General features: G+C 48.8%; 41 protein-coding genes and 1 riboswitch (1 of these 42 running past the window's edge). Of the genes, 11 read left to right on the forward strand and 30 right to left on the reverse strand.

Annotation, left to right across the window (positions count from 1 at the left end; genetic code table 11):
- Together CGZ90_RS17330 and CGZ90_RS17335 are read right to left on the reverse strand one after the other, a co-directional pair.
- Window positions 1-145 carry the 5' portion of a pyridoxal phosphate-dependent decarboxylase family protein gene (locus tag CGZ90_RS17330; protein ID WP_094253782.1) on the reverse strand. The gene continues 1,349 nt to the left of window position 1, outside the view, so 145 of the gene's 1,494 nt are visible here — the first part of the coding sequence; its start codon is at window positions 143-145; its stop codon lies beyond the left edge, outside the window.
- Window positions 146-157: 12 nt separating this feature from the next.
- Window positions 158-1,501, reverse strand: coding sequence for an aspartate aminotransferase family protein (locus tag CGZ90_RS17335; protein WP_094253783.1), 1,344 nt, complete (start codon window positions 1,499-1,501; stop codon window positions 158-160).
- Window positions 1,502-1,749: 248 nt separating this feature from the next.
- Between CGZ90_RS17335 and CGZ90_RS17340 the strand changes: the two genes are divergently transcribed.
- From CGZ90_RS17340 to CGZ90_RS17350, 3 genes are read left to right on the forward strand one after another with little or no spacing between them, the layout of a single operon-like run.
- Window positions 1,750-2,175, forward strand: coding sequence for a DMT family transporter (locus CGZ90_RS17340; protein ID WP_094253784.1), 426 nt, complete (start codon window positions 1,750-1,752; stop codon window positions 2,173-2,175).
- An 18-nt stretch (window positions 2,176-2,193) separates the two neighbouring features.
- Entirely contained in the window at window positions 2,194-2,886 is a 693-nt protein-coding gene (locus CGZ90_RS17345; RefSeq protein WP_094253833.1) for a Crp/Fnr family transcriptional regulator, read from the forward strand.
- 12 nt (window positions 2,887-2,898) lie between these two features.
- Complete coding sequence (locus CGZ90_RS17350) at window positions 2,899-3,378, forward strand: DMT family transporter (RefSeq protein ID WP_094253785.1); 480 nt, start codon at window positions 2,899-2,901, stop codon at window positions 3,376-3,378.
- 311 nt (window positions 3,379-3,689) lie between these two features.
- Here the strand turns inward: CGZ90_RS17350 and gatB are convergent, their stop codons facing one another.
- Genes gatB through gatC form a run of 3 tightly spaced genes read right to left on the reverse strand, consistent with a single transcriptional unit; the run spans window position 3,690 to window position 6,900 of the window.
- Complete coding sequence (gatB, locus tag CGZ90_RS17355; RefSeq protein ID WP_094253786.1) at window positions 3,690-5,123, reverse strand: Asp-tRNA(Asn)/Glu-tRNA(Gln) amidotransferase subunit GatB; 1,434 nt, start codon at window positions 5,121-5,123, stop codon at window positions 3,690-3,692.
- Between the two features lie 12 nt (window positions 5,124-5,135).
- Window positions 5,136-6,593 (reverse strand): Asp-tRNA(Asn)/Glu-tRNA(Gln) amidotransferase subunit GatA, encoded by a 1,458-nt coding sequence (gatA, locus tag CGZ90_RS17360; protein WP_094253787.1) that lies wholly within the window; start codon window positions 6,591-6,593, stop codon window positions 5,136-5,138.
- A gap of 19 nt (window positions 6,594-6,612) precedes the next feature.
- Window positions 6,613-6,900 (reverse strand): Asp-tRNA(Asn)/Glu-tRNA(Gln) amidotransferase subunit GatC, encoded by a 288-nt coding sequence (gatC, locus tag CGZ90_RS17365; RefSeq protein ID WP_094253788.1) that lies wholly within the window; start codon window positions 6,898-6,900, stop codon window positions 6,613-6,615.
- Between the two features lie 146 nt (window positions 6,901-7,046).
- Between gatC and CGZ90_RS17370 the strand changes: the two genes are divergently transcribed.
- Window positions 7,047-8,480, forward strand: coding sequence for a hypothetical protein (locus CGZ90_RS17370; RefSeq protein WP_133063610.1), 1,434 nt, complete (start codon window positions 7,047-7,049; stop codon window positions 8,478-8,480).
- 164 nt (window positions 8,481-8,644) lie between these two features.
- On the opposite strand, the gene CGZ90_RS17375 is transcribed toward CGZ90_RS17370, so the two are convergent.
- The 3 genes from CGZ90_RS17375 to pruA all read right to left on the reverse strand — a co-directional run bounded on the left by CGZ90_RS17375 (window position 8,645) and on the right by pruA (window position 11,290).
- A complete protein-coding gene (locus tag CGZ90_RS17375; protein ID WP_094253790.1) occupies window positions 8,645-9,079 on the reverse strand; it encodes a cytidine deaminase in 435 nt (144 codons plus the stop codon).
- 148 nt (window positions 9,080-9,227) lie between these two features.
- Complete coding sequence (locus tag CGZ90_RS17380) at window positions 9,228-9,563, reverse strand: DUF3905 domain-containing protein (protein ID WP_094253791.1); 336 nt, start codon at window positions 9,561-9,563, stop codon at window positions 9,228-9,230.
- A gap of 179 nt (window positions 9,564-9,742) precedes the next feature.
- Window positions 9,743-11,290 carry an L-glutamate gamma-semialdehyde dehydrogenase gene (pruA, locus tag CGZ90_RS17385; protein ID WP_094253792.1) on the reverse strand — a complete coding sequence of 516 codons (1,548 nt, stop codon included), beginning with the start codon at window positions 11,288-11,290 and terminating at the stop codon, window positions 9,743-9,745.
- Window positions 11,291-11,487: 197 nt separating this feature from the next.
- Between pruA and CGZ90_RS17390 the strand changes: the two genes are divergently transcribed.
- Window positions 11,488-12,330: an STAS domain-containing protein gene (locus CGZ90_RS17390; RefSeq protein ID WP_094253793.1), complete on the forward strand. Its 843-nt coding sequence runs from the start codon at window positions 11,488-11,490 to the stop codon at window positions 12,328-12,330.
- A 427-nt stretch (window positions 12,331-12,757) separates the two neighbouring features.
- Here CGZ90_RS17390 and CGZ90_RS17395 read toward each other — a convergent pair whose 3' ends face one another.
- The 4 genes from CGZ90_RS17395 to pcrB form a co-directional block, all read right to left on the reverse strand.
- The gene (locus CGZ90_RS17395) at window positions 12,758-13,960 is read right to left on the reverse strand and encodes a CamS family sex pheromone protein (RefSeq protein ID WP_094253794.1); all 1,203 of its coding nucleotides are present in this window, start codon (window positions 13,958-13,960) and stop codon (window positions 12,758-12,760) included.
- 76 nt (window positions 13,961-14,036) lie between these two features.
- Window positions 14,037-16,040, reverse strand: coding sequence for an NAD-dependent DNA ligase LigA (ligA, locus tag CGZ90_RS17400; protein WP_094253795.1), 2,004 nt, complete (start codon window positions 16,038-16,040; stop codon window positions 14,037-14,039).
- A 13-nt stretch (window positions 16,041-16,053) separates the two neighbouring features.
- On the reverse strand, window positions 16,054-18,288 hold the full coding sequence (gene pcrA / locus CGZ90_RS17405; protein WP_094253834.1) for a DNA helicase PcrA: 2,235 nt from the start codon (window positions 18,286-18,288) through the stop codon (window positions 16,054-16,056).
- Window positions 18,289-18,325: 37 nt separating this feature from the next.
- Complete coding sequence (gene pcrB / locus CGZ90_RS17410) at window positions 18,326-19,015, reverse strand: heptaprenylglyceryl phosphate synthase (protein ID WP_094253796.1); 690 nt, start codon at window positions 19,013-19,015, stop codon at window positions 18,326-18,328.
- Window positions 19,016-19,125: 110 nt separating this feature from the next.
- Between pcrB and CGZ90_RS17415 the strand changes: the two genes are divergently transcribed.
- Complete coding sequence (locus CGZ90_RS17415) at window positions 19,126-19,716, forward strand: GNAT family N-acetyltransferase (RefSeq protein ID WP_165766896.1); 591 nt, start codon at window positions 19,126-19,128, stop codon at window positions 19,714-19,716.
- Between the two features lie 810 nt (window positions 19,717-20,526).
- Here CGZ90_RS17415 and CGZ90_RS17420 read toward each other — a convergent pair.
- From CGZ90_RS17420 to CGZ90_RS17435, 4 genes are all read right to left on the reverse strand, one after another.
- Window positions 20,527-20,955: a MarR family winged helix-turn-helix transcriptional regulator gene (locus CGZ90_RS17420; RefSeq protein ID WP_094253798.1), complete on the reverse strand. Its 429-nt coding sequence runs from the start codon at window positions 20,953-20,955 to the stop codon at window positions 20,527-20,529.
- Between the two features lie 84 nt (window positions 20,956-21,039).
- A complete protein-coding gene (locus CGZ90_RS17425) occupies window positions 21,040-21,354 on the reverse strand; it encodes a YerC/YecD family TrpR-related protein (protein ID WP_094253799.1) in 315 nt (104 codons plus the stop codon).
- Window positions 21,355-21,367: 13 nt separating this feature from the next.
- On the reverse strand, window positions 21,368-22,390 hold the full coding sequence (locus tag CGZ90_RS17430; protein ID WP_094253800.1) for a DUF3048 domain-containing protein: 1,023 nt from the start codon (window positions 22,388-22,390) through the stop codon (window positions 21,368-21,370).
- Window positions 22,391-22,438: 48 nt separating this feature from the next.
- Entirely contained in the window at window positions 22,439-24,151 is a 1,713-nt protein-coding gene (locus tag CGZ90_RS17435; protein WP_094253835.1) for an adenine deaminase C-terminal domain-containing protein, read from the reverse strand.
- Between the two features lie 125 nt (window positions 24,152-24,276).
- Between CGZ90_RS17435 and CGZ90_RS17440 the strand changes: the two genes are divergently transcribed.
- From CGZ90_RS17440 to CGZ90_RS21280, 3 genes are all read left to right on the forward strand, one after another.
- Complete coding sequence (locus tag CGZ90_RS17440) at window positions 24,277-24,537, forward strand: YgaP family membrane protein (RefSeq protein ID WP_094253801.1); 261 nt, start codon at window positions 24,277-24,279, stop codon at window positions 24,535-24,537.
- Between the two features lie 34 nt (window positions 24,538-24,571).
- On the forward strand, window positions 24,572-25,858 hold the full coding sequence (locus CGZ90_RS17445) for an MFS transporter (protein WP_094253802.1): 1,287 nt from the start codon (window positions 24,572-24,574) through the stop codon (window positions 25,856-25,858).
- Between the two features lie 372 nt (window positions 25,859-26,230).
- The gene (locus tag CGZ90_RS21280; protein WP_338032256.1) at window positions 26,231-26,335 is read left to right on the forward strand and encodes an EYxxD motif small membrane protein; all 105 of its coding nucleotides are present in this window, start codon (window positions 26,231-26,233) and stop codon (window positions 26,333-26,335) included.
- On the opposite strand, the gene purD is transcribed toward CGZ90_RS21280, so the two are convergent.
- The 14 genes from purD to CGZ90_RS17515 form a co-directional block, all read right to left on the reverse strand.
- Window positions 26,307-27,581: a phosphoribosylamine--glycine ligase gene (gene purD, locus CGZ90_RS17450; protein WP_094253803.1), complete on the reverse strand. Its 1,275-nt coding sequence runs from the start codon at window positions 27,579-27,581 to the stop codon at window positions 26,307-26,309. The genes CGZ90_RS21280 and purD overlap by 29 nt on opposite strands.
- 43 nt (window positions 27,582-27,624) lie before the next feature.
- Window positions 27,625-29,163 carry a bifunctional phosphoribosylaminoimidazolecarboxamide formyltransferase/IMP cyclohydrolase gene (gene purH, locus CGZ90_RS17455; RefSeq protein WP_094253804.1) on the reverse strand — a complete coding sequence of 513 codons (1,539 nt, stop codon included), beginning with the start codon at window positions 29,161-29,163 and terminating at the stop codon, window positions 27,625-27,627.
- The gene (purN, locus tag CGZ90_RS17460) at window positions 29,160-29,747 is read right to left on the reverse strand and encodes a phosphoribosylglycinamide formyltransferase (protein ID WP_094253805.1); all 588 of its coding nucleotides are present in this window, start codon (window positions 29,745-29,747) and stop codon (window positions 29,160-29,162) included. Before purN ends, purH begins: the two co-directional genes overlap by 4 nt.
- Window positions 29,747-30,787: a phosphoribosylformylglycinamidine cyclo-ligase gene (purM, locus tag CGZ90_RS17465; protein WP_094253806.1), complete on the reverse strand. Its 1,041-nt coding sequence runs from the start codon at window positions 30,785-30,787 to the stop codon at window positions 29,747-29,749. Before purM ends, purN begins: the two co-directional genes overlap by 1 nt.
- Window positions 30,788-30,886: 99 nt before the next feature.
- Window positions 30,887-32,305, reverse strand: coding sequence for an amidophosphoribosyltransferase (purF, locus tag CGZ90_RS17470; RefSeq protein ID WP_094253807.1), 1,419 nt, complete (start codon window positions 32,303-32,305; stop codon window positions 30,887-30,889).
- Window positions 32,281-34,512 carry a phosphoribosylformylglycinamidine synthase subunit PurL gene (gene purL, locus CGZ90_RS17475; protein ID WP_094253808.1) on the reverse strand — a complete coding sequence of 744 codons (2,232 nt, stop codon included), beginning with the start codon at window positions 34,510-34,512 and terminating at the stop codon, window positions 32,281-32,283. The genes purF and purL overlap by 25 nt, the downstream gene beginning before the upstream one ends.
- Window positions 34,496-35,179 carry a phosphoribosylformylglycinamidine synthase subunit PurQ gene (purQ, locus tag CGZ90_RS17480; protein WP_094253809.1) on the reverse strand — a complete coding sequence of 228 codons (684 nt, stop codon included), beginning with the start codon at window positions 35,177-35,179 and terminating at the stop codon, window positions 34,496-34,498. The genes purL and purQ overlap by 17 nt, the downstream gene beginning before the upstream one ends.
- Window positions 35,176-35,430, reverse strand: a complete 255-nt coding sequence (gene purS, locus CGZ90_RS17485; RefSeq protein WP_094253810.1) for a phosphoribosylformylglycinamidine synthase subunit PurS — start codon at window positions 35,428-35,430, stop codon at window positions 35,176-35,178. Before purS ends, purQ begins: the two co-directional genes overlap by 4 nt.
- Window positions 35,418-36,140 (reverse strand): phosphoribosylaminoimidazolesuccinocarboxamide synthase, encoded by a 723-nt coding sequence (purC, locus tag CGZ90_RS17490; RefSeq protein WP_094253811.1) that lies wholly within the window; start codon window positions 36,138-36,140, stop codon window positions 35,418-35,420. Before purC ends, purS begins: the two co-directional genes overlap by 13 nt.
- A 95-nt stretch (window positions 36,141-36,235) precedes the next feature.
- Window positions 36,236-37,528: an adenylosuccinate lyase gene (gene purB, locus CGZ90_RS17495; protein ID WP_094253812.1), complete on the reverse strand. Its 1,293-nt coding sequence runs from the start codon at window positions 37,526-37,528 to the stop codon at window positions 36,236-36,238.
- Window positions 37,525-38,670 (reverse strand): 5-(carboxyamino)imidazole ribonucleotide synthase, encoded by a 1,146-nt coding sequence (gene purK, locus CGZ90_RS17500; RefSeq protein WP_094253836.1) that lies wholly within the window; start codon window positions 38,668-38,670, stop codon window positions 37,525-37,527. Before purK ends, purB begins: the two co-directional genes overlap by 4 nt.
- A gap of 1 nt (window position 38,671) precedes the next feature.
- Window positions 38,672-39,160 (reverse strand): 5-(carboxyamino)imidazole ribonucleotide mutase, encoded by a 489-nt coding sequence (purE, locus tag CGZ90_RS17505; protein WP_094253813.1) that lies wholly within the window; start codon window positions 39,158-39,160, stop codon window positions 38,672-38,674.
- A gap of 119 nt (window positions 39,161-39,279) precedes the next feature.
- Window positions 39,280-39,382, reverse strand: a riboswitch (purine riboswitch).
- A 75-nt stretch (window positions 39,383-39,457) separates the two neighbouring features.
- Window positions 39,458-39,658 carry an NETI motif-containing protein gene (locus CGZ90_RS17510; RefSeq protein ID WP_094253814.1) on the reverse strand — a complete coding sequence of 67 codons (201 nt, stop codon included), beginning with the start codon at window positions 39,656-39,658 and terminating at the stop codon, window positions 39,458-39,460.
- A 9-nt stretch (window positions 39,659-39,667) separates the two neighbouring features.
- Window positions 39,668-40,195: a DUF2179 domain-containing protein gene (locus CGZ90_RS17515; protein WP_094253815.1), complete on the reverse strand. Its 528-nt coding sequence runs from the start codon at window positions 40,193-40,195 to the stop codon at window positions 39,668-39,670.
- Between the two features lie 137 nt (window positions 40,196-40,332).
- On the opposite strand from CGZ90_RS17515, the gene CGZ90_RS17520 reads away from it, so the two are divergent.
- Together CGZ90_RS17520 and CGZ90_RS17525 are read left to right on the forward strand one after the other, a co-directional pair.
- Complete coding sequence (locus tag CGZ90_RS17520) at window positions 40,333-40,800, forward strand: ferritin family protein (RefSeq protein ID WP_094253816.1); 468 nt, start codon at window positions 40,333-40,335, stop codon at window positions 40,798-40,800.
- Between the two features lie 330 nt (window positions 40,801-41,130).
- Window positions 41,131-41,469, forward strand: coding sequence for a hypothetical protein (locus CGZ90_RS17525; RefSeq protein ID WP_094253817.1), 339 nt, complete (start codon window positions 41,131-41,133; stop codon window positions 41,467-41,469).
- The last annotated feature ends 209 nt before the right edge of the window (window positions 41,470-41,678 follow it).

The following is a 41,678-nucleotide window of genomic DNA, read 5'->3' on the forward strand; positions in this document are numbered from 1 at the left end:
TAGGCGTTTTACCGTTAAACGCCTGTTCATTGTTTTGATAAAAATCGCTTAACAGCTGCTGCGTTTCTGAAGCTACTTGTTGAAAAGCCTTAACGCCTTCGTTGCTGCTGTTAAGGAAGTAACGGTCAAAATCGGTCGTGGTCATTCTGCACCTCGGCTATAGCGCGGCTCTTACCGCGTCTTTAAATATAGAGATCACTTCATCCAGCTGATTCTCTGTTATGATGAGCGGCGGAAGGAACCGGACGACGCTGCCGTGGCGTCCGCCAACTTCTAAAATAAGGCCGCGGTTAAAGCATTCGCGCTGAATACGGCTCGCCAGCTCCGGGTTGGCTTTGTACGTTCCTTTTAGTCCTGCCGGAATGCGTGAATCCACGATCTCTGCGCCGACCATCAAGCCGCGTCCGCGAACATCCCCTATTTCTGTGATTTCGTTCTGGAAAACGGAAAGCTCCAGCATCAGCTTTTCGCCAAGCTCTGCGGCGTGCTGTGACAGGTTGTTTTCTTTGATGTATTTTAAAGTTGCTGTTCCTGCCGCCATCGCCATCTGATTGCCGCGGAACGTTCCGATGTGTGCGCCCGGCCCCCATTGATCGAGTTCGCGGTCATAAATTACTACTGATAATGGAAGGCTGCCACCGATTGCTTTTGAAAGCACGACTACATCCGGAATGATATCCGCATGTTGGAATGCAAACAGCTCGCCGGTGCGTCCGATGCCCGTCTGCACCTCGTCAATAATAAGCGGGATGTCATGCTCTTTCGTAATTCTGCGAATCTCTCTCAGCCATTCGACCGGTGCCGGAATGGATCCGCCCTCGCCTTGAACGACTTCTAGAATCATAGCAGCCGGTTTTAGAATTCCGCTTTCCGGATCGTTTAATAGATTTTCAATGTACTGTGCGCTGATACGATGCGTTTCGTCACCGCCAACTCCAAAGGGACAGCGGTACGCGTAAGGATATGGCATAAAGTGAACATCTGGCATGAGCCCCTGCACGTGCTGCTTCGGTCCGAGATTTCCGGACAGCGCCATCGTTCCGTGAGTCGCACCGTGATAGCCACCCTGGAAGGATAGTATCGTGCTCCTTCCTGTTGCTGTTTTCACAAGTTTAATAGCTGCCTCGATCGCATCTCCGCCTGTCGGTCCGCAGAATTGAATCTTCGCTTTTTGCGCGAGCTCTGCCGGCAAGCTGTCGAACACTTCACTCACAAACTCTTCTTTTACAGGTGTTGTTAAATCCAATGTATGTAATGGCCGCTTGTCATGAAGCACCTTTTCGATCGCCTCGATGACTACCGGGTGGTTATGCCCGAGCGCAAGCGTACCTGCTCCTGCCAGACAGTCGATGTATGTTTTTCCGTTCGCATCTTTTACAAAAATGCCCTCTGCTTCTTCAATCGCGATCGGGATGCGCCTCGGATAAGATCTCGCGTTCGATTCCCTTTCTTCCTGCTGCTTTAAGTACTTTTCATTTAACTCTATTTGTAAGGTGCTCATTCTTGCTCCTCCTTTTATCAATGAAAATGATTCTCAATATCAGTTACATACTATACCTTAAATGATAATGATTATCATCGTCAATGATAAATTGTCCCTAACTTGTTTCCATTTATTTATTACGGTGTTAATTAGTGTGCGGGACTTTAAGCCTATGAAAATAAGTTTTTATGTTTGAGGACATATGTCCTTTCCTAAAGACTGCGATGTAACTGATAATGAGACAAAGAAAAGAAGGAGTGATTTGTATGAAGGGAGTTCTTTTCGCCATTCTCGGCGGATTGTTCATCACGCTGCAGGGCGTGGCCAACGCACAGATTGGCTCGGCAATCGGCACGTGGCAGGCCGTGACCGTCACACAGCTTACCGGATTTATAGCTGCGGTGTTTTTGATGATTTTATTCCGGGATAAAACGTGGCGCCACTACAAACGTGTGAAGCCGCTCTATTTGACCGCGGGTTCGTTTGCCGCCATCATTATTTTCAGCAACATTACCGCCATCCATCAGATCGGCGTTACGTTAACGATTGCCGCAGTGCTTATCGCGCAGCTGGCCATCGCGTTTTTCACGGATATCTTCGGCTGGTTTAGCGTGTCTAAGCAGAAGATGAAGCTTCCTCAGTTCGTCGGAATCGGAATGATGGTCGCTGGTGTGCTCATTCTTAGTTTTTAGCAGGAGTGTGTGAAAATGATGAGAGAGATTCATGACCATGAAATGCTGATACGTTTTATAAAAGAGAACAATATCGCCTTTAGCGAAGAACTTTTGCCACATCTGCATTTATATCGTTTTGACCAAGGTGACTTGATCTGTTCACAGGGTGATCCGGCCGACATGCTGTACGTGCTCGTCAAAGGCAAGGTGAAGGTTTTCACGACTTCGCCAGAGGGGCGGACGCTCATACTTTCGTTTAAAAAACCGCTCGAGGTGATCGGGGATATTGAATATGTGCGCGGAACGGAAACAATGAACACGGTCGAGGCGGTGTCGAGGGTTGAAATGATCGGCGTCCATCACCGATGGCTGAAAAAATATGCCGCTGCCGACCCGGCGTTTCTGGAGTTTCTGCTTCACATCATCACGAATAAATTTTATGTAAAATCCAATTCCATGCAGTTTAATCTTCTATATCCGGTCGAGGTGCGGCTCGCAAGCTATTTGCTGTCTGTCTCGTACGACAGCTCCTCCAACGTGCTGAAAAAACAGCACAGCTCGGCTAGTCTCCGCGATGCTGCAAACTTGATCGGCACGAGCTACCGTCATATGAACCGCGTGCTGCAGCAGTTCTGCGCTAATGGTTTCATTGAGCGTGTGAGCGGCGGCATCATGGTGATTGACCGTGCCGGCCTAACCGCGATCGCCGGAAATAATATTTATGAATAAGGATGATGTCTTATGATGACAGGGATTGTACTGTCACTTATTGCAGGCGCGCTCGTCGGCTTGCAGAATATCTTCAACAGCAAAGTGAACGAACACGCGGGATCCTGGGCGACGACCGTTCTCGTCCTCGGACTCGGATTTACGGCTTCGTTCACGCTCGGTTTGATCATGGAAGGGGCAGATTTGTTTGTGCTGGACGGGATGAAAGCGTGGTTCTGGTTCAGCGGCCTGATCGGAGTCGGCGTCGTCACATGCATCACGCAAGGTGTGCGCCGCCTCGGCCCGACGTACGCGATCTCCATTGCGTTGACGGCGCAGCTCGTTTTCGCCCTGCTTTTTGATTCCATTGGCGCGTTTGGCTTAGAGATAGTGCCGTTTACTTTCAAGCAGCTGATTGGCGTACTCGTGATTATTGGCGGGATCTTGTTGTTCAAGCTTGGGGGCCGGAGCAAGAAGGCTAGTGTGGAGATGAAGGAGAAGAGGTTGGCTTAAAACGATCAGATTTTTGTCTGATCTCTTAATTAGGAGACTGTTTGGTTGCGGGCGGGGTTGTTTTTGGGAAATAACGGAATTACGCCCGCGGATTGGTGTTTCGCGCCCGCGGTTTGCCTGTTGGCGGCCGCGCATCACCGTTTTGCGCCCGCGCTTCACTACTCAACGCCCGCAATTGTGTAGAACGCGCCCTCGCCAAACTCATACCAATACTAAACTTGTCCAAAAGCCCACTTTTCTCACCCGCAAACCCTCCCGCGCCCTCAAAACACACAAAAAACAACGGAACGCCCCAGCGCTCCGGTGTTTTTTTATCTTTTAGTAAGCTCTTCAACTAATAATTTGTTCACGATCTGAGGATTAGCCTTGCCTCGTGTCTCTTTCATCACTTGGCCAACTAGGAATCCGACTGCTTTTTCTTTTCCTGCTTTAAAATCAGCGACAGACTGCTCATTCGCATCTACGATTTTAACGACGATCTCGCGGATCGCGCCTTCGTCAGAGATCTGAACAAGCCCCTTCGCTTTAACGATTTCTCCTGCGTCGCCGCCGTTTTCGATCAGTTCTTTGAACACGGTTTTCGCGATTTTAGTTGAAATCGTGCCGTCTGAGATGAGTTTGATCATGCCAGCCAAGCCTTCAGCCGTTAGCGCGACTTCACTCAGCTCTTTTCCTTCGTTATTCAAGTAAGCGTTCAGCTCGCCCATGATCCAGTTGGACGCCTGTTTTGCGTCAGCACCTGTCGCAACAGCCGCTTCAAAGAAATCGGCCATCTCTATTGTCATTGTCAAAACCTTCGCGTCGTACTCAGGAATCCCGAAATCCGCCACGTAACGTGTGCGGCGTGCGTCCGGCAATTCAGGAATATCAGCGCGCACGCGGTCCATCCACGCTTGGTCAATGTCCATCGCCACTAGATCCGGCTCTGGGAAGTAACGGTAGTCATCCGACCCTTCCTTCACACGCATCAAGATCGTTTTCTTTGAACTTTCATCAAAGCGGCGTGTCTCCTGATCGATGACTCCTCCTGCGTTCAGCACTTCAGCCTGGCGCACTTCTTCGTGTTCCAATCCTTTTAGCACGTGAGCGAACGAGTTCAAGTTCTTCAGCTCAGTTTTCGTACCGAACTCTTCTTGACCGTATGGACGGAGCGAGATGTTCGCGTCACAGCGCAGTGAGCCTTCCTCCATCTTGCAGTCGGAAACGCCTGTGTACTGGATGATGGCCTTCAATTTTTCAAGATACGCATAAGCCTCTTCCGGCGTGCGGATGTCTGGCTCAGAAACGATCTCAACAAGCGGCGTTCCTTGACGGTTCAAGTCAATCAACGAGCCGTTATCAACATGTGTCGACTTTCCAGCATCCTCTTCCATATGGATGCGGGTGATGCCGATTTTCTTTTTCTCGCCATTAACCTCGATCTCGATCCAGCCGTGCTCGCCGATTGGCTTATCGAACTGCGATATCTGGTACGCTTTCGGGTTGTCCGGATAAAAATAGTTTTTGCGGTCGAATTTCGTTTGCGTGTTGATCTGGCAGTTAAGTGCCATCGCTGCGCGCATGGAAAACTCGACAGCCTGCTTATTCACGACCGGCAGTACCCCTGGGTGGCCGAGGCAGATCGGGCACGTGTGCGTGTTAGCCGGCGCGCCGAATTCTGTGGAACAGCCGCAGAAAATTTTCGATTGTGTTTTTAGCTCAACGTGTACTTCTAGTCCGATAACCGTTTCAAATTGTGTCGTCATTTTCTGCACCTCCTACAGCTGCGGTTTCGCTTTATGATGGTCTGTCGCCTGTTCGAACGCATGAGCGACGCGGTAAATCGTGCTTTCGTCAAAATGCTTTCCGATGATCTGAAGTCCGATCGGCAGGTTGTCACTCAATCCGCAAGGTACGGAAATCGCCGGAACGCCTGCCAGATTCACAGGAATCGTCAGGATATCGTTCGCGTACATCGTAAGCGGATCTTTCGTCTTTTCGCCGCATTTGAATGATGGCGACGGAGTTGTTGGCCCGATGATCACATCATATTTGGCAAACACATCTTCAAAGTCTTTCTTGATGAGTGTGCGGACTTTCTGTGCTTTTTTGTAGTACGCATCATAATAGCCTGAGCTTAGCGCGAATGTTCCGAGCATGATGCGGCGCTTCACTTCCTCGCCGAACCCTTCGCTGCGCGTCTGCTTGTAAAGCTCGATCAGGCTCTCGCTGTTGTCAGACCTCAAACCGTACCGTACCCCATCAAAACGCGACAGGTTTGCAGACGCTTCTGAAGAAGACAGCAGGTAGTATGTTGCCAGTGCGTACTTGGAATGCGGCAGTGATACTTCTTCCCAAGTTGCGCCAAGGCCTTCGAGCACCTTTAGTGCTGCGAGGACTTTATCTTTCACACCTTGCTCTACGCCTTCTGCCAAGTATTCTTTTGGCACGGCGATTCTCAAGCCTTTTACGTCTGTTCCGAGTGCAGCAATGTAATCTGGAATTTCCACGTTTGCGGATGTGGAGTCCATCTTGTCGTGTCCGGCGATCGTTTGCAGCAGGTATGCATTGTCTTCTACGCTGCGTGTAATCGGGCCGATCTGGTCAAGAGATGATGCGAACGCGACAAGTCCGAATCGGGAAACGAGGCCGTATGTAGGCTTCATTCCGACAACGCCGCAGAATGCTGCTGGCTGACGGATCGATCCGCCTGTGTCAGATCCGAGCGAGAACAATACTTCTCCTGCGGCAACAGCTGCGGCTGATGCACCTGATGAACCGCCTGGAACGCATGCAAGATCCCAAGGGTTTTTAGTAGCAAAAAAGCCGGAGTTTTCGTTCGATGAACCCATCGCGAACTCGTCCATGTTCAGTTTACCGATGTTTACTGAGTCTGCAGCATGTAGCTTTTGTACGACCGTCGCGTCATAAACTGGGTCAAAGTTTGCGAGGATCTTACTCGCACAAGTTGTGCGCAGTCCTTTTGTGACCATGTTGTCCTTGATTCCGATAGGCATACCGAAAAGCAGACCGCGGTCAGCTCCGCCTGCAAGCTTTTCATCAAGCTCACGAGCATGCGCTCGCGCTCCTTCTTCATTTAAAGTTATAAAGGATTTTACTTTATCGTCCACTTCAGCAATTCGTTTGAATGATGTTTCAACGAGATCAGTTACAGTAATTTCTTTTTTTTGCAGCAGACCGTGCAGATCTGATACTTTATGATCAAATAAAGACATGTATGATTTTCTCCTCCTGTTAAAATGCGTTCGGTACTTTAAATTGGCCGTCCTGCTGTTCTGGCGCATTTTTCAGCGCATCTTCTCTTGAGAGAGATTCCTTTACCTTGTCTTCGCGAAGCACATTTTTCAGGTCCAGAACATGAGTTGTCGCCTCAACGTTTTCCGTGTCGAGCTCATTCAATTCCTCAGCAAACGCAATGATTGCGTCCAGCTCACCTTGCAGCTTGACCGCTTCTTCTTCTGTTATCGCTAAACGCGCCAGATTGGCTACGTGTTTTACTTCTTCCTTTGAAATTCGAGACACAGCTCGCCACCTCCATATGCAGTTCTGTACATTATACTGATGATAACAAACGGGACAACGCTAGGCAACTTGCCTTCATGTTTACACCTCTTCTGCCAGGGAATCCTAGCTTTTAGAACCTATTTTTTGGAGAATGAGGAATGTTTATGGAGCGTTTGACGGTTAATGAGAAAAAAGTAGAGCAAGGGTTGCTGCAGTTTATATTCCCGTTCGCAATGAAAAAAGAGAGCAGTCATTCATTGATGTCGAAACTCTCCAATGCGGGATATACGAGGTTTGATCTCGGAAACACCGAGCTTGAGGACTCATTTTATGGCAGTCACTCCATCTCGCACCGTGATATGGAGCATTACTTTCTGCCGTTCATCACGAAGTTCATTTTTCCGAAGTCTGAGCAAGACCCTGGTTTTCAGCGATTTTCAAAGTCTTTGAATGTTTCAGCCGAGCTTAAAACTCATGACGTGAGTGTTCCTTTCACTCTTTTATCTGTGGATGTTACCGTCTGTCCATTTCAGCTTGGGCTGCTCACGATCCGGACAAAAATACGTGACGGGTGCACGTATTCCGAGGCATTGGAGTTCGCATCCCGTTTCCGGGTGCTCGAGGACAGGACATCTCGTGATAAAAAATGCGAGATTCTTTTTGGCGAGAAAACATACAGCCAGGTGGATGACTTTTTATTTGAAGCGATGGTTCCAGAAATCACCCCATTTTTTGATTACGACGTGGTGAGCGATTCTCATTTCGAGACGCTTCCGTATTTTGTGGACGAGCGTATTTATGTGCAAGGGATGTTCGTGCTGGAGGAGGGTGCTGAGATTGAGTCAGCTGATTTGTTCCGTGCGGGCCAGCTGGACGGATTCGGCAGCGACGGCCAGCCTAAAGTCGGCTGCAGCAGCCGTGACTATCTGGAGCGCTATGTTGCGGACCAGTGTTATGACCGGTGGGCACCTGGCACATTTTATGTGAGCGACCAACACAGCTTTTGCTGTGTGACGAGCGAGGATAGGGAGACAACTAATGAGCTGGTACGCCAGATGTACGGCGAATATTATTATGGTCTGCTGATCAACTTGTTTTATAAAATCGTTCTGCTGAAGTTTTCCAATGATTATTCTCGTGTAAAGCTTGAGCAGGAGGATGAGAAAATTGAGGACCTGATCCGTGCGATCAACCATTTTACCTCAAAGTATTATTTCATCGAGCTCGCCCCGCAAACACAGGGACGGGAAATCTTCACCCAGCTGCGGCACGTATTTGGAACGCGCGCACTGTACGAAGACGTGAAGGACAACCTGGCGAGTTTGTTTCAATTTCAGGACAAGTTCTCGTCGAAGCGCGACAGCCACCTGCTCACAATTCTCACCCTTTATACGGTTGTCGGCGGCATTTATGGGATGAACCAGGTAATCGAGGATTTGAAAGGAAACATTGACTGGAGCAAAATGAGCTCGTACTCGCTGTTTCAGTACATCGCATTGTTTGTAACCTTCACCGGCCTGTTCGTTGGCGGAGTGATGACCGTTGCGAGTCTTGTGAAATGGTATAAAGAGAAGCAGCGGCAGAAGAAGGCGGTGTGAAGGCGGCGAGGTGGCGGTTTGTCCACAAATTTGGATTTTTGCCCGTGAATTATGAATCTCGCCTGCAAATTTTATTTTTTGCCCGCAAATCGGAAATTTTGCCCGTAAACTAATTTCAAATCCATATCATACAAAAAAACCGCCATCTGGCGGTTTTCTGATTATTAGCTTCTCTTATATTTCAGCGGCAGCAGCTCGGAAACGTGGCAGGAGATGTTCTCCCCTTCGTTTCCAGGCAAAATAACGTTCATATTCGGGCCATAGTCGCTGATCAGCTCGCGGCACATACCGCACGGCGAAACAACCTTGATTTCCGTACCCTCTTGCTCATCATACGGGTGCCTTACAGCGACAATCGAGTCAAAGTCTTTATAGCCTTCAGAGATGGCTTTCCCGATAACCATTGCCTCAGCGCACACCGTTACTCTGCCTATGTAAGCTTCAACGTGTACTGCAGTAAAAATTTCGCCGCTCTTCGTACGGAGCGCAGCCCCGACATGATGACGGTCCTGCTCATACAGGCGGATGATCGTTTCTGTTGCCGCGTCAATGAGTTCAACATCTTTTTCTGATAATGCCTTGTTTAATGCCGTGTTCATTTAAACTCCCCCTTTTCCACTATTTTACTATGGAATTCAGTTGGGAGCACCAAATAAAGGCTTGGGAAAAAGCTTTGGGGTACGGTACTTTTTTGAAGCATCGCTGATATACCAGGCAGCGCGCAAAAAAGTACCGTACCCCACACACTTAATCCTTACGATAGCTCGAATCTTTCGTAGGATGAGTAAACTGTTCGCCTTTTGGCGGGGCTTTTTTCTCGATGATGTCCCGGTTTTCTTCTGTATTCCAGCCGATGTCGTTGGTGGGGTGCACCCACTGATCGCCAGCCATAATCTCTGGATCAGTGTCTGTGCTCCAGTTGTTAAGCGGTGAGTTCGGTGAATCATAGAAGCTGTCTCCGATCACTACGCCATGTTCATTTGTAAACGGCGGCTGCATCTTCATTCCTGTCCCTTTGAAATCAGGTGAGCTGATCTGATGCGGCAACGTCTCGTCTAGGGACTTTTTATCCTTTTCTGTCATGCTTCTTCCTCCTAAATATATTGCTGTTTACCTTAATTTGTCCTTATTTGGAGTCAGCATGTAAGAAAGGAACAGGATATTTGTTAGCCGGGGTCCGGTACAATGGGTACCGGACCCCGGCTAATACTACAAAAAAAGACCTCCCCGAGCTCAAGCCCGGGAAGGCCTTTAAATGTTTATTAAAGTGTCTCTGAAGTTGTTTTAGCTTGCATGTGAAGGATCAGGTAGTCTGGTCCTCCAGCTTTTGAGTCTGTACCAGACATGTTGAATCCGCCGAATGGCTGGTATCCAACGATCGCGCCTGTACAGCCGCGGTTGATGTAGAAGTTACCTACGTGGAACTCTTCACGCGCGCGCTCGATGTGCTCGCGGTTGTTAGAAAGAAGGGCACCAGTCAGGCCGTATTCTGTGTTGTTTGCGATTTCAAGCATGTGATCGAAGTCGCGTGCTTTGCAAACCGCTACAACTGGTCCGAAAATTTCTTCTTGCATCAAGCGTGCTTTTTCATCAACATCAGCAAAGATTGTCGGCTGGATGAAGTAGCCTTTAGAGTCGTCGCCTTCTCCACCTGCTACTAGACGGCCTTCGCCTTTTCCGATTTCGATGTACTTCATGATCTTGTCATAAGACGCCTGGTCGATAACAGGACCCATGTAAGTGCCGACTTCTTCTGGCGATCCGACAGTCAATTCTTTAGTCAAAGCAACAGCTTTTTCTAAAACGACATCGTATACGTCCTGGTGGATGACTGCACGTGAGCCAGCAGAACATTTCTGGCCGGAGAATCCGAACGCAGAGTAAACGATTGAGCTTGCTGCTAGGTCAAGATCAGCGTCTTTATCAACAACTACTGTATCTTTTCCGCCCATTTCAGCGATAACTCGCTTCAGCCAGATTTGGCCAGGGTGAACTTTTGCTGCGCGCTCGTAGATACGGCAGCCGACTTCGCGTGAACCTGTGAAGGATACGAAGCGAGTTTTCGGGTGGTCAACAAGATAATCACCGATTTCTGCACCGCTTCCTGGTACGAAGTTAAGAACGCCTGCAGGAAGTCCTGCTTCTTCCATGACTTCAACGAATTTCGCTGCGATAACTGGCGTTGAGTTCGCCGGCTTTAGAAGCACTGTGTTACCAGAAACGATCGCTGCAACCGCTGTACCTGCCATGATCGCGAACGGGAAGTTGAATGGAGAGATAACGATCCCTACTCCAAGCGGGATGTAGTTGAACTTGTTGAATTCGCCTTCACGGCTGACAACTGGCTGGCCAGCTTTTAGCTTTACCGCTTGGCGTGCATAGTACTCTAGGAAGTCGATCGCTTCAGCTGTATCAGCGTCAGCTTCTTTCCACGGCTTACCTGCTTCTTTTGTTAAGTATGCTGAGAACTCATGCTTGCGGCGGCGGATGATCGCTGCTGCACGGAACAAGATGTTCGCGCGGTGCTCAGGGTCCCACTTCTTCCAGCTTTCGAACGCTGTAAGTGCTTCCTGCATCGCTTTTTCTGCATGGTCTTGAGTTGCTTTTGAAACAGACCCGATCACTTCTTCTTTGTTTGCCGGGTTGATGGAGACGATTTTCGCGTCTGTAGTTACTTTTTCAGCACCAATAACGAGCGGGAAATCCTTCCCAAGGCTGCTGTTTACGAGGTTAAGCGCTTTCTCATACGCTTCTTTATTAGATGCAACTGAAAAATCTGTAAAAGGCTCATGCTTGTACTCACGAGTCATGTATATGTCCCCTCCTGATATTAAAGCGTTTTCAAAATTGGTAGAACCACGTTTATTCTACCTTAATCGTTGCATTAGTTCAAACAATGAGAAATAGTCAGAATTCTTCTTTTTTAGATGTGCTAGTACCTTTGTATTACACATAATAGCTGTTACAATGGAAACAGTACTTAAAAACGAAGGTATGGGGCGATCAAATGGATAAAGATCAGAGGTTTTATCAATTTTTAAGCGAAAATACATGGCAGCTTACTGAGGATTGGTACAATTCTCTAGACAAAAGTGATCCCACTGGTGTTTATTCCTCTAAAGACCCGAATGTTATCGAAACGCTAAAAAGGCAAAATCATGAGTTTCATTTAAATTTTGTCAGCATGTTAAAAGAGCCTGAAAAGAATTTACAGAACAGCTTTGAAAAGTGGATTATCGAAATCGCTCAGGATAAGGAGCATCTCGGGACACCGATTCATTATATAATGCGGGAGTTTCATAACACTCAAAATCAATATTTGAATCTTGTACAAGATTTTGTCCGCCAGAATAACGGAGAGTATTCCCACGAAACAGTCGACCATTGGAACAGGATCATTATTGAAACAATCCACAAGGTCGTAACATGGTTTACACAAGAAAATTATAATTATTCTCAGACACAGCTATCTGCACAGCAGGAACTCATTTCTGAGCTTAGCTCTCCTGTCATTGCGCTTACGAAAAATGTTGCCCTGCTCCCGCTTGTCGGTGATATCGACACGCGCCGCGCTAAAATCATTTTAGAAAACACACTAGAGCAATGCATGGAAAAGCGCATCACCCACCTGCTGCTCGACCTTTCAGGTGTTGTAATGTTTGATACGATGGTCGCTCAGCAAATCTTCCTTCTGATCGATGCGCTGAACCTAATCGGCGTCAAAACGACACTGTCCGGCATCCGGCCAGAAGTCGCCCAAACAGCCGTCCAGCTCGGCATCGACTTCAGCACACTTTCAATCGTCTCCAGTCTCCAAAGAGCCATTTCCTTAAATGAATTGGTGAAATAAAAAAGCCTCCTCAAATTTGAGGGCACTGAAAAAAGGCCATAATTAACAAATGGATAGAAACAAAAACACAAGAAAGGGTCAAACCAACTCGGAATGTCGAGGCGGTTTGACCCTTTATTCTGTATAAAAAACTTCCAATATCCGTGTTTCGCTTGATCGTCTTGAATCCATCATTTAATAAGTTGATCGGAGTGTAAGGTGCCGACTCCTCGAAAATGAAAATCACATTTTCTTCGTGCGATGTCTTGCTGCGCAGCCTTCCTTATCCTGCGGGACAAGCGGTCAGGTGAGACACCTCAATGGCGCGTAGCGGCGAGTGGCTCACCGCCTGCCCCGCGGAAAGCGTGCGCCTGAAACGGAGATCAACTTCTTCTCTGATTTCTAAAAGCAACCTTGTTTACGAAATGAATTTATGGGTCTTTGTTTATTACCTATAAATATGCACAAAAGGCTCTTCCTGGCCTTCATTTTTAACAATTAGAGCTTCCGGCTGGTCGACGGCTGATTGGATGTAAATCTCAATCGGTACATCTGGCAGCTTTTCCATCGCACGAGTTGTCACGAACTGTGTGAACGAGATGATTTCAGCTTTCCCGCGGAATTGAACGGGTATTTCAACAGTCATTCGCTTCAAGTCACCGTCCACATACAGTCCATTTCCGATCACGCCGATGTAGTTCGGGAAGTACTGCTGAATCTCGGTTTTGAAATTAGAGAAGCTTTCATAGTCGTTACGCTTATTTTTAGAGGCTGCGCCAGACGGGAATAAATAATACTTCTCATCAATCTGATCCCAGTCGCTGATCGTTCCGCTTCCTTTAGAGACGGTGCCAACAGCAAAGAAATTACCAGGATTAACAGAATCACGCTCTTCCTCTTGATAAAGGGCGATCATAATCGGAACATCCTCAAGTCCCTTTTCCGTGCGCAGACGTTCGGCGACTTTCTCAGCGATCTTAGCCGCTTCTTCCTTCACCTTGCTCTTATCCAGCTTCTTTTCACCCGGATAGATAAGCCCCTTGTCGTCTTTTGCTTCGAAATAATAGGTAGAGTTAAAGGAAAGACCCAGAACGACTCCTCCGAGTTTAACCTTTCCCTCCCCAGATTGGACAAGGTAGTTATGTTCGAGAACATACGATAAGTATTTTGGATTCTTTTCATGCGCCTTCAAGACTTCTTTAACGGGTGATCCTTCTTCCTTAATGCCAAGCGGCTGATTCAGGCCTCGCTGGCTCATCTCTCCGCTCTCCAGCTTTTCCTTCTTTCCGTCATCACGCTTCAGCCAGTTGTTAACGGTTGATTCCTTCAGAAACTGACCTTCTTGGAAAAAGTACTTGTCCGTGCTGAATTTTTCCTGCGCCACACGCATGAGGCCCATTTCAAACTCGTTAATATCGAGACGGTTATCGACGCCATAGCGGATCAGCCCGCGCGCGCCGCCCGGTTCAAAAGGAAAAATGCTGCGATAGTAATTCTCGCCGGTCTTGATCTCACCGGTTATGATCGCCTTTTCCTCTTTCTTCCCTTTTTTCTTTACAACTTCTTCTTCCTTCTCGAGCTTGTTATCGTTCAGACAGCCTGTCAGCACGATCAGCAGCGTCAGGAAAAGAAGGCTGATTTTCTTCATCATGTATAAAACACTCCCCTGCAAACGCAGTCACATGCGCTTGCGAAATGCCACGCCCGCAGGTGCAGCTGTAGTCATTTTACTCCAGTTCGTCAACAAGCTCCTGTTCGCTCATGACTGGCACGCCTAGAGACTGCGCTTTCTCCAGCTTCGATCCTGCGTCTTCACCGGCAATAAGCATATCGGTATTCTTACTCACACTGCCCGTAACTTTCGCTCCCAAACGCTCAAGTTTTTCCTTTGCCTCGTTGCGCGTGAGGATTGACAGCTTTCCAGTCAGTACGACCGTTTTACCGGCAAAAATAGAGTCGATATCTTCCGCCTTCACAAGCTTTGGACCTTTGTATTCCATGTTCACGCCGTGATCGCGCAGTTCTGATACAAGCTCAGCTACTTCCGGCTTGCTAAAATACAGCTCGACCGACTCAGCCATCTTATCACCGATCTCATCGATCGCGAGAAGCTCGTCACGGCTGGCATTCATAAGTGCATCCATCGTCTCAAATTTCTGGGCGATCGTTTTCGCCGCCTTTGCTCCGACATGGCGGATGCCAAGTCCGAACAATAGCTTTTCAAGCGAATTTTCCTTCGATTTCTCGATCGCGTCAAGCAGGTTATCGACCGATTTCTCACCCATACGCTCAAGCTGCAGCAGACGTTCTCGTTCCAGCGCATACAGATCTGCCACATCTTCAATCAGTTTTTCCTTAAACAGCTGAGAGATCACTTTTTCGCCAAGACCGTCGATGTTCATCGCGTTGCGCGAAACAAAATGAATGAGACCTTCGCGAATCTGTGCCGGACATTGCGGATTCAGACAGCGCAGCGCCACTTCGCCATCAAGACGCTCGAGCTCGCTGTCGCACTCTGGACAGTGAGTCGGCATCGCGAAATCTTGTTCATCGCCTGTGCGCCGCTCAACGATCACGTTCACGACTTCCGGAATGATGTCGCCAGCTTTTTTGACAACAACATAATCACCGATCTTAATATCTTTCTCTCGTATTAAATCTTCGTTATGAAGAGATGCTCTTTTAACCGTCGTACCTGCAACAACGACAGGCTGCAGCAATGCAGTCGGCGTCACGACACCGGTACGGCCGACATTCAGCTCGATTCCTTCAAGCTTTGTAACGACCTCTTCTGCCGGGAACTTGTAGGCGATCGCCCAGCGCGGGCTTTTTGCTGTAAAACCAAGCTCCTCCTGCTGATGCAGCGAATCGACCTTGATCACGATCCCGTCAATTTCATAAGGCAAGTCTGGACGCTTTTCTCCCCAGCTCTGCACGAATTCGATCACTTCATCAATATCCGCGCATTTCTTCCACTCTGGATTTGTTTTAAACCCTAGGTGGCGCAGATAATCAAGGCTTTCGCTGTGAGAATCGACGCTGTGGCCTTCCATCTGTCCTGCGCCGTAAACGAAAATGTCGAGGTTACGGCTCGCCGCAATCTTCGGATCGAGCTGACGTAATGAACCTGCCGCGGCGTTGCGCGGGTTCGCAAACAGCTCAAGTCCCTGCTCCTGACGCGTTTCGTTCAGCTTCTGAAACGACTTCTTCGGCATGAACGCCTCGCCGCGCACTTCCAGCTTCACGCTGTCTTTCAAGCGGAATGGAATAGAGCGGATCGTTTTCAGGTTGTTCGTGATATCCTCGCCTGTTGTACCGTCGCCGCGCGTGGCGCCGCGGACGAACTTGCCGTTCTCGTACAGCAGTGATACCGCGAGACCGTCGATCTTAAGCTCGGCAACATACGATACCTTGCCGCCTGCGCCTTCTGCAGCGCGGCGGTCAAAATCGCGAAGATCCTGCTCGTTGAACGCATTTCCGAGGCTTAGCATCGGTACGTTATGCTGCACTTTTTCAAAAAAGTCGAGTACCTGGCCTCCGACGCGGACGGTCGGGGAATGCTCGTCATAAAGGTCAGGGTGGTTGTTCTCGAGCTCGATCAGCTCTTTCATCAGGCTGTCCCATTCCGAATCGGGAACAGTCGGCTTATCGAGCACATAGTATTCGTAATTGTATTTTTCAAGGAGCTCACGCAGTTCTATAATGCGTTCCTTTGCATGCGTTTCGTTCAACTATCTTCACTCCTTATACTTTTTCGACCGGGGCAAACTTCGCCAGCAGGCGCTTCAGGCCGACCGGCTGCGGGAATGCGATATCAAGCTCGAGCGAATCGCCCGTGCCGCGCATGCTCACAACAGTACCTATCTCCCACTTGCGGTGCTTCACCTTATCGCCCACTTTCCAGTCAGCCTTCTCGCCGCCTGATGACTGGATTTTAGGTGCAGTCTGCTTATTTTTCATGAACGACGGAGTGGACTGCGTCTGTGCAGTGCGCGAGCCGCGTGCCCATGACGGCAGTTCTTTTTCCATCTTCTCTAAAAGTTCTTCTGGAATTTCGGCAATGAAACGGGAAACCGGATTAGCGTTCGTACGGCCGTACAATGTACGTGTGCGCGCGTTCGTCAAGTAAAGCTCCTGCTCGGCACGTGTGATGCCGACGTATGCTAAGCGGCGTTCCTCTTCCATTTCATTTTCTTCAAAAAGCGCCCGGCTATGCGGAAACACGCCTTCTTCCAGCCCCATCAAGAACACTACAGGGAACTCGAGACCCTTTGCCGAGTGCAGTGTCATAAGCACGACGCTGTCTTTCGGCTTCTCGTTCACCGTGCCGTCTTCGTCCAGCTTGTCGATGTCAGCGACAAGCGCTAGGTCGGTCAGGAACGCGATAAGCGATTTGTCGTCCTGGCGTTTTTCAAAATCGTTCGTAACCGATAAAAATTCCTCTAAGTTCTCAAGGCGCGCCTGCGCTTCAAGTGTTTTTTCGTTCTTCAGCATATCGCGGTAACCCGTCTTATCCAGCACTTCTTCAACAAGCTCGGTTACCGATATAAACTCCTGCATTCTGTGCCAGTTCTCAAGCTGGCTCGCGAACTCGCGCAATACAGCGGTAAATCGCGCTGTCAGACCGATCTGCTCGACTTCCTGCAAAGCCTGATACATAGAAAGGTCATTGTCCGCACCGTACTGGGCGATTTTATCAACCGTTGATGCACCGATGCCGCGCTTCGGAACGTTGATGATGCGCTGCAAACTGATGTCGTCATCCGGATTCGAGATAAGGCGAAGATATGCCAGAATGTCTTTGATTTCTTTTCTGTCATAGAACTTGATGCCGCCGACGATGTTGTACTGAATGTTCGATTTGATCAGTACTTCCTCAATCACACGCGACTGGGCGTTCGTACGGTAAAGGATGGCGATCTCGTTATTTTTGCGCTTGCCGCTCGTCGTCATCTCGCGGATCTTGCCTGCAACGAAGTGTCCTTCATCATGCTCAGAATCAGCCTGATAATGGATGATGTTCGTTCCATCGTTATTGTCCGTCCAAAGGTTCTTCGGCTTACGGTTCGCGTTGTTTTGAATCACCTTGTTCGCCGCATCCAGAATCTTTTTCGTTGATCGGTAGTTCTGCTCGAGCAGGATCACCTTCGCATCGCCGTAATCCTCTTCAAATGACAAGATGTTCGCGATGTCCGCCCCGCGCCAGCCATAAATAGACTGATCAGAGTCACCAACAACACAAAGGTTGCGGAAACGGTCTGCCAGCATATTTACGAGCATGTACTGCGCACGGTTCGTATCCTGATACTCGTCCACGTGGATGTACTGAAACTTGCGCTGATAAAATTCCAGCACTTCTGGCACACGCTGAAACAAGTGAATCGTCGTCATGATCAGATCGTCAAAATCAAGCGCATGGTTCTTCTTCAGGCGCTTTTCATATTCCATATACACACTATGGACGATATCATCGAACGGTCCGTTTTTGATCTTCTCAAAGTCTTTGGACGTTTTCAGTTCATTTTTCAGTGAGGAGATCGCGCCTAGAATGCTGCGCGGCTCAAATTTCTTCGGGTCGAGGTTCTTGTCTTTTAAAATATTTTTAATGACCGAAAGCTGGTCAGTAGAATCGAGAATCGTAAAGTTGCGGTTGATGCCGATGCGGTCGATGTCGCGGCGCAAAATGCGTACGCACATCGAGTGGAACGTGGAGATCCAGATGTCTTCAGCCACAGGGCCTGTAATCTTTGCCACACGCTCTTTCATCTCGCGCGCCGCTTTATTCGTAAACGTGATCGCCAGGATGCTCCATGGCGCCACTTGCTTTTCCATCATCAAATACGCGATGCGGTGTGTCAGCACGCGCGTCTTTCCGCTTCCTGCTCCGGCCATGATCAAAAGCGGGCCGTCCGTCTGCTTTACTGCCGCCCTTTGCTCAGGATTCAAGCCTGACAGCAGCTTTTCTATCAGCTGACTCATACTCATAAAAAAACACCATCCTAACTAACTCGTATTATTATGCCTCTTTAACCGCCTTAACGGTCGCGAGCGCTTCTTTCACATTTTCATATATCACGTTGCCGACAACGACTGTGTCCGCGTATTGCGCCATCTCACGCGCCTGTTCTGCCGTCTGGATGCCGCCGCCGTAATAAAGCTTCGTTTCCGTGAGTACGTTTGATACCTCTTTAACAAGCTCAGGGTCCCCATAAACGCCACTGTACTCTACGTAAAAAATAGGCAGCTTGAACATTTTTTCCGCCATGCGGGCATAAGCTACAACATCATCTGCCGTCAGCCCGACATTAGCGCTCGACAGTTTCGCAGCCTTGCAATCTGGGTTCAGGATAACATAGCCTTCCGTCACGATTTCATCCCAGTTCATGATCGGTCCGTACTCTTTGACCGCGTCATGCTGCAGTCCAACGATGAACCGCGGATCGCTGCTGTTGAGAACGGTCGGAATATAATAAAAGTCGAACCCCGGAGTGATAGATTCCGTATTGGAAACCTCCAGCACGCAAGGCACCATGTAACGGCGGATGCGCGACATGAGGTGCAGCGTGTTATCGAGGGTGACCCCGTCACTTCCTCCGACAATCACCGCATCGGTCCCTGATTCGCACACCGCTTCTAAGTCGGCGTCGCTGATTTCTTTTTCCGGGTCGAGCTTAAAAACATGCTTCCACTCTTTGTAATCGTACATCACTGGTAATCCTCCTGCTTTTACGGTCTTGTTACCGCAAATAAGCCTGTTTCTATTCTTAGCCATTATAACAGAATTAAAATATGCTCTCTATCTTTGAACACGGGGAAATGCTGGACAGAACACGTTCCAAAAAGGGGAAATCGCCTATGTTTTTTCTGCAGATCGATCATGAAGTGGCATTAAAAGAAGGAAATGTAAAAGAGGCAGAAATATTTTACGAGCTTACGGAAAAATCCCGCCATCATCTCTCCCCCTGGCTCGCATGGGTCAGCCAGACAAATTCCGTTAAAGATGCGCGGAACTTCATGAAAATGGTGGGCAAGCGCCAAAAAGAGCAAACTGACTTGCTCGGCTTTATCTGGTACCGCAACGCCATGGCCGGCTCGATCGCACTTTATGATTTAAAATGGCATAACCGCTCCGCTTCAATTGGCTATTGGGTTGGCACCGGGTTCGAGGGCAACGGCATCGCTCAGCGCGCCTCGTACGGCATGCTCATGTACGCGTTCTATCAGCTTGGCCTGAACCGGATCGAGCTGCGTGCCGCAGAAAATAATACGCGCAGCATCCGCCTCGCCGAACGGCTCGGCTTCAAGCTAGAAGGCCGCTGCAGGCAATCCGAATGGATAAACGGCAGCTGCCGCGACCTGCTGCAGTTCAGCCTGCTGCGCGAGGAGACAGATCGGTGGATGGTGTGAGGGGTGCTTCTTGTGGTGGCTTTGCGGGCTGAAGTGCTTTGCCCGCGAGCAAAATTTGGCCATTAGCAAGTCAAAACCCTCTGTTTGTTAGCCAAATCTGATCAAACTTGTTGATTGTCTTGAAAAAACACCTTGAGAGAGGGTGTTTTTTTGTTTCTTAGGGCTATTATTTAGCTGAATCAAATCAAAGTTGAGAAACTTTGAAGCAATTGAGCGATTTGTTAAAGCATTTCAGCAACTTTTTAAAGCTTTTCAGCGATTTTTTACAGCATTTCAGCAAGTCTTTAAACCAATTAGTCATTTTTAACTAATAATGACCTTGGCTGGCGCCAAGCTGCAGCCATCCTTACAACGTTTTTAGCAGCTGCAAAAGGGGCGCGGGCTGAAATACTTTGCCCGTGAGCCAAGATTGGTGCTTACCGACCCAAAACTGGCAGTTCGCAAGCCAAAATCCTCAGTTTGGGATCCTAATCTAATCAAACTTGTTAATCGCCTTGAAAAAACACCCTGAAAGAGTGTGTTTTTTCAGTCTTTTAAGCCCGCTCACATCAAAGTTAAGATACTTTGCAGCATTTGAGTGATTTATTAAAGCATTTCAGCAAATTTTTAAACCATTTCAGTGATTTATTAAAGCTTTTCAGCAAGTCTTTAAACCAATTAGCCCTTTTTAACTAATATGACCTTGGCTGGCGCCAAGCTGCAGCCATCCTTACATCACGTCCTGGAACCACCCCGGGATTCCTCACGAACCAAACCAGATCCCGCGCAATCGACGACACAAAAAAAACACCCCAGCACAAGGGTGTTTTTTCATTTTTCCTCTTCCAGTATGTTTCCCGCTTCGAACAGCTTGACGGTGAGGTCTTTGCTGTTTTTTTCTCCGAGAAATTCGGAGCAGGCTTTTTGAAGGCCTTCCCAAGATTCATCTAGTGCCTGCTGGAGGGCCAGTCCTTTATCTGTTGGATAGATGAGCGCTTTCGTTCGAATGGCTTTGCGCTCGATCAGCTGTTCCTTCACAAGTTTATCTACGAACCTTGTGATGGTCGAAGGGGCGATGTGAAGCTCCGCCCCAAGCTCAGTCTGGGATATTCCGGGCTTGCTGTTGACAGCCATGAGCATGAACGCAAGCGTGGGGGAAAGTCCTGTATCGTGAAAGCACTTTTCTGCCACCCGCGTTATCGCTCTGGACATCCTGTTCACATTAAAATAAAGGCAGTCCTCGAGGTATTTCTCTCTCATTTCTCATTCACCCCGATATGCGTGTTTTGTAGCACCTATTTTTTACATTCGACTTAAAAAGAAAAAAACCTGCAACGCGATTCGTTACAGGCTTTCTTTTGCAGAATCTTTTCCGTGTACTCGCTCTAGTACCATTTGATAAGCATCGTTTCCGAAATTCAGGCAGCGTTTTACACGCGAAATAGTCGCTGTGCTAGCGCCAGTTTCGGTTTCGATCTTATGATATGTCTTCCCTTCGCCAAGCATACGAGCCACTTCCAGACGCTGTGCGAGCGACTGGATCTCGTTCATTGTGCAAAGGTCATCGAAGAAACGATAGCATTCTTCTTTATCTTTAAGCGTCAGCACAGATTCGAAAAGCTGATCCAGCGCCTTGCCTCTTAATTTATCAATTTGCATGTATAGCACTCCTTTATTCAATACTCACGCTTTTGTCCATTCCCATCGGCACGATATTGATCCACGTTTTTCCTGGAACGAATTTTCCGCCATCAGGTACGATTCTGCCATTCTCATTTTTCCACGAGATTTCCTGCATCATCCCATTTTGGAACAGCAGTGCTTTTCCGCCTGATGTCAGGTCGACGTCACGGCGCCCTTTATTGTCCATCGTCCTGTGTTCCGTTTCGATGATGAGCACGTTTGCGACCGAGATCGGTGTTTCGGTTTCAAGGTCAATGGACGGCTCGCCGTTAGCAGAACGGATATAACGCTTTTTCACTTCATCATATTCAAAGGCCGACGACTCGCTGCTATTGTAGCGTATCGTGATGGATTCCGCCTTTTCGCCGCTTAAGCTTTTCACTTCCTGCTTTGATAAAAACGGCAGCGGTTCTACTTCGCCTTCCATTGAATAGCCAAGCATGTCAGCGCCCTTCTCGATATTTTCATAGGTAATATACGAGTTGTGAGGCGCCTTGCGGAAATCCGCCCGCTTGAAAAGCTTCCCGTCGTACTTCATACCGTTCAAGTTATCGACAGCCCCGCTCTCGAGGATTTCCTTCGCTTCAGGACTCCAGCCGTGTGCTACAAAGAGTGAGTCATAGCCTTTGCTCAGCTCGATGTAATAATCACGGGCACTGCGCACAGGACCGATCTGCTCAGGCACCTGGCTTTGGAAAATCGCCAGGAAACGGGTAATCTCCCCTTCTGCCAGTACCTCGTAGACTATGTCCGCCTTGTGCAGCCCTGACTGCGGGCGTGCTTTGCTATGGTTGTTGACCATAACAGCTACCGGCCGGCGGCTGATCTCATCGTTCGTCTTTTTACCCGTCAGCGGAAACGCATATTTGTATGTTTTTTCTTTATTCACTTTTTCAGACGCCTTAGCTTGATCCACCTTGCCGTCTTTAGCCATTTCTTCTTTCGCATCCTTGCAGCCTGCCAATGAGGCGCTGATGACCAGGCATACTAAAAGCAGCAGCCACTTTCTCATGAAGTCACAACCTTTTTAATTCATTGTATTGCCTGATCCTTTTATATATTAACGCATAATAGAGGGAAATAGTAACCCTTTATTCTTTACATCGTAAATTCCGCGCTGTGTGATCCGGATATAAGGCAAATGTGTAGAAGAGAAAAAGAGGAGGCTGTAGATCGGATCCTCGTACACATACCCGCGCGCACGAAGCTCTTCGGTCAATGTCTTTTCTTCCACAATTAATTCTTCGACGGCAGAATTCGACATCCCTCCTGCAAGAGGAAGTTTAATTTCGGCAACTACCGCACCATCTTCAGTCAGCACGATGCCTCCGCCAATTTCCTTCGCCCGGTCAAACGCCCGCTTCATCTCGACCTTGTTTTTTCCGATTAACAGGATATCGCCCGTGTTTGAATACGTACTCGCGAAACCGGCAAGGTTCTTCGCAAAGCCTTTTACCACGGTGTTAATATGCCATTTCCCATTCCGGTCCACGAGCATCAGGAAGCATTCGTCGCTGTCTTCATGAATGATATCGACCGTTGTATCGATCGATACGTTGTATGGCCTCGTGATGACAGAGTTGTACATTTCAATCCCGACAAGCCCTGAAAAGCGGAAGTCCTCCATCGTCAGCTCCCAGTCAAAATCACGCTTCTGAATTCCGTGTCCTTCCCAGTCAAACTCTTGATCACGCTCTGTTTTTACGGCAGAACCGTCCTTCTTGACCCATTCTCCCTTTGCCAGAACCGCTTCCGGCAGAGGGTTATTTTTATCGGATAAAATGTTCAGATGTGCGATACGGCCAGGAGCGACCATACCGAACAAGTGATCAAGCTGATAGTAGCGCGCCACATTGTATGACGCCATCTGGTAGGCGTCAAGAGGCTCGATGCCAGCATCCAGCGCGATCCGGAGCATCTCATCCGTCACTCCATCCTTATAAAAACCAGGTGTCGAACCATCCGTCGTCATAAAGATGCGGTCAAAATTCGTGACGCCTTCTTCCTTCAGTTCGCGAAGAAGCTTCGGAAGGTCGGGACGGATGGAAGAATAGCGCAATGATAATGTAAGGCCTGCGTTCAAACGGTCGATCGCCTCAGCACCTGTCATTGCTTCATGATCACAGTCCACACCGAGCAGCACCATTTGCTGCAGCGTTTTTTCCGATGCTCCAGGCAAGTGGCCTTCGATCCGTTTTCCTGCTCTTTTCGTATCCTTCATCCACTGCAGTATCGTATCGTCTCCTTGCAGGACGCGCGGCCAGCTTGTCAGCTCCCCGCCCTGCAGTACCCATGGGCTGTCGAGAAGCTTTTTGATGCTAGTTACAGAAAAATACTTCTCTTCTTCCAGCAGTTCTGTCTGGGCATCGTAACGGCACCACCAGAAGAAAGTGGCTGGCAATTCGTTCATGTTTTCCATTAAAGTAAGCGCTTTCGTAACGCTCAATTCAAAAAGCAGCGCAAAGTTATCACAAAGAAACGTTGCCGTTCCGCGCTGAAGTGCATATTGCGAAAGCGTCTGGGGATTATATAGCTGAAATGGATGGCAGTGCGGCTCGATATATCCTGGAACCACAAACTTGCCCTCAACATCTGTGATCTCAACGCCATCTGTGTTTTCTGGCATCCGGCTCCCTACATACACGATGCGGTCTTCATACAGCCAGATGTTGCCTGTGCTCCACTGCTTAAGCGCAGAATTCAAGTACGTCGCGTTTTGCAAAACCTTCGTCGGCGCAAGCTCATTCCGAACTACGGCCGTATGTCTTCTCATCTCAATTTTGTTCCAAAGTGTTAAATGGGTTCCCACTCTGCTCACCTGTCTTTTTCTAAGAATTCTTTTAATAAGGATAGCACAGAATAAGCGAAAAAATACAACGAATGAAAGGGGTTTCATAAATGCGTCAAAATATTGGTTTGATTAACGCAATGATCCGAATTGCAGCCGGCTTGACGATGGTCGCTGTATTTGCCGCCAAGTTTTCAAGAAGGCCCTACAAAGAATCGTATATTTTCATGATTCTGATGGGCGCAATGAAGGTCGCAGAAGGCATCGTCCGCTTCTGCCCTGTGACCGAGCTTTTTCACACGGCAAAAGAAATGAGCGATATGAACATGGATGATATGACGAAGGAAGGCTCATTTATCAATCCGTCTTAAGGACGTTCCAGCCTTCTGGAAAGGACGCTTCTTCATGCAAGCTTTAATAAAAGGAAACAACCGGTCTCTCTATGTATTGCTGTTCATCGTTTTTGCGGTCCATATCGGATCGTACTTGATTCTGCCGATTATGCCGATTTATTTGAAAAATGAGACGGGGCTATCTGTCGGCCAGATCGGATTCACGCTGGGAGTGACCTCCGTTTTCATGCAGGCGGGCAGCGTTTCAGGCGGTTTCCTGGCAGACCGTTTAGGACGCAGGTTCATCATCGGATTAGGCGCGGTTGTAAGGGCGGCAGGACTGCTTGGATTCGTCTTTTTCAAGCAATATGAACTGATCCTCATGACCGCTGCTGTCAGCGGCCTTGGACTCGGCTTAAACGCTCCCTCCACAAAAGCGTTCATTTCTTCTATCGTGGCAAAAGAAAATCAGTCACGTGCATTCTCAATGAGAGGAATCGCCGCCAATATCGGCATGGCGCTGGCCGGGCTGATCGTCTTTTTCTTCCTAACGGGAAAATCAGCGCTGATTTTTATAACCGCCGCCGTCATTTTTGCCGCAACAGGCATCATCAGCTGGATTCTCCTGCCTTCTGGATGCGGAGGCGATCCTTGTCCAGACATCACCGTAAAGGATTATCGCGAGGTATTCCGCAACAAACCTTTTCTCGTGTTCGCAGCCGCCACCGTCCTCCTTTGGGCGCTGTATGCACAGTTCGCTCTCGCACTCCCGCTTCGCGCAGAAAAGGTGCTTCATGACCCGAAAAGCATCTCGATCGTATGGACGGTCAACAGCCTCACCGTCATTCTTGCACAAACGTTCGTGACCTCGCGCTTTATCACGAAAGTTCATCCGATGACCGCGATGGGACTCGGTGCGGGAGTGATCGGAATCGCGCTAGGTGCACTGTATTATGCGAGCGCGTTTCCGTATTTCATCCTGATCGGCATGCTGTTTGTATTTGGCGAGATGATGATCATGCCAACGCTCGATACGGTCATATCACAGCTTGCCGCAGCCCGTCTGCTTGGCATCTTTTTCGGAATGGCGAGTGTTTTTAACGGAATTGGCGAAGCGGGCGGAAACACGATCGGCGGACAGCTGCTCGTTTACCCTAGTTTGCCTTACGCTGTTTATGCTGTGTTTGGCTTCGTCATCCTTGCTGTGATGCTGATGCTAAAGCGTTGGAGCCCGATGCGCAGCCTGTTTCAGCCGGAGAACACCGAAACATCATCGCCAAAAACAAGCACAGTGACCGGACACGCCAATCCAACTGGGTGGCTGCAGAGCTTGTTTAAAAAGCCGCGTGCTACAAAATAAGTGCTGGCGGCAAACCTAAGTAAGGTTGGCTGCTGCTTGGCGACAGCCAAGGTCAGTTTAGTTAAAAAGAGCTAATTGGTTTAAAGTTCAGCTGAAATGCTTTAAAGACTCGCTGAAATGACTTAATAATTTGATGAAATGCATTAAAAAATCGGTGAATTGCTGTAAAGTCTCTCAACATTGATGTGAGAGGGACAAATCACAGCCCTCAGATGGCTAAAAATGCCCTTAACTAGTCCAATTTTTTTTCAATTGATAGCAATCGGGACCCAAATTGGCTCGTGGACAGAGATTTTTTGCTCTCAAATGAACAATTTTAATCAACAAACAAAAGGCTGATCACGAGGATCAGCCACTTTAGGAGGTATGACGATGAATTGGGAATATGTTGCGGATTCACTTTTTCTATATGCCCTCATTATCGGAAGCATCGTTGCCGTTCTGTTTATTATGATTGGGAAACGGCGCGCAAAGTAGCTTTATTGCCGATGTCTTCGCGGTAAAAAGATTGAGCGCACGTGATTTTCTGCACCTCTTTATATACACTTTGCTGCGCCTCCTGAATTGTAGAGCCAAGTGCGCCCACAAGCAGAATGCGGCCGCCGTCTGTGACAAGCTCACCGGCGGTTTTTTTCGTTCCGGCATGAAAAACGAGCGCAGTATCTTTTATCGTATCAAGTCCGCCAATCCGAACTCCTTTTTCATAATCTTCAGGATAACCTCCTGAAGCGAGCACAACACCGACCGCTGCTTTCTCAGACCATTCAAGACTGACTTCTTTTCCGTCCAGAATGCTAATCAAGAGGTCTGCCAAGTCGTTCTGCAAACGCGGCAAAATAACCTGTGTTTCTGGATCGCCAAAGCGTGCGTTGAACTCAATCACTTTAGGTCCTTCTTCAGTCAGAATCAGCCCGGCATACAGGATACCCGTAAACGGACGGCCTTCAGCGACCATCGCTTTTGCGGCAGGTTTTAGTACCGTTTCGATCGCTGTACTCACCGCTTCAGCTGGAATCTGCGGAACAGGCGAATAGGCACCCATCCCGCCCGTATTCGGTCCTTTATCTCCGTCGAACGCACGTTTATGATCCTGCGCGATTTCCATTGGGTATACATTTTCGCCGTGAACAAAAGCCATGAGCGAGAATTCTTCACCCTCGAGGAACTGCTCAACAACAACCTTGCTGCCTGCCGCGTTAAACTTGCCGTTCAGCAGCATGTCGCGCAGTCCGGCTTCTGCCTCTTCAAGCGTCATCGCTACAACAACGCCTTTTCCTGCCGCCAGTCCATCCGCCTTCAGGACGATTGGCGCGCCTTTGTCCTGCACATATTTCCAAGCGGCTTTATATTCAGTGAACGTCTCATAATCTGCAGTAGGGATACTGTAGGATTTCATCAGCTTTTTCGCGAACGATTTGCTGCCTTCAATTTCAGCCGCAGCTTTAGAAGGCGCAAATATCCTTAATCCTTCCACTTCAAAGGCATCTGCTATTCCTTGCAAAAGCGGCACTTCAGGACCGACAAACGTGAGGTCGATCTCACGGCTCTTCACAAATTTGATGAGCGACTGAATGTCCGTTTCAGAAATGTCCACACAATCCGCCAGACTTGCCATTCCAGGATTGCCCGGTGCTGCAAAAACCTTCGTCACTGACGGACTGCTTGCAAACTTCCAGACGAGCGCGTGCTCCCTGCCGCCTCTTCCAATCACTAAAACCTTCATTCATATCCCTCCTCGATCATTGCGTAACATTCAATAATTAAGATTAATGTTTAAAGTGCCGTACCCCGGTGAACACCATCGCGATGCCGTACTCGTCCGCTTTTTTGATCGAGTCTTCGTCGCGAACTGAACCGCCTGGCTGGATGATCGCTGTCACGCCGGCTTTTGCTGCTGCTTCCACGGTGTCATCCATCGGGAAAAAGGCATCTGATCCGAGCGCCGAGCCTTGTGCGAGCTCTCCTGCCTGCTCGATCGCAATTTTCGCTGCACCGACACGGTTCATCTGACCCGCTCCAACCCCGACTGTCATTTCGTCGCGCGCCAGTACGATCGCGTTCGACTTCACGTGTTTCACAACTTTCCAAGCAAGCTTAAGGTCAGCCCACTCTTTTTCTGTAGGCTCTCGTTTCGTCGGAACCGTTACATTCGCTTCTTCCAGGCCGAATGCATCTTCGTCCTGCACGAGCATTCCGCCAGCGATCGTCGTGATCTTTTTGCCAATCACTCCACTCTTTTCAAACGGAACAATCAGCAGGCGGATGTTTTTCTTTTGCGTTAAAACGGCTAGTGCTTCCTCTGAAAAAGAAGGTGCGATAACGATTTCAAGGAAAATCGAGCTCATTTTCTCAGCTGTTTCTTTGTCGATTTCAACGTTCGATGCGATAATACCGCCAAAGATGGACACCGGATCTGCTTCATATGCACGGCTGAACGCTTCAAATACATTGCGCCCTGTACCAACTCCACAAGGGTTCATGTGCTTGACCGCAACGACAGCTGGATCGGTGAATTCTTTTACGATGGCAAGAGCCGCATCTGCGTCGTTAATGTTGTTGTATGAAAGCTCTTTGCCGTGAAGCTGCTGCGCGCTCGCTACTGACAGAACGGCGCCAAGCGGCTTGCTGTAAAAGGCAGCCTTTTGATGAGGGTTTTCGCCGTAACGCAGATCCTGCTTTTTCTCGAATGTGACCGTGTAAGTTTCTGGATGCTCTTCTTCCACCTGCTGTGTTAAATACTCGGCGATCAGTGCGTCATAAGCTGCAGTATGGCGGAACGTTTTTGCCGCGAGACGGCGGCGTGTTTCCTCGCTCACCGCTTGATGCTGCTGAAGCTCCTCCAGCACGAGACCGTAGTCTTTAGGATCGACCACCACGGTAACGTACGCGTGGTTCTTGGCTGCCGAACGAAGCATGCTCGGCCCGCCGATATCGATGTTCTCAATCGCATCACTAAAGGCAACGTTCTCTTTCGCAATCGTCTGCTTGAACGGATAAAGGTTCACGACAACAAGGTCGATCGGCTTAATGCCGTTCTCTTCCATCTGATTGCGGTGGCTTTCGTTGTCTCTAACCGCAAGGAGACCGCCGTGTATCATCGGGTGCAATGTTTTAACGCGTCCGTCCATAATTTCTGGAAATCCGGTCACTTCAGAAATACCGGTAACAGGTATGCCCGCTTCCTGAAGCGCTTTGCTCGTCCCGCCTGTTGAAATGATCTCTACACCTTGTTCTGCCAGCGCTTTTGCAAACGGCAATAAACCTTCTTTGTCTGATACGGAAATTAATGCACGTGTAATGCTCATTTTGTTATGCCTCCTGCCATTTGTTTGTGAATGATATTTTGCAGCACTCTCGGATATAATTCGTGCTCTGTTTTCTGAATGCGCGCTTGAAGCGTATCGGCCGTATCGCCTGGCAATACGGCCACTACAGCCTGCTCGATAATCGGACCTGTGTCCATGCCGCTGTCCACGTAATGCAAAGTCACGCCCGTCTCCTGCACGCCTGCGGCAAGCGCCTGTCCGACAGCATCTTTACCCGGGAAATGAGGCAGCAGTGACGGGTGAATGTTAACCATCCGGCCTTCAAACGCATCTAAAAGCACCGTTCCGACAAGTCTCATATAACCAGCGAGTGCGATGAAATCGATGCTGTGCTTTTGCAGCTCAACTAAAATCTCGCGCTCGTATTCTTCTTTTGACGAAAAATCCTTCGCATTAAACGAGTATACAGGAATTCCAGCCTTATTTGCGCGCTCTACCGCGAAAGCATTTGGCTTGTCACATACTAAAAGTTTAATAGCAGCAGAAAGCTTGCCTGATGCCTCAGCATCGAGCAGCGCCTGAAAATTAGACCCGCTTCCTGATGCGAATACCGCTATGTTCATTACAGTTCACCGCCGCCAAAGATAACACCCTTGCCTGTTTTCACACGTCCGATCAAGTACGGCGTCTCACCAGCACGTTCAAGTGTTTTGATAACTGAAATCATATCATCTGCATCAACAGCGAGCACCATGCCGATTCCCATGTTGAACGTCGTGAACATCTCGCGTCTTCCGATGTTTCCTGCTTTTTCAACCAATTCAAAAATAGCCGGTATCGGCCACGATCCGTAGTCCACTTCTGCACAAAGCCCTGCAGGAAGCATGCGCGGAATATTTTCGATAAAACCGCCGCCAGTGATGTGAGCAGCACCGTGAACATCAAACGACTGGAATACTTCCAACAGCGGCTTCACATAAATTTTCGTCGGAGTTAAAAGCTCTGCACCAAGTGCTGTGCCGTTAAGCTCTTCAAATTTGTCTTGCAGACTATAACCCGCCTGCTCGAGCAGCACTTTTCTCACGAGCGAAAAACCGTTGCTGTGTAATCCGCTTGAAGGGAGACCGATCAAAACGTCGCCTTCTTTTACGTTCTCCGGCTTCATCAGCTTAGACTTTTCCGCAATCCCTACCGAAAATCCAGCAATATCATATTCACCGTCTGGATAAAAACCTGGCATCTCAGCCGTCTCTCCGCCGATCAGCGCACAGCCCGCCATCTCACAGCCATCAGCGATACCTTTAACGATCTGCTCTGCCTTCTCCGGCACAAGCTTGCCGCAAGCGAGATAGTCTAAAAAGTAAAGCGGTTCTGCCCCCTGCGCCACGATGTCGTTCACACACATCGCTACCGCGTCGATGCCGATGCTGTCGTGCTGATCAAGCATGAACGCAAGCTTCAGCTTCGTGCCCACACCGTCCGTTCCAGAAACAAGAACCGGTTCCTTATAAGACATGTTCGACAGGTCAAACATCGCGCCAAAGCCGCCCAGACCAGCCATAACCTCAGGACGTGCCGTTCTCAATGCATGCTTCTTCATCCGTTCGACCGCTTCATAGCCAGCCTCTATATTAACCCCCGCCTGCTTATATGCTTCAGCCACGAAAATCCCCTCCTAAAAGATCGGGGGTACGGTACCATTTGATTTCATCCCCGTTATATCACCATTCTGCTCAAATGGTACCGTACCCCCTACAATGTCTTAAACCATTTCCTTCTCGTAAGGCATCACTGTATCCGGGTAGATTTCTGTTGGATACTTGCCTGTGAAGCATGCGACGCACTGGCCACAGTTTTGTTCATTATTCGGCCGCCCTATTCCGCGGAATAAGCCATCAAGCGAAATGAAGGCTAAGGAATCTGCACCGATCATCTCGCAGATTTCCTGAGGTGTGTGCTTGGATGCAATCAGTTCCTCACGCTCTGAGGTATCGATGCCGTAATAGCATGGGTGAGCGATAGGCGGAGCGGTAATGCGCACGTGAACCTCTGTCGCTCCTGCTGCCCGCAGCATCCCAACGATGCGGCGGCTTGTCGTGCCGCGAACGATTGAATCATCCACCATGACAACACGCTTTCCTTCCACGATCGCGCGCACAGGTGACAGCTTCATCTTCACGCCAAGCTCGCGCAGCTCCTGAGACGGCTGGATGAACGTCCGGCCGACATAGCGGTTTTTGATCAAACCGATCTCGTATGGAATGCCTGATGCTTCAGCGTACCCGATCGCAGCTGATATGCTCGAATCCGGCACCCCTGTCACGACATCCGCCTCAACCGGCGCTTCCTGAGCCATCACTTTGCCCAGCGACTTTCTTGCCGCATGAACGTTGATTCCTTCAATATTGCTGTCTGGACGAGAAAAATAAATGTATTCCATCGAGCACATCGAACGCTGAACAGAAGTTGAGAAGAACTCCGACGTCAAACCATTTTTATTGATAACAAGCAGCTCTCCTGGCTGTACATCGCGCAAGTATTGAGCGCCGACTACATCAAACGCACACGTTTCACTCGCGACCACATACGCATCGCCCAATATACCGAGCGACAGCGGACGCAAGCCGTTCGGATCGCGCGCCACCATGATTTCTGTTTCAGTCATGATCAAGAATGAATATGCGCCCTTCAGCATCGTGAGTGCATTTTTTACCTTTTCTTTCAGATACAAATAGCCGCTCCGCTTGATCAGATGCGCGAGCACTTCTGTATCGGACGATGTCTGAAAAATGCTTCCTTGCGATTCAAGCTGATGCTTGAGCGCATTCGCATTCACTAAGTTTCCGTTATGCGCGAGAGCTAATGAACTTGTCTGTGAACGGAAGAGAAGAGGCTGAACGTTGGCGTATTCCGCACCGCCTGCCGTCGCGTAGCGCACATGGCCGATACCTGCCATTCCTGTCAGGTCCTCCAGCTCACCCTTGCCGAACACTTCGTTCACGAGACCGTGTCCTTTATGCATTCTCAGCCGCTCGCCGTCCGTGACGACGATACCGGCGCCTTCCTGGCCGCGGTGCTGCATGCTGTGCAGCCCGTAATACGAAAGCTGTGCCGCTTCACGGCTGCCCCATATGCCAAAAACGCCGCATTCTTCGTTTAAACCTTTGATGTCAGCAAGCATGGGATTGCTCCTCTCCAAGCTTTCTCCAATTCTTCATGACTGCATTTCACAAGCTCGCGGCCTTCAGGACCATCAATCGCTAGCCCTAGTTCCTGTCTTACAAACCCGATCTGCACCGCGTCGCTCATCACTTTTTCAAACTGCTCAGCATGCTCTGGTTTTACCGTAATCAAGAAACGTGACTGTGATTCTCCGAAAAGTACGCCTGCCTCGTCACCTTCTAAAACGACTGAAGCTCCGACATTCCCTTTCATCACGCACTCTGCCAGCGCAACAGCTGCTCCGCCTTCCGCCACATCATGAGCAGATTCCACAAGCCCCTTTTGAATCGCTTCTAAAAGCTGTGCCTGACGCTTCCACTCAACATCAAGATCAAGTTCAGGCGCCTTGCCAGAAATACGGCCAGTCTGCATCTTCTGCAGCTCGCTTCCGCCAAACTCCGGCTTGCTCTCACCCGCAAGATAGATTAAATCTCCAGCATTTTTAAATTGCTGTGTTGTAATATGTTCAAGATTCTCGATCAGACCGACCATCCCGATAACAGGTGTCGGATAGACCGCGACTCCGTTTGTTTCGTTATACAACGAAACGTTCCCGCCGATTACCGGCGTTTCAAGCTGTCTGCATGCCGCGCTCATGCCGTCGGCTGCTTTTTCCAGCTGCCAGAAAATCTCCGGCTTTTCCGGGTTTCCGAAGTTCAGGCAGTCTGTTACCGCAAGCGGCTTCGCACCCGAACAAACTAGATTTCTTGCTGCTTCAGCTACCGCGATTTTTCCGCCAACTTCCGGATCAAGGTATAGATAGCGCGAGTTGCAGTCTGTCGTCATCGCGAGCGCTTTTTCTGTGCCGCGGATTCTGACAACTGCCGCATCCGATCCAGGCGCTACCGCTGTGTTCGTGCGCACCATATAGTCGTATTGGCTGAACACCCACTCTTTGCTAGCGATTGTCGGCTGCGATAATAGCTGCAATAACGTTTCTTTAAAACTATCAAGTGCTGGAACGAACGGCGCTTCTGATTGGAATTCACTGTAATATGCCGGCTCACTGGAAGGCTTGTTATAAACGGGAGCATCTTCTGCCAATGCATCGACCGGAAGCTCTGCCACTACATCGCCGTGATGCAGCAGACGCAATACTTTTTCCTCGATAACCGAACCGATTGTAACAGCATCCAAATCCCATTTTTCAAAATAAGCAGCTGCTTCATGCTCGCGTCCTTTTTCAACGACTAAAAGCATACGCTCCTGAGACTCCGACAGCATCATCTCGTAAGCTGTCATGTCTTTTTCACGCTGCGGAACGAGGTCAAGGTTCATCTCGATCCCGACTCCTGCTTTGCTCGCCATCTCAGCGGATGAACTCGTCAATCCTGCTGCACCCATATCCTGAATCCCGACGAGTGCGTCACAGCCTTGGATGACTTCTAAACACGCTTCCATCAGCAGCTTTTCCATAAACGGATCGCCGACTTGGACCGCCGGACGCTTTTCTTCAGACGCGTCTGTCAGCTCTTCTGAAGCGAATGTCGCGCCGTGAATGCCGTCGCGCCCTGTTTTCGCGCCAACGTACATGACCGAGTTCCCGATGCCGTGCGCCTGGCCTTTTTTAATATCCTTATGATCGATGAGACCGACACACATTGCGTTCACGAGGGGGTTGCCTTCATATGACGCGTCAAACTGCACTTCGCCCCCGACTGTCGGGATACCGATACAGTTTCCGTAGCCAGCGATACCTGCCACGACTTGCTCGAACAAATATTTCACACGCTCTGACTCTAGCTCACCGAATCGAAGAGAGTTTAGCAGTGCGATCGGACGCGCTCCCATCGAGAACACATCGCGGATAATGCCGCCGACGCCTGTAGCTGCGCCCTGGTACGGCTCGATCGCTGATGGATGGTTGTGCGATTCGATTTTAAAAACGACCGCCTGTCCGTCGCCGATATCCACAATCCCAGCACCCTCGCCAGGACCTTGCAGGACATGCTTGCCATCAACCGGGAACTTTCTGAGAACCGGCTTCGAGTTTTTATACGAGCAATGCTCGCTCCACATAACCGAGAACAAGCCGGTCTCTGTCCAGTTCGGCAGACGTCCGATAATGCTCTGGATTAATTCAAATTCACTGTCACTTAAGCCCATTTCACGGTACAAACGCTGTTCCTTTATCTGAATGTCAGTAGGTTCAAGATGAGATAACATGGCTTTCCCTCCAGCTCTTTACAATCGATTGGAATAGCTTCAGTCCGTCCGCACTGCCAAGCAGTTCGTCAACGGCGCGTTCCGGATGCGGCATCATGCCGAGTACGTTGCCCGCTTTATTCGTGATCCCTGCGATATCGGCAACCGATCCGTTCGGGTTGTTGTTATAACGGAACACGATCTGTTTGTTCTCCTCCAGCTGCTGAAGCGTCTCTTCATCGCAAAAGTAGTTGCCTTCTCCATGCGCGATCGGAATCGTGATGATCTCGCCTTTTTCATAGCCGTTCGTGAACATCGTCCCGCTGTTTTCAACAACGAGCGGTTCCGGCTGGCAGATGAATTTTAGCGATTCGTTTCGTCTCATCGCTCCAGGCAGAAGTCCTGCTTCTAGCAAAATCTGAAATCCGTTGCAGACACCGAGTACGGGTTTGCCTTCGTTTGCTGCCTTCACGACCTCGTCCATCACGTTTGCAAAACGCGCAATCGCGCCTGTGCGGAGATAATCGCCGTAGGAGAATCCTCCTGGCAGCAAGATACCGTCAAATCGGCTTAAGTCACTTTCTGTATGCCAAACATATTCTGCTTCCATCCCGAGGCCATCGGCCACCGCGTGGTACATGTCGGTGTCACAGTTGGAACCCGGGAACACAATCACCGCGAATTTCACTGTCCGACGACCTCCTCCACCTCATACGTGTAGTCTTCAATGACTGGGTTAGATAATAGCTTTGTGCACATTTCATTCACTTTTTCATCAATATCGTAATCGCCTTCTTCAAACGTCAGCTCCAAATATTTTCCGATGCGAACGTCTGAGACTTGAGTGTGAGACATTTTGTGAAGCGAGCCCATCACAGCTGTTCCCTGCGGATCCAAAACACTCTCTTTTAACGTGACAAACACTTTTACTTTGTACATGATACTCCTCCTAGACGTTCTAAAATTTTTTCGTACGCTGTTGTCAAATCGCCAAGATCACGGCGGAACACATCTTTATCGAGCTTTTCATTCGTTTCTGAATCCCACAAGCGGCACGTGTCAGGCGAAACTTCATCGGCGAGCAGCAGCTGACCGTTCTCATCTGTCCCGTATTCAAGCTTAAAATCTACAAGCTTCACATTCTTTGATGCAAAGTAGGTTGTGAGCACCTCGTTCACCTTCAACGCACTGCTGCGCATTTCCGCCAGCTGTTCTGGATTAGCAAGGTTCAAGATCGCAATATGATCGTCGTTGATGAGCGGATCACCCAGGTCATCATTTTTGTAATAAAACTCAACGATTGTCTGCGGAAGGATCTCGCCTTCTGCCAGGCCGAGGCGCTTTGCGAGTGTACCGGCTGCAATGTTGCGGACAACGACTTCAATCGGCACGATCTCAACTTTTTTCACGAGCTGCTCGGTTTCTGACAAGCGTTTGACGAAATGAGAAGGAATTCCCTCAGCTGCGAGCATCTCGAACAATAACGATGATATCTCGTTGTTCAGCCTGCCCTTGCCTTGAATCACGGCTTTCTTTTCGCCATTAAACGCTGTCGCGCTGTCTTTGTAGCTGATCCACACGACCTGTTCATCAGATGTCCGATAAATTATCTTCGCCTTGCCTTCATACAGCATTTCCAGCTTTTCCACGGTACACAGCCCCTTCGTTTGCGGAATAATAGCAATCTTCAATCTATTGGAAGTGAAAGAAAAAGGGAGTCTGCTTAAAACTCCCTTTTTAGATGTTAAAGACCTAGCCTTTCAAAAATCGTGTCAACCTGCGACAGGTGGTACGAGTAATCAAAGCAATCTTCAATCTCTGCTGGTGTTAATTTTTCTGTAATCTGCGTTTCTCCCTCAATCAATGTGCGGAATTGAACGCCTTCTTCCCACGCCTGCATCGCTTTTGGCTGGACGATATCGTACGCTGCTTCACGAGCCATTCCTTTGTCGATCAGCTTTAGCAGTACGCGCTGCGAGTAGATCAATCCATACGTGCGTGCCATGTTGCGCTTCATGTTTTCCGGGAATACCGTCAAGTTTTTCACGATATTGCCAAAACGGTTCAGCATGTAGTTCAGCAGAATCGTCGCATCTGGCAGGATAATGCGTTCTGCCGAAGAATGCGATATATCGCGTTCGTGCCAAAGCGATACGTTCTCATAAGCTGTCATCATGTGCCCGCGAATCACGCGCGCCAGCCCTGTCATGTTTTCCGAACCGATCGGGTTACGCTTATGCGGCATTGCAGAAGACCCTTTCTGACCCTTCGCGAAAAACTCTTCAACCTCGCGCGTTTCGCTCTTCTGCAGTCCGCGGATCTCTGTCGCGAACTTCTCGATGCTCGTTGCGATTAGTGCCAGTGTGGACATATAATGCGCGTGGCGGTCACGCTGCAATGTCTGTGTCGAAATCGGTGACGCTTCTAGTCCGAGGTTCTCACACACATATTTTTCAACGAACGGATCGATGTTCGCGTACGTTCCAACCGCGCCAGACAGCTTACCGACACGAACCGTTTCAGCTGCCTGCTTAAAGCGTTCAACGTTGCGTCTCATCTCTTCATACCAAAGCGCCAGCTTCAGACCGAACGTTGTCGGCTCAGCATGTACACCGTGCGTGCGCCCCATCATGACCGTGTATTTATGTTCTTTCGCCTTTTCGCCGATAATCTCAACAAAGCGATCTAGGTCAGCAGCCAGAATGTTGTTTGCTTGAAGCAGCATGTATGATAATGCAGTATCCACGACATCTGTAGACGTCAGGCCGTAATGCACCCACTTGCGCTCTTCGCCAAGTGTTTCAGATACGGCACGTGTGAACGCGACTACATCATGGCGTGTTTCCTGCTCGATTTCATAAATGCGGTTCATATCGAATGACGCGTTCTCGCGAAGAACCTTCACGTCCTCTTTCGGGATATCGCCAAGCTCAGCCCATGCCTCACATGCAAGGATCTCAACCTCAAGCCACGCTTTAAAACGGTTTTCATCTGTCCAAATCGCACCCATCTCCGGGCGTGTATAACGTTCAATCATCGAATTACCTCCGTCAAGTTCTGTGGATACACAGCTTGTATGATCCGGTCCGCCTCTGTTAAGACCTTTTCCGTCGAATCGCCCAATACTGTGATGTGCCCCATTTTACGTTTCGTTTTCGCTTCGTCTTTTCCGTACAGATGAAGTTTAGCTTCTTTCAATTCTGATAAGTTGTTCAGTATGCTCTCTATATGTTCTCCCAAAACATTGATCATCACAGCAGGCTTTAAAAGTTCAGTGCTGCCAAGCGGCCAGCCGCAGATCGCACGTATATGCTGATCAAACTGCGACGTCGCGCATGCCTCGATCGTGTAGTGACCTGAGTTATGCGGCCTTGGCGCGAGCTCGTTCACATAAAGCGTTCCGTCTGCTGCGGCGAACATCTCTACAGCAAGCGTGCCGATCAGGTTCAGTTCTGCTGCCACCGACCGCGCCAGCTGCTTCGCCTTTTGCTCCGTTTCAGCTGTCACCCTTGCCGGAACGATCGTCTGGTGAAGGATGTTGTTCACATGAATGTTCTCTGCCAGCGGGAATGTTGTCGTTTCTCCATTCACGCTGCGAGTGATGATAACGGACAGTTCTTTTTCAAAAGGAATCCAAGCCTCGAGTACAAAATCGTTGCCGTACTTTAGCAGTTCTTCTGCTATTGAAAAGTCTTGATTCGTGAGGATAACAACCTGTCCTTTGCCGTCATAGCCGCCGCGGCACGTCTTCAAGACTGCCGGGAGTCCGGTATAAGCTGCCGCTTCGCGAAGTGATTCGGCATCATGCACCGCTTTAAATGGCGCCACCGGAACTCCAGCAGCCATAAGCGTTTCTTTCTCGCGCAAACGGTGCTGCGTCACCTGCAGCAGCCTGCTTCCCTGCGGCAGGTTCGCATTGGTTTCAAGCCATGCCGCCGACTGCACATCCACGTTTTCAAACTCATACGTGATAACATCCGATTTTTCAGCAAGCTCCTTAATGCCGTCTTGATCGTCATAAGCCGTGATAACCTCGTGGTCGCTCACCTGGCCGCATGGAGAATCTGCTGCCGGCTCCAGTACGGCAACTCTAAGGCCCATCTCACGCGCGCTTAGTGCCATCATGCGTCCGAGCTGTCCGCCGCCCAATATTCCGATTGTCTGCCCTGGCAAAATCATCTTATACAAGCTGATCACTGCTTTCTAGGACTGCCGCCTCAGTAGCAGCACGTCTTTGTTTGAGTTTTTCACGCAAAGTGCTGTCTTGGTTTGCAAGGATCTGTGCTGCAAGCAGGCCAGCGTTCGTTGCTCCCGCTTTCCCGATCGCGACCGTCGCGACCGGAACGCCTCCAGGCATCTGCACGATCGACAGGAGTGAATCCAGTCCGTTTAATGCTTTAGACTGAACCGGGACCCCGATCACCGGCACCGTCGTCTTTGCCGCAACCATACCGGGGAGGTGCGCTGCTCCTCCAGCACCCGCAATAATCACCTGCAGACCTCGCTCTTCAGCAGCTTCCGCATATTGAAACATAAGGTCTGGGGTACGGTGCGCCGAGACAACTTTCCTTTCGTACTGCACTCCGAGCTCTTCGAGTACCTGACACGCGTGCTGCATCGTTTCCCAATCTGACGTGCTTCCCATGATCACTCCGACTTGTATAGGCATGGCATACTGTCCTCCTTAAATTTTCAGAAAAATAAAAAAAACCAGCAAGGGGGATTCATCTCTAATGAGAGAAAGCCGCCTGTCTGGACATACTTCGCCTGAATGCTTATAAAGATGACAGAAAAAAAGCTTTCCCTCATAGTCTGATGAATTAATGGACATCAGGTAGAGACTTACGGGCCGTATCCCCGAAATTATATGAGGGCGATATTCATCTGTTTTCATTGTAGCAACCTGTTGTGAAAAGGTCAATAAAAATCGAACAATCAATGTGTTATTGGTTTTATCGTTCGGTTTTTACAGTAATTTTCCTTCAAAAGTGATGCGCTGCTCTTTTACTTCTACCTCTATCTTGCCGTTTTTCTTCACTTCATGAAAAACCGGCTCTTCCATCCTGCGCATTGGCAAATAGCCTTCCGCTGCCATCCGGTCGAGGCATTGGGAGATTGTTTCTCCTGTTTCAACCTGAAATTTCTTCTTGTTAGGCTTCTTTTCCATGAATACTTGCTACCTCCTGATGCTCTTCACCCAGAACCCGCCATGAAACGCTTTTGGCTCATGCGAGATAATAAACGCCTTCGGATCAAGCACTTTTACCGTTTCATATAAACTTTTCTCTGATTTTCTTGATGTGAGGATCTCCATCATTAATCGCTGACCTTCACGCCCGTGCGCCATCCAGTCCGTTACACCAAAGCCTTTCGACCGGATCTGGTTCGGCAAATCAGACGCCAGCTCAGTCGTGATCACGTTCACCGTAATATAACCAAGCGCCAGCTTCTCCTCGATTTTCATCCCTACAAGCACGCCAAGGCCATAGCCAACCGCATACGCGATGAGATTCTGTATCTGGTCGAGGTTCTCAAGAACGAGCCCGAGACCGACAACATAGATGACGACTTCAAAAACCGAAATAAACGCCGCCAGATACCTCTGATTTTTCAGCGTCAAAATCATTCTTATCGTAAAAAAGGAAACATAAACAATATTGATTAAAAGGATGATGGCAACCATCACTAACCCGTTGCTTAACATGATGACCTCCTGCTGCTTGCCTTCTTAAAATACTTCGTCTAGAATAACATTTTTTCTAGCACATGGAAAATGAAAGATTTATCCAGAGTGTGTTCGTTTATCACTCATATAGGCGAAGAAACATACGATAAGAACAAATGCGTAAGAAAGGAATGATCTTATTGTACCCTTCATATCAACAGCAGCAATCATCTCAAGGCTATGGAGTCTCTCCGCAAGTTCTTGAAATTATTAAAGAGAGCATTTCTGGCGAGGCAAACGGTTCAGCATATTATAAAAAACTGTCACAGCTCGCACCTAATCCATATGCTAAAAAGACACTAGAAAAAATGTCTAAGGATGAATATGAGCATTATCAAATGTTTTCTCAGGCTTATCAATACCTCACAGGCCAGCAGGTGCAGCCTGATATGAAACCAGTAAACATAAAAAATTACCGCCAAGGGTTACTAGAAGCTTTTGAAGACGAGATTACAGACTATGAAAAATACCGCGATACGTATTTAATGACGCAAAACCCTCTTATCCGAGACCTCTTCTTCCGCCCGATGTCAGATGAGATCAAGCATGCAACGAGGATTAACTTTTTGCTGCAGATGATTTGACGTGCGTGCGGCCGGAAATTGGGGTTTAAACCGCAATATTATGGTTTTTATCCGTAAATCTCGATTTTTGCCCGTGTATATGGATTTTTAACCGTAAATTTGGTTTTTTGACTGCAAATTGATTTGAGTGGGTTCCACGGCAGCTCTATTTGACGGAAATGGCTAAGATGAGAGGCTTGTTGGGGGGCAGGACCCGTAAATTTTGATTTTGACCCGTAAATCTGGAATTAGACCCGCGTTTTTTTAATTAGACTCGTAAATTTGTGTATTGGACCCGCAAATGTTTCTAATTAAGATTCTGCAGCAGTGCATCCTAGGAAAATCGCTTCTATGCCTTATACAAATAAGAAGATAACCGGTTTTTGGTTATCTTCTTATTTTGTTCTTCCTCATTTCTTCCCTCATTTTGTTCCAAAAAGAAAAAAAGGAGATGACCGCAGTTGGTTATCTTCTACCTTATTATTTCTTTTTCATCTTTCAACAAAAAAAGATAGGATGATGTTATATCATCCCACCTTTTTTGCCCAGCCACGTCCTACTCTTACAGGGGGAAACCCTAAAGCTACCATCGGCGCTGAAGAGCTTAACTTCCGTGTTCGGTATGGAGCCGACGCCCTTGTGTACGCTTCTTTGCTGGCTTGTGACGAGGAATCCACCTCGTCTGATTAGACTCGCAGACGCAGGAACAGGACGTTGAATAACCCACATGCTCCTCCGTTTTAATACGTAAAAGAAGATAACCGAATTTGGTTATCTTCTACCTTATTATTTCTTTTTCTTCTTTAAACAAAAAAAAAGATAGGACGATGTTAAATCGTCCCACCTTTTTTGCCCGGCCACGTCCTACTCTTACAGGGGGAAACCCCCAACTACCATCG

Source organism: Fictibacillus aquaticus (assembly GCF_002245695.1).
Lineage (GTDB): Bacteria > Bacillota > Bacilli > Bacillales > Fictibacillaceae > Fictibacillus > Fictibacillus aquaticus.

What these genes read in the sequence shown, in the direction of transcription:
- purN (WP_094253805.1), bottom strand. Translation starts at nt 29,747, where the DNA reads ATGAACATAGCGGTATTCGCATCAGGAAGCGGGTCTAATTTTCAGGCG.
- pcrB (WP_094253796.1), bottom strand. Translation starts at nt 19,015, where the DNA reads ATGTACGATTACAAAGAGTGGAAGCATGTTTTTAAGCTCGACCCGGAA.
- CGZ90_RS17520 (WP_094253816.1), top strand. Translation starts at nt 40,333, where the DNA reads ATGCGTAAGAAAGGAATGATCTTATTGTACCCTTCATATCAACAGCAG.
- CGZ90_RS17430 (WP_094253800.1), bottom strand. Translation starts at nt 22,390, where the DNA reads ATGAGAAAGTGGCTGCTGCTTTTAGTATGCCTGGTCATCAGCGCCTCA.
- CGZ90_RS17515 (WP_094253815.1), bottom strand. Translation starts at nt 40,195, where the DNA reads ATGTTAAGCAACGGGTTAGTGATGGTTGCCATCATCCTTTTAATCAAT.
- purB (WP_094253812.1), bottom strand. Translation starts at nt 37,528, where the DNA reads ATGATTGAACGTTATACACGCCCGGAGATGGGTGCGATTTGGACAGAT.
- purD (WP_094253803.1), bottom strand. Translation starts at nt 27,581, where the DNA reads ATGAAGGTTTTAGTGATTGGAAGAGGCGGCAGGGAGCACGCGCTCGTC.
- CGZ90_RS17425 (WP_094253799.1), bottom strand. Translation starts at nt 21,354, where the DNA reads ATGCAAATTGATAAATTAAGAGGCAAGGCGCTGGATCAGCTTTTCGAA.
- CGZ90_RS17340 (WP_094253784.1), top strand. Translation starts at nt 1,750, where the DNA reads ATGAAGGGAGTTCTTTTCGCCATTCTCGGCGGATTGTTCATCACGCTG.
- purS (WP_094253810.1), bottom strand. Translation starts at nt 35,430, where the DNA reads ATGTACAAAGTAAAAGTGTTTGTCACGTTAAAAGAGAGTGTTTTGGAT.
- CGZ90_RS17375 (WP_094253790.1), bottom strand. Translation starts at nt 9,079, where the DNA reads ATGAACACGGCATTAAACAAGGCATTATCAGAAAAAGATGTTGAACTC.
- CGZ90_RS21280 (WP_338032256.1), top strand. Translation starts at nt 26,231, where the DNA reads ATGAATTGGGAATATGTTGCGGATTCACTTTTTCTATATGCCCTCATT.
- purH (WP_094253804.1), bottom strand. Translation starts at nt 29,163, where the DNA reads ATGAGCATTACACGTGCATTAATTTCCGTATCAGACAAAGAAGGTTTA.
- purK (WP_094253836.1), bottom strand. Translation starts at nt 38,670, where the DNA reads ATGATTTTGCCAGGGCAGACAATCGGAATATTGGGCGGCGGACAGCTC.
- purL (WP_094253808.1), bottom strand. Translation starts at nt 34,512, where the DNA reads ATGTTATCTCATCTTGAACCTACTGACATTCAGATAAAGGAACAGCGT.
- CGZ90_RS17420 (WP_094253798.1), bottom strand. Translation starts at nt 20,955, where the DNA reads ATGAGAGAGAAATACCTCGAGGACTGCCTTTATTTTAATGTGAACAGG.
- gatB (WP_094253786.1), bottom strand. Translation starts at nt 5,123, where the DNA reads ATGACGACACAATTTGAAACGGTTATCGGACTAGAAGTACACGTTGAG.
- CGZ90_RS17380 (WP_094253791.1), bottom strand. Translation starts at nt 9,563, where the DNA reads ATGACAGAAAAGGATAAAAAGTCCCTAGACGAGACGTTGCCGCATCAG.
- CGZ90_RS17445 (WP_094253802.1), top strand. Translation starts at nt 24,572, where the DNA reads ATGCAAGCTTTAATAAAAGGAAACAACCGGTCTCTCTATGTATTGCTG.
- CGZ90_RS17525 (WP_094253817.1), top strand. Translation starts at nt 41,131, where the DNA reads ATGCCTTATACAAATAAGAAGATAACCGGTTTTTGGTTATCTTCTTAT.
- CGZ90_RS17415 (WP_165766896.1), top strand. Translation starts at nt 19,126, where the DNA reads ATGCTGGACAGAACACGTTCCAAAAAGGGGAAATCGCCTATGTTTTTT.
- purF (WP_094253807.1), bottom strand. Translation starts at nt 32,305, where the DNA reads ATGCTTGCTGACATCAAAGGTTTAAACGAAGAATGCGGCGTTTTTGGC.
- CGZ90_RS17335 (WP_094253783.1), bottom strand. Translation starts at nt 1,501, where the DNA reads ATGAGCACCTTACAAATAGAGTTAAATGAAAAGTACTTAAAGCAGCAG.
- CGZ90_RS17390 (WP_094253793.1), top strand. Translation starts at nt 11,488, where the DNA reads ATGGATAAAGATCAGAGGTTTTATCAATTTTTAAGCGAAAATACATGG.
- CGZ90_RS17345 (WP_094253833.1), top strand. Translation starts at nt 2,194, where the DNA reads ATGAGAGAGATTCATGACCATGAAATGCTGATACGTTTTATAAAAGAG.
- purE (WP_094253813.1), bottom strand. Translation starts at nt 39,160, where the DNA reads ATGCCTATACAAGTCGGAGTGATCATGGGAAGCACGTCAGATTGGGAA.
- pruA (WP_094253792.1), bottom strand. Translation starts at nt 11,290, where the DNA reads ATGACTCGTGAGTACAAGCATGAGCCTTTTACAGATTTTTCAGTTGCA.
- CGZ90_RS17440 (WP_094253801.1), top strand. Translation starts at nt 24,277, where the DNA reads ATGCGTCAAAATATTGGTTTGATTAACGCAATGATCCGAATTGCAGCC.
- CGZ90_RS17370 (WP_133063610.1), top strand. Translation starts at nt 7,047, where the DNA reads ATGGAGCGTTTGACGGTTAATGAGAAAAAAGTAGAGCAAGGGTTGCTG.
- CGZ90_RS17510 (WP_094253814.1), bottom strand. Translation starts at nt 39,658, where the DNA reads ATGGAAAAGAAGCCTAACAAGAAGAAATTTCAGGTTGAAACAGGAGAA.
- CGZ90_RS17435 (WP_094253835.1), bottom strand. Translation starts at nt 24,151, where the DNA reads ATGAGAAGACATACGGCCGTAGTTCGGAATGAGCTTGCGCCGACGAAG.
- pcrA (WP_094253834.1), bottom strand. Translation starts at nt 18,288, where the DNA reads ATGAGTCAGCTGATAGAAAAGCTGCTGTCAGGCTTGAATCCTGAGCAA.
- CGZ90_RS17395 (WP_094253794.1), bottom strand. Translation starts at nt 13,960, where the DNA reads ATGATGAAGAAAATCAGCCTTCTTTTCCTGACGCTGCTGATCGTGCTG.
- CGZ90_RS17350 (WP_094253785.1), top strand. Translation starts at nt 2,899, where the DNA reads ATGATGACAGGGATTGTACTGTCACTTATTGCAGGCGCGCTCGTCGGC.
- gatA (WP_094253787.1), bottom strand. Translation starts at nt 6,593, where the DNA reads ATGTCTTTATTTGATCATAAAGTATCAGATCTGCACGGTCTGCTGCAA.